This is a genomic window from Youngiibacter multivorans (assembly GCF_017873395.1).
Lineage (GTDB): Bacteria > Bacillota > Clostridia > Clostridiales > Clostridiaceae > Youngiibacter > Youngiibacter multivorans.
This window is the reverse complement of the sequence record NZ_JAGGKC010000024.1, coordinates 1-57,671: the sequence shown is the minus strand read 5'-3', so window position 1 is coordinate 57,671 and position 57,671 is coordinate 1. Positions and strand designations below refer to the sequence as shown.

The window sequence follows — 57,671 nt, the reverse complement described above, 5'->3', positions numbered from 1 at the left end:
AGCGCATTTATAAGTCCGGCCGTAACTACAATGGCAGTTCCATGCTGGTCATCATGGAATACTGGTATTTCAAGCTCTTCTATCAGCGCCCTTTCTATCTCAACGCATCTTGGAGCGCTAATGTCTTCAAGGTTGATTCCACCAAAGGCTGGAGCTATAGCCTTGACTATCCTTACTATTTCCTTCGGTTCCCTGGCATCCAGGCAAATGGGTACGGCATCGATTCCTGCGAATTTCTTGAACAAAATCGCCTTGCCTTCCATAACCGGAAGTCCTGCCATTGGTCCGATATCTCCCAGCCCCAATACAGCAGACCCATCGGTCACTATAGCCACACTGTTCCCCTTCCAAGTGTACTTGTAGACGCTGTCAGGATCCTTTTCGATTTCTAAGCAGGGCTGTGCCACCCCTGGAGTATACGCCATGCTAAGGTCATCGTTTGTTTCGAGCGGAGCTTTAAGCGAAACCTCAAGCTTCCCTTTCCATTCGACATGCTTCTCAAGCGCTCTTTCATATATTGTAGACATTATTTCCTCCCTTGATATCTTATGTTCTTCAACTGTTTAGCTTGTTGCGTATTCACCGTTGCTTCATGAAACCTTGGACATCTTCAACTTACTTAAGATATTTGCAGGTTGCTATACTATTGATGAAATAAATTTATAGCAGTTCATCTAGCAATATTGCTGTTGTGATATATTGTTGCTTATAGCAGCGAATCCCCATCCGAGCGAATGGGGAACTGCCATTTTAATGTATTTGCGGAAATTGTCATTCTCTATTTTGTTAGCCATGCAAACATGAATTACCTATGGTGTATGGAAATCCCCGACACCAACTTAAGAATTTCATTATGAATATCTTCAAAAATCATTATTGAGGTCATTCTGAGTGCATTCCAATACTATTATCACCTTGCCAGAACTTCGTCAACGAAGTATTCTGAAAGTCCCAGGTAGTTCTCAGCCTTGAGGCTTTCCTCGACTTCCTCTTTTGTAAAGTGTTCCATGATCTCCTTGTTGCCAATGATCATATCCTTAAGCGGTGTACCATTCTCAAGCGCTTCAAGTGCAAGTTCATGCATAAGGTCATGGGCTGTTTGCCTTCCAATACTGCTGCTGAGCTTCATCATTATCTTTTCACTGAACACCAGTCCCTGCAGTATATTGATATTCTTGTTTATGTTCTTTTCCTTAATGACAAGATTGCTTACCAGGTTTATTGTTTTTTCCAATGCTGCACTTGCGAAGCAGAACACCCTTGGCACATAATCCCATTCCACTGACAATGAACGAGGATCACGCTCATGCTCATTTTCCAGTGTTTCGAACGCTTCTGCTACTGCAATCTTTACGAGTCTTCCCAGCGACACTATCTGCATCGATATGAATGGATTCTTTTTATGAGGCATTGTGCTGCTGCCTACAGCCCCATGTCCCGTGAATTCCTCGAACTCAGAAAACTCCTGCTTCTGCAGCGCATAGACCTCGTTACCTATCTTGCTCAACGTTGACGCCATGATGCCCAGGATCGATGCTATTTCTACAACATTATCCCTGGAAGTGTTCCAGGTAATGTCCGGTGAATTCAGGTTCAGTTCTTCGAAGAAGAACTTCCTGACTTGAATCGCATTCTCGCCCAGTGATGCCAGTGAGCCGACTGCCCCGGAAAACTGTCCTACAAACAGCCTATCCTTGCAGCTTTCAAGCCGCTGTATATGTCTTTTTGTTTCACTTGCCCATACAGCGAATTTGAATCCTACTGTTATTGGCAGAGCATGCTGCCCATTGGTCCTGCCCATTATTATTGTCTTCTTCTTTTCCTCAGCCTTCTTAAGCAGCTCTTCATATAGCTCTTTCAGCTGCTTAAGGATAAGCTCATAACCTTCCCTTATCTGCAGTATTTCCGCCGTGTCCATCATGTCCTGTGTTGTCGTACCCAGATGGACGTACTCCCCTGCTGCACCGCAAATCGGGGTAAAGGCCCTTAGTAGCGGCATAAACGGATGTCCTGTTATTATTGCCTGCTTCTTTATGATCTCCATGTCAATATTTTCTACTTTGGCTTTTTCCTTTATTATGGCAGCGACATCATCCGGTACAAGTCCTACCTTTGCTTCAGCAGCTGCAAGAGCTGCCTCCACATCGAGCCATTTCTGCAACAGATTCTTATCATCGAATATCTTATTCATTTCATCAGCGCTGTAGTTATATTTGTACAGCTCATTGTCAAACACACTAATTCCCATCAAGTTTCACCATATCTTTCACTTTTGTATTTTATAGAGGGAATGCCATAGGCAGTACCACCATAGCTAATATGAAGGTCATTACCATAAGCGGAATTCCAACCTTTACCCAATCCATGAACTTTATGTTTCCAGGTCCTACTATCATTGTATTTGCTGGTGTTGCCATCGGTGTCATGAATGAGCTGTTGCATCCAATTACAATGGCCATTATTACAGCCTTAGGATCCAGACCCAAACCTGATGCCAAAGATATTCCGAATGGTATCAGCATTCCTGCAGCTCCAGTGTTAGACATGAACTGGGTGAGGACTGCAGCCAAAAGAAATAGGACTCCGGTAAGTAATAAAGGACTTGGATTGCTGCCTACCATTGACATTACATTATCTGCGAGCAGTTTGCTTGCTCCGGACTTGCTCATCGCATCCCCTAATGTAAGCATTCCAACTATGAAGAATGTCATTCCCCAGTTGATGCTCTGGTTGAAAGCGAATTTTTCAGTGACTGTCTTGGTTGTGACAAGCACCGCCGCGCCAATTATACCTACTATATATGCCTGTATTCCAGTCTGCTTTTCAAATATGATCGACAGGATGAATACTGCAAATACTAAGCCTGTGAGAACCTGTTTCTTCTTCAGTGAAGGATCCAACTTGGCCTGTTCCTTTATCTTAGATACATCGACAATCTCTTCCTGGAATCGTGCTGGTATAAGGCTGCTGTTTCGAACAAGAAGGATGAAGATAGTTCCCATGATTGCTAGTGGAATACCGACGACTGCGAAATCGAAGAATCCTATTGTACCTAATCCCGCCTGCTCAAGTGCAGCTTTAGCAAGAAGGTTCGGAGGTGTCCCTATAAGGGTTATCGATCCACCGAAGCTTGCAGTAAGCGCCATGATGAAGAGAAGCTTGGTTCTGCTTATTCCTGTTGCCATGGATATCGAAATTATTATAGGAATAAGGGCTCCGGCAACTCCAACCCTTGGTAATGCGGTACACATTGCCATTGTTGCTGCCATGATGAGTAGGATCACCATGGTTTCTCCGCCTTTGGACTTGTCAACAATCTGCCTTACCTTGTTTCCAATAAGCTGCGCGACACCGACTTCCATCATCGCTCCGCTAATCAGGAATACGCAGCTTATCAGCACTATGCTTCCGCTTGCAAACTGGGCCAGCGCTTCAGCGGGTTTCAGGACCTTTGTAAGTGTCAGTACAGCGATTACACCTAATCCGATACAAGACATGGGCATCTTTTCAGTTACCAGAAGAACAACAACAATAGCCAATAATAATAACGTAATGATCTGTGGTGTCATGATTTTCCCCCTAAGACATTATTTGAAATCGATTTCCCATTTACATATTACCAACGCCTCTTTTTTCTGTATAATACTTAATACCTATTGAGTCATAGGCTAAGACTATTCAAACAAAGTAGGCGTATCCAGGTGTGCATCTGTTTGACTGTTTCTAAATCAGAGACCAGAGATACTTTACATGATTCATAACCTAATTCAGCATGACGGTTTAATTGATGGAAAGATAAAGCACAGGCAGGTAAGGAAGCTGTTATCCCATACATGCCTGTCTCTCAATATGTTTCAATCCTTTTAGTTAATCATGAAAATATAGTAATTTGGGACTATCAGCAATGTGACATTTTTAAAATCCGCATTTGAGAATCATACTTATTCTGCATAGTATAGATAAGTCCAGATTACATAGACCTTTGTATAGACGGGATTGATTTTTCCCTGGAGGCTCAAACTTCATGGCTAATATCGTCAGGAGAAAATGGCAAGAAATGAAATGATCATCATTACTGGTGTATTGTCATACATTTCAAAAACCCACCAGATAAGAGTGATTTTTATCTCTTATCTGGTGGGCGTATATGATTCTAGTTATATTTATGCTTTCTCATCGGGTATATCGACAAAGTCTACTCTCCAGAGTAAAGAAGCTTATGGAGCTTTGTGTACATTTCGTCACGGTACCTGATTTGTTCCATATCCTTGCCATCGGCATAATCGTAGAAACCCTTCTTGGATTTGACTCCCAGTTCTCCGGCCTCAAAGTGCTCCTTCAGAAGACCAAATTCCTTGTCCGCGTTCGATAGGTCAGCAAACAGGTATGAGGAAATATTCCTGAATATGTCCAGTCCGCCCAAATCGGCAACTTCAAATGGTCCGAACACCGCATAACGGAGTCCCAGTCCATACTTCATGACATCATCCACACCGTCCACTGTGGTGATTCCTTCCTGTACGATATTTAGGGCTTCTCTCATGATGGCGAATTGGATCCTGTTAAGCACAAATCCTGGTGCATCATGGACTTTAACTGGTTTCTTTTTGCATTTTACAGCAAGCTGATATATGACCTCAGCAGCTTCTGCGGTGGTCTTGTCCCCAGAGATTACTTCCACCAAAGGGATGATATGTGGTGGATTGATCCAGTGCATTCCTCCAAATCTTTCAGGTAGATGAACCGCTTCTGCAATCTTTGTGATACTCAGACCGGAAGTGTTGGAGCAAAGCACCGCATGGTCCGGTACTATTTTGGAGACTTCTCCCCAGAATGAATGCTTCACCTCGATCTTCTCAAGAATCGCTTCAATAAGGAAATCCACATCCTTGAAGCCCTGTATGTCAGAGCCATAGGAGATACGCTTAAGCAATGCATCAGCATTTTCAGGAGTGAGCATCCCTTCCTTGACTTCAGTTTCATGGTTCAAGGTAATCAGTTTTTTTGCTCTTTCCAGCTGGGCATCAGCAATGTCATACAGATAAACCTCGTACCCAAATTTGGCAAAGGTTTCTGCTAAGGATGAACCCATTGTCCCGGATCCTGCTACACCAATTTTTTTAATTTCCATCACAACACCTCCAAAACGTTTACATTATAATTATACATTCCTATGTATTATTATCAAAGTGTGATTTCTAAAATATTTTGAATTTATCGCTTCTCGAATCTGAATTTTCAACAGCTGTGTTATCTTTAATTTCAAGATTCGCTAATGAACTATTGAGATACTGACATTTATGGAATATTTATAGTTCCACAGATGCAAAATCGAAAAACCCTGCTCAATGTAAAAGCCCACCAAGTGAACAGATGATTATCATCTGCCTGCTTGGTGGGGTTATGCATGGATCTATAAGACTAACATTCTTTTTGCAGATCCCACAGACTGATTATCTTCCGGGATAGCTTCAAGCGGTTTTTCATAGGTATTTGTTCCTATACCTTCTTAATAGGCTGGCGCCTGCCATTTCCAACACGGTACCAGAGGGTCCCATGGCTCTTTTCCAAATACAAACTGATCCCAAAAAACTGCAATGGTGTCCAAATTTTCCTGAAATTATAGAAAGGCATAATAACACTTCCCTATCATGTAATTTATTGCAATCATTGTCGATTTTCGCGCTTTTGCACTCACGTTTTCAATATTGCTTACTTCTTTACTAATATTAATTATATACAACACCATACTTTAAATTTATAATTGTCATAATATATTTATCAACATGTAAATTATGACATATTTACGGTTTTACCTATTATAAACTGCTGTACTCATATGGATTTTATCTCTTGATAAAAGTCACGTGATTCTTCGAAACAAAGCATACTTAAAGGTTTAATTCTTTGCCTGCATAAGTTTCTCTTTTTTTCAGACTATCCCACAATTCCGGTGGAATTGCTTGTACCCGTTTCCTTAAGACTTCAGCCATTGCGTTCTTATACTGAGCACTTCAGCCAGAATATTTCTTGCTGCGTTGACATCACAGTCATGATGCGCATGCCAGACAGGATATGTCCACTCCCTCACATAGAGTGGCTTCTTCCCTTCACTGTGGCCGCACTCAGTGCATATCTGACTTGCCGGAAACCATCTACTTATCCTGATGACTTCTTTCCCATACCATGGCCTTTACTGCAGTTTAGATACAAGGTTCGTCAATGATACATCAGAAATGCTTTTTGCCAGTTAGTGGCTCTATTAGCATGTCATTCATGTTAAGGACCTCGATACAGATGCTATTGTGGGTTTTTACTATCTTTAAACTGAATGCATTTAAATATTATTTCACCTCATCCTTTTAATAAAGCTGTATACCATTTGTCTTTACTAATTTACCTTTATATTTATTTCATATTTATAGCTAATTTTATGATAAATCTATACCATGTATAATTTATCTAAATATAACCAAAATGATAGAGACCACCTCAGAATGGAACATAATCCAATCTTAAGTGGTCAATTATGATATTTGCACTGTAATCTGTTAAATGCTTATAGTAAGTCATACGAGTTATATGGTACATCAAACTGATTATATTCTGGAAGTTTTTGTCCGTTATATTGTCAATATGTACAGAAGTCACTTTCAGAAGAAATCACGTTACCTGATGGATCGAGCAACTCTACAATAAAAATAAGTTTCTCTGCTTTCTTAGGTGGAAGTTGGATACCTATTGGCAAGCCAGTTTCTACAGTCCCGGAAGACGCTGAAACAGTGACTGGGATTGTGTACCAGGCCTTCAGGAAATAACGTACCACATAGCCTTCATTAGCTGGAACATTTGCCCAAGAATAATTACATTTAGCAATAAGCGTTTCCTTAATAACTTCAGCGGTAACAATAGGAGCGGATGGATCTTTCTTAGCTGCATTTACAACATTTACATTACCAAAAGCAAGAATTATAACCATCATAAAAACGAGAGTAACTAGAAATCTTTTCCTGTTCATTACAAACGTCCCCTTTTATGGCTTAATCTGTCCTGATTGAAAGTCAAATGATCTTAACCATCATAACCCTTCTAACAAGTCCATTAAGATACATAAGTTGCCAAGATTGTTTATGATTAAATCATACCACTATTATAGAACCATATCAAACAGCGAGCTAAGAACATTCGGACCCAGTAGCCCAATATTTATGTCAAAGCTTATTGTTTTCTTTAATCTCTGTCTTTTAATAATGAACTGGAAAAACTTACTATACAGGAAATGAGCATCTGAGTTGATGTAGGCCCTTAAAACTTAAGTTATTGTCATCCCTTCACTAACGTTGGTGAAGGGATGAATAAAATAATAGACCACCAATCTGTAAAAATATGACCATACTAATATTTGCAATAATGTGAAAAGCCTCCCTCTTAGTTCCACATCCTTAATTGTCTCAATCAATTCTCATTTGTACCAAATTCGTCACAAAAGCCAGTCTCATGATTCATTATAGGGATAATCATGAAATTTCATTGAAGTCCTTTGACATTCGGCTTATAGGATCCAATGAAGCCTAAATTTTATCTTCGTAATCTTCAATCATTTCGTTTTATCATATAGCTAAACTACGTCAAACAAATGGATTCACTACTCAAAATTGTCAGTAATGGATAAGTCGGAAATGTCCTTACAGTCTAATCTTGATTTCATGTCAATGGCATTCAGCTTATCGATAAAGAAGTAAAAGATCAGTAGAGGAAAAACAAGCAGTAACGGTATGGTCCTAAACATTATTGCGTATCCAAATCTTTCAATCATAACCCCTGAAATAAGCGGTCCGATCATGTATCCCAAATCAGTACCATAATAGCTGGTTGCACTTGCTGAACCTCGCCTTTCGCGAGTTACGCTTTTCATGCATAATGACTGGATTATCGGCTGACACGCTCCGTATCCAAATGCGCTGATGACTGCTGCCACAATGAATCTCTCGATACTGTTTGAATAGCTTATCATGACCATTGAGATCCCATAGAAGATAATTGCCATTGGCAATACCTTTACTACGCCAAATCTGTCTGAAAACTTTCCAATAATTGGTCTGGATATTAGAAGAACAATTGCATTGACTGTATAGAACAGTCCGATATTGGTCACATTCACTTCCATTGCATACAGTACAAGGTATGAATTGATATTTACATAAACTGCCGCTAAAAAGAACATTATTATGGCAGGTATCAACGCTTCTTTTGCATAGATATTTTTGTATGACACTTTGAATGGCACGTTGCTCTTTTTACTGTTATCTAGAGCCAACACTGCAAATGCGGCAATCAACATGATAGACATCCCAATTTGAAATGTTTGTCTATATCCAAATTGTCTGGATAGCGCTAACCCTAACCCGGGTCCGATCGCTTGAGCGACTGCAGCGGCAATTGAAAATACGGCTATACCTGAAGTAAGCAGAGAATCTGGCACAGCTTCAGAAACAAGGGTGAGACAGGCAATTACCGTAAAACCAAGCCCGAATCCATGTATGAGCCTGAATATTATAATCATTTGCACGCTCGAAGACATGCTATATCCATAGTATGCTATGGCAATAAACAGGTTTGCCATCAGCAAAACATATTTCTTATTGAAAGAGTCAATCGCAGGTCCGGAAAATGGTTTAATGAGTAGTGCTGATATTGAAAATGAGCTTGTAACTACTCCCACAATTAATGGCGCAGCACCTAAAGAGTCAGCGAATTTGGGTATTAATGTATTTGTCATGGTTTGTCCGAACATTGATATGAAGTTGATCAAGCAAATTTTGATGAATGCAGATGTTATGAATCCAGATTTCTTAGCCATATTTTTCCTTTCGCGGCAAAACTTGTTACTCTCCATATGTTTAAACTTTCTCTATAAGATTATATCCACTATCCATACTATTCAAGCCCCTCTCCGCCTTTAAAGCCTTGATGCTGGATACGTCAAAGATATTAACTGAGAGCAAGCGGACTGATTTGGCAGAACGCAATCATTAATAAGACATTAGTTCTCTGGAACAATCCCCCACAATAAATGCCATTACATGATGCTGAAGAAGCAGGATGCCCGTGTTGATCCGCCATTGGCTTCAACACAGGCGTCCTTCAATCTTCAGTTTACAATCATAACGGCCTATCTCTATGAGGCATTTGGCAAGTCCGATTGCTCAAATGCTACAGGAGATATGAGCATAGGATGAAGGCTCCGGTTGTCATAGTTACCTCTAGTACTAAGGCAATTAGGCCATAGGTCCATACCCATTTGGTTTCACCCTTCATGCAATCAAGACCCAGATATATAGGAGATGAACCTCCCGCTCCCATTGTCAGGTATGCGCAGCTGGCTGACATAACAACAGCTGGGATAACCGCATTAGGATTAATTCCTGCACTTGTAGCATACTGCAAAATGAATGGAGCTGTAAGTGTACCGATTATAACGGCTGTAGCTGTATTTGAAAATGTGTTGGTTAGAAGTATTGTTGCCAGAACCAGGGTAATCATGAACACCGGGAATGACATATTACCAAAGACACCGGAAAGTACATTACCTAACCATGACTGAATTCCGACTTCCTTGTCTGATATCATCATACCAACTATGGTGAACATGCAAACTGCGAATACTATACCCCAATTGACAGCTTTTCCTATGATCTGATCGATATTTATTATAGTCTTTCCATCAATGCGGATAAGTGATAGTCCAACCAGAATTATCATGAACCAGAAGCCCTGTCCGACTCCAGCAAACAAAGGATAGTTAGGACTGGTTTTTGGTACCCAGATCATTGCTATAGAATAGAGGAACCCTACAAAAAATGAAAGCATCACTATTACCTGAGCTTTGTTCATTTTGGTTCCGCCTTCTTGGGTGATGGCCGCTACATCAGCCTGCCTGAGTTTTGTAAAGTCAACTCTGAATAGCGGACCTACGCTGAGACCAAAAGCTACCGAGAACAGCAAGCCTGCGATCAAGGCTGAACCCATATATGCAACCTGGTTTATCTGAATACCGGATGCCTTGATTCCGATCGTAAACATGTTGAATATCATCAGTGACAGACCTTTGAATGGTAGTATTGCGCCTCCTATGGATGAAGTACAGATTGCACCAGTCATCATAGTCTTCTTCCACTGTGATTTTTCCTCATAGCCTGTTGCTTTTGCTATGGAGTTTATCATCGCTACTGAGAACATGAAAGCTCCAAGCGAACTTACTATTGCAGCAAGAAATGTAATTGAAAGCATGAATACAACACTGAAAAGGACTGGCTTGCCATTCAAACTCTTCCTGGAAATCATCCATCTTGCAAGAACCGCATCAGCACCGGTTTCTGAAATGGCATATACAAATACGAAAACCAATATCAGCTGGAAGACAACATCGCTTCCTAAAGTCGTAGATAGTATGGCATTCCCCGTCTTGTACCCAGAAGCGACTACTGCAAACATACCTAAAAATGACGTAAAGACGAGACCGAAACGATTGGAGATAAGCCATATGGCACCAATCAATATGCTAAGACCCTGAACTCCCATTCGGGTAACCGTTGACCAGGTAGGGCATATTCTGCCGAAAATGAACATAAAGAATAAACTGATCATCAGATGGATAACCGATGAATTTGACATTCCCTGTGGTTTTACCTTATCCATTATACTTGACTTTTCCAATGTCTTTACCTTTTCCATTATTATTCCCCCCCTAATTTTCCATGCTTTCGAGACACATTTTTTCAAAACCCTTCATGGTGTATTGATACCCAGCTTTTCCCACAACAAATGGATTATGTACCCCATCGGTTATGTTTCGGATGATCTCCAGACGATTAATCCCGTTGTTTACAAACGGATGAGATGAAATCTCTACATCACAGCCCATTTCATCGCATATCCTAGTGAATCTTCTGATTGAATTCAGATAATCATTAATCAGTCCGGGATCACGGGGTATTCCAGTTCCACCCCAAATGCCTACCATGTGTTTTACCCCTTCATCAGTTACCGGGAATATGTAAGAAAGGCAGCCTGGTGTGTGACCTGGTGTCATTACACAGGTAACCTGTGTGTCACCCAGCTTGAACACATCCATATCATCAAGGTAGTCATTGATTTCAAAGCTCAAAACACCTACCGGACTTCTGTAGTCCTGAAGAGCATATTCATAATCGATTTTTGAAATATAGAGCTTGCATCCATACTTTTCACGGAAATAATCTGCTTTACCGTAATGGTCACCATGCCCGTGTGTAATCAGAATTACCTTCAGATCCTTGATATCCAGATCTAAATCTGAAAACCCCTTCTCGATCATTTCCACATATTGATTCTGTGGTTCCATACAGTCAATCATTATAATACCTTCGGATGTTTCCAGAACAAAACAGCCGACATTAGGATTGCCGATGAAAGAAAGTTGGTCAAAAAATTTTGTTGATGGGAAAGGTTCTAGTTCTTTTTTAAACAATGGTTTAATTGGGTTAGGAATTCGCCAGTATTTTTCCAATTCTTATCCTCCTTATTCTCAAGATGTGATATTGGAGCTATGAACTTATTCATCTGCTTACATATTTATTATCACAGCTTTGCCCGCCTCTTAGAATAAACAGCAGTTTAACGGAACGTTTAAACCTTTTCATTTAAACCATTTCATTTAATCTCAGGTCAGGCATAATCTTCAGTAAAGACTCTCTTAGGAGAAAAGATGAGGTCATCGGATGCAGTAAGCATCGATGACCCTATTGGAAATTTTCCTATTGTACTGAATAACTGGAAATGTATTTCTCATGTATTCACCACATATATTGGCTCGTTAACTAGCAAAGAAACGCCAATATGGATCCAATTGCTTTTGTGGTTAACTAATTTAATGGTGTAGGTAGAGTGCCAAAGCTCATCTGTTGTTCTTATTTATTTTCAGAACAAGGCTCTTACAGGTTTTAGTCAATGTTCATTAACTCTATTCAATCTTCATAATCCATGAGATTCTTTACCTGCTCTGAGGATGTTCCTTGGTGATCTTCAATGCACTATAGTCTTTCATAACATCACGTAAATATAATACAAGTTCCTGATAGACCGCATCGTCAGCAAGCTCTTTCTTGATGAATGCCGTATATTCCAGATAGAGAGGATCTTCATTGCTACAGCATTTTAAGTTCTTATGTGTATCCAAATACTGACGGTACGCTGAATCTGTAGTGAAGTACACTTTTTCTGGACTCTTGCTTAAAACCTCAAGACAATAATGCGCATCAAAACAAAATTCGAATTCAGGCTTCAGTCCATATTTCTGGAATTTATTTTTAAGATAGGGAATGTAGATATGCTTATCGCTTTCAGCGATTACCGTTATACCTCTCAAGTCCTTCCAGCACAATGTTTCTTTTGAAGTCAATGAGTTTTCACCATTCAAAATCGGCCACATGTATGACCGGAAAATAAGCTGCTCATTAAAATGGTCATTGCATGGCAATATCTCTTTGAATTCAAAAAGCAAATCAACCTTGTTGGACATCAACAGTTTGCCTCTTTGCTTTATATTGCTAAAATCTACAACATCAATGACAATTCCAGATTCTTTCTGAAATTGATCCAAATGAATTTTTAATGTATTGCCAAGTCTGGATGACTTAACAGCACAGCAAAGCCGTTCAGTGTGTTTTCCCCTGTGCCCGTTCACACAGGTCTTTATCTGATCCAGGCTATCTAAGATATTTGAAGCATGATCAAATACCTGCAGACCAATTTCAGAAAGCGATACACCTGATGTCGTCCTTTGAAAGAGCAAAACATTTATGTCCTGTTCCAGATGGCGGATACCCTGGCTTAGCCCCTGTGGAGATATATGAAGTTTCTCTGCTGCTGCAGAAAAACTCCCGCACTTTCCAGCCTCAACGAAATAGCGTAATTCTTCAATGGTCAATGCTAACATCTCCTTCTGGCATTCAGAGGTCCCGTGATTTAATTTGTAAACCGCTAAAGTCATTTTAGATTAAGTATCTCTAACATGTGATCAATTTTCTTAAGTGGAGGAAGTTTTTTGTAGTGGAACTGATATTTGATTTGTTATCCTACATTAATTGTATAACTGCCTTAAATTTTGGTTCAGATTTCACAGATAATGAATCCTTTATCCAGCTTTAATCGAAAATTATCTTTGATACATCCATCTGTCAGCTTATCTGAGAAAGCAATACTCACACTCCTTAATAAACTTTATGTACAATAACGTTGGTTTTAGCGAATATCCTTATCCTATCATAAATAGTATACTAAGGGATATAATTAAAAGTGCAAATATTTAAGATTGACTGCAAGCTAAGGCAAAGATAGACTGAAGACAAATTCCTAGTACAAAATGCCACTGATTGTTCAACATGTAATCACCAGTTTTTACATCTATAATGAAGTGGAGTAATATTAAAATAAAAATGAAAGAGGGATTCATATGACTTATAGTTCAAAGCTCTCATCATCCTTTAATGACACCAAAATGCGAAGTGATAAAACAACACCTTGTTCTGGGATGTGCTCTCTTTGTACTGCTGATTGTGTAGGAACCTGTGAAATCGGTCTGTCTGCTGTGCTTGGAAAATCTGTTGTTTATCCGACAAATACAGGAGATAACCAAGTGGCGAGTGAAAAAGACTATCCTATAGATTATTCTCATTTTAATATTAATGGACGTGCCTTTGGTGCGATGGGATGCCCGGCGGATAGCGAGGAGGCTACGATTTTCGGGGTGGTTCTATCAACAACCATTGGACATAGAAACCCAGTAAAATTGAATATGCCAATTATTTTACCTGCTCTCATTAAGTTAAACTGGAAAGATTATTTTGCTGGTGCAGCGATGGCGGGTATTTGTTGTGTGATTGGTGAAGGCTCTCCTAGTAAAGACCCAAATCTTCAGTTAGATTTTAACGGGAAAATAGTAAAATTCGAAAAGTTGAAGGAAATTCGCGAGACATTTAATCAATATTACAGAGGATACGGTCAAATAATTCTCCAATGTAATCTTGAAGACTTTAATATGGGTCTAGCAGAATTTGCCATAACCCAATGCGGCTTTACAGCTATAGAGTTCAAATTCGGTCAAGCGGCTAAGGGAACTCAACCTGCGATAAGGATTGGTAGTTTGCAAGAGGCTTTGGCTATAAAAAAGAAAGGTGTCATAGTACATCCAGACCCTGAAGATCCTATAATCATAAAGCTTTATGAAAAAAACGCCTGTCCTGAATTTTGGAGTTATAAACGGTTACCGATGTGGACCGAAGAGTCTTTAAGAGAGCGAATTGAATCTTTGAGAACGATGGGTATGAAAAATGTCTATTTCAAAATGGCTGGATTTGATAGACGTGATATTGAAGAAGTTATTCGTATCGGTGCTGCATTAGATGTAGATCTTGTTACATTTGATGGTGCAGGTGGTGGATCGGGCTATAGTCCAAGTAAAATGATGAATGAATGGGGTTTACCTGCAGTATGTATTGAAAGTATTTTACCGGAAATTTGCATGAGACTGGAAAGTGCTGGCATGGTTATTCCAGATATTGCGATTACAGGAGGTATTGCTAGTGAAGATCAGGTCTATAAAGCATTGGCGATTGGGGCGCCATATGTTAAATTAGTTGGACTTTGTCGTCCTGCAATGGCTGCGGCTATGGTGGGAGAGAAGATAGGAAAACTCTTGGAAAATGGTACTATTCCTAAGCATTTAGAACGATTTGGTGAATCAAGTGAAGCTTTGTTCAGGCATTTACCAGAATTGCGCAGTCTTTACGGACCAGATGCAGATAAAATCTCCTTTGGTGCCATCGGTACCTACTCATATCTTCAAAAAATTGCTTTTGGCCTGAGACATTTTGCTGCACTTAACCGTAAATTTGATGCTAAATACATTAATCAAGAAGATGTTATTCCAATGACACGCGAAGCAAAAGAAATCTTAAATGGAACCTGGTTGTAATGAAGTTATATTGAAAATGTGACTCTCACTGGTAGTTTAGGTGAGGGTCATTTTTCAATATCGATTAAGATAAGTCTTATATTTGACTGCTTATGAATGCAGTGAAGACTATTGGTTCACATTGTAAAGCCTGCAACATTTGCAATGGCATGGAGTGTGCAAAACATTAGAAAACCCAATTTCACTGCAAAAGACAGACCTGCATGGAAACAAAATAGCTCCATCCAGGTCTCTTTTCATATTTCTATTAAATTTATCCTATGTCAGCAATTTCAGTTACTATCCTTGCTGCCAGTGTCCTAGGCAATACTACAGGCTTTTTTGTCAGTTTAAATACCATATCCTTCATTTCCTGGGTGTATCCTATGCAGTCTAGGACCACGAGGTCGCTGTCGGTTTCAATCAGCTTTTCCGCGACGAGCCTGACATCTTCAAACTTTCCGTATGGCGAAGCTGCGAAAACAGTGACATTATCGACAAGCTTTTCCCATCTCACCCTGGCCTGCTCAACCTGAAGTTCTGATGGTATGAGCACACTTATGCTTTTCTTCCTGGTCAGCAATGGCACTATGTTGCCAAGCACCATATTGGGGAATACAAGAGGTACCTTTGAGTCAAATTCCACAGGGAAATTACCTGTGCAGAAGAATATAATCAATGAAACACCTTGTTCCTCCAGCTTGTAGATGCATTCCTGAAGCCTTGGGAGTATGTGCTTCTCCGCGAAGGTGACAGAACCTCCATCGTTCATCCTTGAAACAAGGACGTAGTCGCCTTCTTCAGGTGCGAATTTAGCTATCTCCTCGCAGCTGAGGCCATCAAGAGCTCCGGTCTCGATAAGCTCGACCTTGTCTCTGAATATAGGTAAAAGGTCCGGGGTCACATCAACTCTAGGAGATTGTCCAACCGTTATGGCACCAACCTTCATGCTGCCACCTACGCCTTTCCAAGCGTCTGAAGGTGTGTCATGGGGCCGTAAAGTTTCTCTATCAGCTGATACTCATCCTTGTCATAGAATGAACAGTCGCCCTTGCCGAAGTACTTCGCTACCTCGAGCATGAACCTTGCAGCTTCCTCGCAATCTGTGCAGTGGCTTGCGCCTGTGGCGCTTCCCGCTACCATGGTTTCTGTCGTTATAGCTACCCCTACTACAGGTGCATCAGTCGCTGTAGCAGGCTGGAGTATGCTGTTCAGATGGTATACATTGTTTCCGTATGGAGTGATGTCCTGCATGGACAGCGGGAACACATATGGCAGCCTGCCTGTCGTTGTCTGCATTATTCCAAGAATGTCCTCAGACACCTTTAGTATATAACCGCTCTTGACAGTCGGTGATATCGCGAATCCCCTTGTGTTGATTACCCTGTTTCCTTTTGTGGTATCCACTGAAAGAACCGCATCAAGTTCAGGAGTGACCTCTTCACGATTGACCTGTGACATCTCAACAGGAGACCCCATGAATGGTACCGGCTTATGTGGAGCTGTCGGAGCATCAGGGCAGATGTGGGTCGATACAAACACATCACCTTCAAGGTAATCTCCCTTGGCCTGCATTGACAGAAGCTTTGCTGCCACAGCTATGGCTACAAGTGCCCCATCACCGTCCGAGACGAAACCTATCTGCTCAGGCCTTGCTCCAAGTCCGCCTAATCTGCCCAGAAGTCCTATAGTGGGAGCTGTTCCTCCTGATGATTTTCCATTCTTACCTGGTATCCTTACCTTGAACATGTCTGTGCCGCCTTTTGGGCCCACTATCCTATATGTCTCGACATCAGCATCAGGCTTTATTGAGTGAAGATATTTCTTCGCTTCCTCACCGCTGGCGGATGGACTGTCCAGTATTTCAAAAACTTCAAGTATCTGTTTCATCAGCATTGCAAATTCTCCTTATCAATTATATCTATTTGTTTACCAGATCCTGTACATACGGGAGCATAGGTATTCCTATTGCATCCTCCACAGCTTTGTAACCTGAGGCTTCAAACATTCCTCCTCCAAGTATCAGACTGGTCCTTGGTGCGGTCACCACAGCTACACTTATTCCTTCAGTAATATTGGCTGTAGTTATCGGTTCTCCTTTCTCAAGCTCAAAGGTCATCATGTAATCAGGAAATGTAAAGAGCCTTTCCCCTTCGCAGTCTATTGCCATGTATTCGTTCCAGAACTTGATCGAGTATTCTTTGCCGTCATTGACAATGAATCCACCAACATCCAGTCCGTTCCTGGTCTCGAGCATGTAGCTGTTTATTTCACCCTGGCAGAGGATCTTACCTCCAAGTGCATCAGCCACATTCTTGATTTTCTCCATGGCCGTTTTACCGGCCATATGTGCCTTTCCAACTTCCAGGGAGTGAGTGTAGCACCCTACTGCTGCCTTTTCCTTCACATATTTTACAGGTACAGGATTCCTGGCAACCACAACCAGCCCACCAGCCCTTATAGCCGTTGCAAGCACAAGACTTGCAGTATCCGGAACACTTCCCTTGGCTGTCATCTCTATCATATGGTCAGCAGCAGGATCTCCTCCCATCGCTACCTGAATAGTCTTATAGCCTTTAGTCTCATTGAGTCCCATGGAACCCATGGTTCCGAGAGGATGAGCCCTTCCGTTACAGGCAGCATCAAGTACGGGTATGCCGTTTATGGCCGAAGCTATGAACGGTCCGAAAGAGGATGAACCTCCCATTTCGCTTGGTATGAGCGCAGCAGGCTTCTGACCCAACTCCTCGGTCAGAATCTCAATTATTTTGTTATAATAACTGTTTTCTATATATGCTCCCTTAGATGCCGGAGATCCTACACCTGATATGGTAACGACCATGTCACTATCTTCAAGTTTATCAACTTGAATCATCCTTGGCTCACCATATTCAAATGATGCAAGGCCAGCCTTCAGTCCCATTTCCTTGGAACCACCACCTCCTGCTCCGAGTATGACGCCACCAGTCGCCAGTTCTTCTATGGTTTTTCTATCTAAAGTCATTGTTACCCCCTGTTACATCGAAATCGTATGGTCGTCAAGCTGTATCCTATCGAGGAATGCCTGCTCGTCATCCCCGATTACCGGAATAGCCTTGAGAAGCTTTCTTGTATATTGCTGCTTCGGATTGTTGAACAGTTCTTCTGTCGTTCCTTCTTCCACAAGATTCCCTCTCTGCATAATTATCACGTAATCCGCGAAGTTCTTGACAAGAGCAAGGTCATGGGTTATGAAGACGTAGGTGAGGTTAAATTCCTTCTGTATCTTCTTAAGCAGGTCTATTACCTTACTCTGCACTGAAACATCAAGTGCTGAGGTAGGTTCATCAAGTACTATCAGCTTTGAGTTGAGCGCAATAGCACGTGCAATGCCAACCCTCTGCTTCTGTCCTCCGCTTAGCATATGAGGGTATCTGTCCATATAGTTAAGCGGCAGATCAACTACCTGTATGAGCTCTTTGACCCTCTCAAGCCTCTCCTTCGCATCCCCGATCTTATGTACAATAAGCGGTTCCTCTATGATCTCTTTGATTGTCTTCCTTGGATTAAGCGAGGAAGTTGGGTCCTGATGCACAATCTGTACCTTTCTTCTGTATGCTTTCAGATTATCCTTATCCTTCATCGCAGAAATATCTTCCCCGTCAACAAGAATCTTTCCTTCTGTCACATCCTCGAACTTCATAATCATCTTGGCCATTGTTGACTTTCCTGAACCGGATTCACCTATGACAGCAAACGTGACTCCCCGCTTCACTTTGAAACTTACGTCATCCACTGCCTTCACTATCTTCTTGTTCTTTCCTAACCCGCCATGTGACAGCTGGAAGTACTTTTTCACATTATTGAACTCTATAATATAATCATTCATGTCATTACCTCCATTTGCCATCAGACTATCCTCGGAAGGGCATTCATGAGACTCTTAGTGTACTCTTCACGTGGATTAAGGAAAACTTCATCGCTTTCGCCCTCCTCCACAACCTCGCCCAGCTTCATTACATACGTCCTTTCCCCAAGCTGTTTAGCAACACCCAGGTTATGGGTAATGAAGATCATGGAAATCTTCTCCTCAAGGACCAGTCTCTTAAGTTCTTCATTTATGCTTGATTGCACAGTGACATCAAGCGATGTTCCAGGCTCATCAGCTAGAAGAAGCCTAGGCGTCTTAATTAGTGCCATTGCGATTATCACACGCTGCTTCATTCCTCCTGAAAGCTCAAATGGATACATTCCGAGAATTCCTTCAGGATTTGGAAGGCTCATCTTCGCCAGAAGCTCAATGGACCTCGCTCTTGCTTCCTTTTTCATGACTTTTTTGCTTCGCGGAAGCTTCGAACGTGTACTCTTCTGTCCCTGGTATATGTAGATATTCTCCATCTGTTCGCCTATGGTGAATACGGGATTAAGCGCTGTCATGGGATCCTGGAAAATCATGGATATCTCACTGCCTCGCAGTTTCCGTATTTCCTCCTCGGATACCTTGAGCAGGTCTTTCCCCTTGTACAGTATCTCCCCTCCTGTATATATGGCAGGAGGTGTAGCTATCAGTCTCATTATCGACCTCATGGTCACTGACTTTCCGCTTCCAGACTCTCCAACGACAGTAATGATCTCTCCCTCATTAATGTGCATGCTGACATTCTTTATAGTTGGTATATCACCGTCATCGGTCTTGAAGCTTATGCTGAGGTTATTTATTTCTAAAAGTCTTTCCTTATTCATCTCCAATAACCCCCTATTGCGCCCGCACGTCGAATGCATCCCTGATACCGTCTCCAAGGAAGCTGAATCCAAGTATCGTAAGAAGTATGGCAAGTCCCGGGAATACGGATGACCACCATACTGTTGGCAGATATACCCTGGCTTCGGAGATCATTGTTCCCCATTCGGGTGTCGGGGGCTGAGCGCCGAGTCCGAGAAAGCCAAGACTCGCTCCAGTCAGTATGACAAAGCCAACATCAGTGGATATCTTTACGATAATCGTAGGCAAACAGTTTGGTAGTATCTCACTGAACATTATCCTGAACTTGCTCGCGCCTATCCCTTCAGAAGAGACGATGAACTGCTCGTTCTTTATCTTCAGCGTCTCCGCCTGGGTAAGCCTTGTGAACCATGGCCACCATCCGAAGGATATGGCTATCATGGAATTAATGAGGCTTGGCTCAAGGATTGCTGATACTGTCAATGCCAGTATAAGACTTGGAATTGCGAGAAATACATCAGTGATTCTCATTATTACGCTATTTACCGCCCCGCCATAGTATCCTGCCACGAGGCCAAGAGGTACTCCGATAATTACAGCTATGGTAAGCACAACCCCAGCCATCATCAGGGAGTATCTTGCACCGTATATGGTCCTACTCAGGACGTCCCTTCCTATCTCATCCGTACCAAACAGGTTTATGTTGCTTGGCGGCTTATTCATCATCTTGAAGTTTACTGCGATTGTGTTTGAATCGGGGAAAGGAACTATCTGTTCAGCGAATACAGCAAGCAAAAGTACCACTACTACTATAACAAGTCCTACCATGGTCATTCTGTTCCTGAAGAACCTTTTTATCATCTTCTTCCTGCTGGAGTACTTCCTGTTATCTGACTTCATTTTTTGGTTTTCCACTCTTTCCGCACCCCCTATGCCTTTCCGAGCCTGATCTGCGGATCAAGTATCCCGTATGCTATATCTACGAGAAGATTGGATACAGCAAATATGACACCGATGACCATTGTTACTCCAATAATTGCGTTATAGTCCTTATACATAAGTCCCGCTATACTATATGATGCCATTCCGGGCCAGCCGAATACAGTCTCTACAAGGAATGCGCTTCCGATAAGTGAGCTGAACTGCATTCCTATGGTAGTAAGTACAGATATGAATGCATTCTTTAGCATGTATCTGTTGTATATGAGGTTGCTCGGAAGCCCGTAGGAATTGGCTGCAACAATGTATTCTTTGTTAAGCTGCTCAAGCATGTTCGTCCTGGTCAGCCTCATTATCTGGGCTGCTGATGCGATTGCAAGAGCCATTGCCGGAAGGAGTATATGCTGGAAGCTATTTGCAAATGCAGCGAAGTTTAAAGTAAGAAGGCTGTCCAAAAGGCGCATTCCAGTTATCCCGGTCGGTACCACCTTGCCTCTGCCAATAACCGGGAACCAGCCAAGTACGTATGAGAAGAAGAATTGGAGAAGAATAGCCAGGAAGAACCTCGGAAGGGCTATGCCTGATAGCGAAGTCACCCTTATTATCTGATCAGAAAGCTTATTGTTCCTGACTGCTGCGATTACTCCCATAGGTACACCGATAGCAACTGCGAAAATCATGCCGACAAGGCTGAGCTCAAAGGTTGCAGCAAAAGTATCCCTGATATCCAGGAATACATTCCTTTTGGTCCTGAGTGAAAGCCCCCAGTCTCCAGTGAAGAGTCCCTTCACATAGTTGAAATACTGTATGTATACAGGCTTGTCCAGACCCATCTCGATCCTCAGGGCTTCTATCTGCGCCGGCGTAGCGTCCGTACCTGCTGCGAGCCTTATTGAATCGCCCGGCATAAGACGCGTTAGTATGAATATGAGTATCGACAGTCCTAACAGTGCAGGAATGATTCCCAGTATCCTTTTGACAAGATATTTTTTCATCGTATCACTTCCATCATTCATTATGTATTCATGTTAGGTCAAAAGTCTAACCATTGGATAAAAGCAAAGGGAATGCCCTTAGATGGGTAGCCCTTTGCTTTCATCTTCATGCTGATTCTGTTATGTCAGACTAATAAATTCACTATTTCTGTATAGTCAAACCATAGAATGCAAGGTCATATCCCATAAGTCCGGTATAGTTGTAGTCCTTCACATAATCCCTGTATGCCAGGTAATGTGTAGGATTCGCAAGGTATACTGCTGGGAACTTTGCTGTAACAAGTTCCTGCGACTTCTTGTAGAGTGACATCTGCTCTTCCTCTGTTGCTGCCTTCCTGGCATCGGTAAGTATTTGATCTACTTCTGCATCCAGGAACCAGCTCATGGACCTATATGAGCCCTTTGCTGATGAATGGTATATACCATAGGTATGACTGTCTACATGAGGATACTTGAGGCTGTCTGATATTACAGTAAGGTTTGGTGTAGTATCAGGCTTTGAAGCTGCCTCTGTGACCTGAGCCCAGCTTACTGGCATCTGCTCCACAGTTATCCCTATTTCAGAGAGGTTAGCTGCAACAAGCTGTGCGAACTGCCTCTGCTGTGCATTTTCTCCAAGGTACATGAATGTAACTTTGACTTCCTTGCCTGCATACTTCGAAGCTGCAAGTGCTGCCTTTGCCTTTTCAAGGTCCCTTGTAACAGGCTTTACATTCTCACTTGCTCCCGGAACTACGACCGGTACTGCACCAGCTGCGGCAACGCTGTTTCCAAGGATATCTTCAAGTGCGGTTGTATAGTCTATCGCATACGCGATTGCCTGCCTGACATTGATGTCGTCAGTCGGAGCCTTCTGCATGTTCATCGGGAAGTACTGAAGCTTGGCACTTGGATCCTCAGCTACAACTACTCCGCTGGTTGACTTAAGTTCCTGGTATGCGGATACTGCCAGCCACTGATGGATCATATCTGCTTCGCCTGAAACAAGAAGTGTCTTTACTGTAGCTTCCTCTGTTATCGTAAGCATCTGTGCCTTCTTTATCTGGTTGTCCTTCCATCCTCTCCAGTAGCCTTCGAATGCCACGAAGTCAATGTATGACTGCCTGTCCCACTTCGCAAGCTTGTACGGTCCTGAACCAGCTGCATTTTCAGCTATATAAGCCAAACCGTAGTCCCCGTTGTCTCCGAAATCTCCTGCTGCCTTGTTTGCCTTCAGAAGCTCTGAATCAACTATGAACAGCTGTGTAAGTGTCGATACGAATGGTGCGTAAGGATTCTTCAATGTGAATACCACTGTATACTCATCGGTTGCTTTCGCTGAATCCAGAACACCGCTCCAGAGCCATGCAAAGCCTTTGTTTATAGCAATCATTCTCTCCATGCTGTAAACTACGTCAGCTGCCTTGAGCTTGTTTCCGCTCTGGAATGTTATGTCTTTCCTGATCTTCATCGTGTATACTTTCGCTGAATCATCAACTGTGTATGATTCTGCCACGAAAGGGACCGGCGCCATTGAGTCATTCTCCATATCAGGATAGAATAGAGGGTCGTAAAGGTTGATGGCTGTAAGTACTTCTGTCTCATCCTTTATCTGGGCAGGATCGATAGTACCTACAAGTTGCTGTGCTACATATAGGAATCCGTCATCTGCAGCTGGAGTTGTCGGTGCATTAGGTGTTGTCGGTGTAGCAGCTCCCGTTCCACATGCCGTTATGATAGTAGAAACCGTGAGGATAGCCAACATTTTTTTGAGATTGCTGATCTTCATTTATTTTACCTCCCTATTTTGTGTCAATCCATGATGATTAAAAAAATGGCATAAGTTCAACATCAAATATCTTTGAATGATGACCCCTATGCCATACATAATCGTCCTGAACCTTATATAATTTGCATTATATCATATAAAGCGTCTGGTTGTATACACACATTATTCATCTATTGTTATCAATTTGGTTATAATTTGATTGTTTAATTGTCATATTATCATACATTTTTTATTTATTCTTCCCATTGTGCTTTATCGAAGCTGCAATCCCGGAATTAATATGCAGTGTTCAGCAAAGATGCTTTATACTAGAGAAAGCTCATGCTTTTCTACGTTGCACTTTTAAGTGTTTTTATCATCTCAGTCAGCATTTCCACATTATCGTGCAGCTTTAGTATGGTGCTTCCCACGAACACTCCATCCGCTCCTGAATCCTTGGACATCCTGATGTCCTCAGCATCCCTTATTCCTACTCCGACATATATCTTCCTGTCGATTCCGATAGACTTCAGGTGGTTTATGCAGTCCTTCAATGTAGGGTAGTTGGGATCGATGTTGTTTGTCATCGGCTTTGCCTGAAGGTATACGAATCCATTTGAATTTCTGGCAGCTGTCACCTCATTTTCCGGCATATGGAACTGTACATAGCAGGATATCTTCAGTCCATTTTCAATTAACCTCTGCTGGAGTCCCATGTTGTCTCCGACATAGATCATGTCTGTTAGGTCATTTTCAAGGCAGAACTTGACAAAGTCTTCCTCCCCTATCTCTTCTACAGTGTTGTCATAAGCAAGGACAAGAAGAGGCGTGCCCGGATTCTCATTTTTGATTCTGACTATCCCTTCCATGTACTTTGAATAATCGCTGCAGTTTTCCAGGGCTGACTTCATTCTGCCAGCAATGAACTCACCTTCAAGGTAAGGGTTTCGCGAAGGGAAATCAACTTCAATGACATCACAGCCTGCTTCGGTATATATGCGAGCCATTTCAACGCTCTTTTCGATGGTCGGATATCCATTGGACAAATAACATATAAGCTTCATCACATACCTGCCTTATTGCCGTAATATGCCTCAACGAACAGCTCTCTCATCTGTTCCCTTGTAGGGATGATCGGATTGGTCTTTGTGCAGCCGTCTGCTATGGCGCTATCTATGAGGTATTCGATCTTTTCCTTGAACTTGTCCTCATCCTTGATTATCGAATCAAGTGATTCAGGTATGTCCATACTTCTGTTAAGGTTCCTTACAACAGTTGCAAGGTCCCCTTCAAGTCCCATGGATCTTACAAGCCTGTCATACTTTTCCTTAGCCCAGTCTTCATCACTGTTGAAGTCGATGACGTATGGCAGAAGGATAGCGTTAAGGAGTCCATGTGACTTGCTGAACACACTTCCCAGAGTGTGTGCCATTGAATGCACTATGCCAAGGGATACGTTTGTGAACGCCATGCCTGCTGCCATTGATGCATTGAGCATCACTTCCCTGTTTTCTATGTTGTTAAGGTCCTGCATCACCTTTGGCAGGTATATTGCTATATCCTTTACGGCAGCTTCAGCCAGGATGTCACTTACATAATTCGCTCTTCTTGATACCCATGCCTCTAAAGCATGTGTCATCGCATCCATACCGGTCTCTGCTGTTATACCCTTGGGCATGCTTAAGGTGACATCTGGATCGAGTATGGCGATATCCGGCATCATCTCCATGTTTCCTATTCCGAACTTGGTATGGGTGCCATCCTCAGTTATGACTATTGACCTGCTTACCTCGCTGGCTGTACCGCTGGTTGAAGGTATGCATATGAGCCTTGCCTTCTTCCTGAGCTTTGGAAACTCATTTGGAGGAAGTATGTCCTCCAGTGCCTTTAATTCATCGTTCTCATAGTATATCCACATGGCCTTAGCTGCGTCCATTGCCGATCCGCCGCCTAAGCCAACTATTATGTCAGGCTGGAAGCTCTTCATCAGTTCCGCACCCTTCATAACTGTGCTGAATAGTGGATCCGGTTCAACACCAGAGAACACTTCACTTTCTATGCCGGCGATCTTAAGGTAATCTATTACCTTCTGAAGCATGCCACTCTTCTTCATACTGGATCCGCCTGTGACTATGACTGCTTTGCTGCCCTTGATTGTTGTAAGATGTTCAAGGCATCCCTGCCCGAACATCAATTCCTGGCCAGCAAGCTTCATCGGTCTCATCATATCATTCACTCTCCTGATTCTTTGCGTCGATTACCTCTTTAGTAAGGTCGAAGGAAATCGGATTCTCGAGCTTTCCTCCAACTTTAAGGCTTGACCCGATTATGGCAGCATCAGCTACCTTAAGCTGCTCCTTTATGTTTGCCGGCTTCACACCGCTTCCGATAACAACCGGTATCGATGATATTGCTTTGACCCTCTTTATGATCTCCATCGGTGTTTCCTTGCCTATATGTGTTCCAGTAACTATTATTGCATCTGCTCCGCAGCTTATAGCTGCACTTGCAGAGTCCTCAATGGATACTGTAGGAAGCACCATATGGGTGTGCTTGACCTGTATGTCTGCAAATATCATGACATCCTCTGCATTAATGCTCTTCCTGAAATTCATGGCTTCCCTTGCACATGGGGTTATTATTCCGCCATAGAACTCGACAGTATCCACAAATACTGGAATCCTTACAAAATCTGCCCCTATTGCCTTAGCAATCGAAAGCGAGGTCTTGTAGTCATTCATTGCAGCATCTATACCTATTGGAAGGCTTACCTTATCCCTTACCCTTGTGCTTATTGCAGCAAGCGCTATGGCCTGAGCTGTATCAAGCTCTATCCCGAACGGATCGTCACCCATGTTCTCTACGATTATCGCATCCACTCCTGCTTTTTCAAGGGTGACCGCATCATTTATCGCCTGAGTAAATATCTCTTCCATGTTGTCTTTGAACTTCATTGTGCCAGGAAGCGGAAGGCAATGTACCATACCTATTACTGGTTTCTTCGAAAAATCAAGCTTAGCCAATTCCATTTCCTCCCTTGTGGTAAATCTCTATTCCATCCAGTACTATCTTGCAAAGGTCCTGTTCTGACTTGGTCCTCGCTTCTCCTTCAAGTACTTCCTTCAGGTTCTTGAGCACAGTGGTCATGGTCACGCTGCAGACCTTGATATCCATTAGGCTTCCAAGTACGAGCATGCAGCTTGTTTCCATGTCCACACCTGATATGTTATATCTTGAAATCTCATCGAAGGTCTTAAGGATATCGGTATCCATTTTCTTTGAAAGCCTTGATTCTCTCATCTGGCTGTAGAAGCCATCCATGGTACAGGTTATCCCGTTGATGTATTCCCTGCCGTTCATAGTAACCGATCTGTTCATGCAGTTAACAAGGTCAATGTTTGCAACCGCAGGGAAGCTTTTCGGAACATAGGTGTCGCTTGTGGATTCCATCCTCATGGATCCGTTAGGTATAAGAAGCTTTCCAAGCATGCCATCCTTGAGTCCCATTACGGTCCCCATCCTTATGGCAACCTCCATGCCGCAGTCATAGAGCTCTTCCATGGCTATGGCTGCTGATGGCGCTCCTATGCCTGTAGAGGATATTGTAACGGGTATTCCATGGTATGTTCCCGTATATGTGTTGAACTCCCTGTTGAAGGCTATATGTTTAGGATCATCCAGGAGTTTCTGAAGCATCTCGACTCTCCACGGATCCCCTGAGAAGATCACATATTTTGAGATTGTTTCCTTGTCTGCCTTTAGATATAGTGTTGACATAAATTCTCCTTTCAATGAAAAGTCATAGGTTTCTTTTGTATTCTTCAAGTCTCTGGTTGAATCTTTTAAGATCCGGAGCATTGGTCGTGCATCCAACAGCCTCGATTATGAAGGATGCCATGACACTGCCCATCTGGCATGAAGCCTCGGTGTCATACCCGTTCAGATAGCCATACAGGAAGCCTGCAATGTAGGAATCTCCTGCCCCGGTGGCATCCACAAAGCTCTTTGTAGGGCATACTTTTATTTTCTTGTGGATTATGCCTTGTTCCGTCTTCTCGAAGCATTCGCTTCCATTCTCTCCAAGGGTGGTCACAATAAGCTCAGCCTTACCCATATCGAACAGGTCTGTTATTTCATCTATTCCCATAAGCTCGTTGATTTCTTCCCTCTCATGCTCGTTAGAGAAGATGATCTTGCTGCTGAGGAGTATCTCTTTTAGGAAGCTAACAGGGAATGCATCATAATCAAGCTTTGTGCCGAAGACTATGGGTATTCCGTGCTTCTGGCATTTTGAGTAAAACTCACTGTTGTCGTTATATGACCCGACAGTTATGAGAGCAAGCCTTGTATCCTCAAAGTACTCATCTGGAAGCTCTGAAGCATACTTTGCATCCATGGCTCCTGGATAGAATATGGTAACATGGTTGTTGTCCCTGTCGGATACTATGTAGCAGTTTGATGATGATTCATTCTCAATTGTCTTCAGGCCATTTAGCGGTACATTGGCATCCTTCAGGTACTGCAGAAATCCCAAAGTGTCGTTATCTTCCCCTACCCTCAGCAGAGGGAGAGGATTCATTCCGAGCTTTGCCATGATGTATGATACGTTGATGGGACATCCGCCATAATATGGCCTTGTATTGTCAGAGTTGAGTATGATTGACGTATGTCCGACCTTAAGCGGAGAATCCACTTTCACTATCCTGTCGATGCTCATGTACCCGCTAGTCACAACATCATACATATCAAAGCTCTCCTTTTCCAAGAAGGACAAACAGCTCTTCTGAGGTGACTACCTTCCCGAAGTACTTTCTGATATCGGTCAGATGGACCTGGTTTACAACCTCGTCGTTTGTTGCTACGCAGTCAGACACGACATAGGCATTGTAGTCATTGTAGTAGGCATCAGTCACCGTAGCCCTTATGCAGCAGTTTGTCTTGGTACCAACCACTATGACATTCTCTATCTTGTTTTCCCTGAGTACCAGGTCAAGGTCTGTTCCGAAGAACCCGCTGTATCTCCTCTTCCTTATGACATAATCCTTCTTCTCATCCACTTCAAGCATGCTGTCTATCTCATCTCCGCCTGAGCCTTCAATACAATTAGGTCTCATGTTGATGAGGTTCTTGTCAAACTTATCCTTCCTGTAGCTGTGCCTGAAGAATATTACAAGGACATCATGCTTCCTGCATTCCTCAAGTACTTCCTTTATCCTGGGTAGGACTTCCCTGTTCTGCGGATAGAATACAAGTCCATCAGGATCTGTAAAATCCTTTACCATGTCAACTATAAGCAAAGCGGTATTACGCATTTCTAAACCCCCTTAGCCTGGTCTTCTTGGATTCCATTGATGAAACGAAGAAGAGCACCAGAACAATCATTATATAAGGTATCATGTCAAACAGACCTGATATAGGTCCTGCATATAGTCCAAGGTTAATTGCCAGGGACCTTGCCAGTCCGAATAGTATGGCGTATATGGATGACTTTACTGGATGTGCCTTTCCGCAATATATGGCTGCTATGGCTATGAAGCCTCTTCCTGCTACCATGTTGTCTGTGTATAGGGCCATCCTCTCCGCTGAGAGGTTGATCCCTGCAAGGGCACAGAGGACTGCACCAATTAGTATTGCTGAATACTTCAGCATGTCGCTCTTGAGACCGACTGACTTTGCAGCCTCTTCATTCTCACCTACTACCCTCAGGTGTATCCCAAACCTGGTCTTGTAAAGAACTATGTATACAACTGCTATAAGCAGGAAAGCCACATATGTTATGATCGTGTGGTTGCTGAGGATATTCGACAGTATGGGTATCTCGTTTACCACAGGTATTGCAATCTTCATGTCATTCACGTTTATGATCTGGCTCAGGTTGATGTTTGAGAGCTTCATAAACTTTAATGTGAAGGTTCCTATTGCTGCTACAAGGATATTGAGTCCGAAGCCGGTTATTATGAAGTTGCTCTTTAGAGTTATGCTGAAGAGCGAGAATATGAGCCCGACTAAGAGCGTGCAGGTAATCGCGATAAGGATCCCCAGATAGAAATTACCAAACAACAGTATTGAAAGAGAACTGGAGAATGCTCCCATGACTATCATGCCTTCAAGCCCTATGTTCAAGACATTTGCCTTGTAGGCGAACAGCCCTCCAAGTACGGCCAGAATTATCGGCGTGCTGTGGTATACAGTATCGTATAGTATGTTCCCTATAAGGTTCATGCCTTCTCACCCTCCTTTACAACAGCCTGTCCTGCTTCTGCCTTCTTGCTTTTTACCTTTATCTTGCCAGCAATCTTCAGCCTTTCGAATATGAACTTGGCTGAAAGGAACAGTATAAGTATTCCCTGTATTATCGCGACTATGTCCTTTGGAACATTTGTGTATATTCCAATGTATTCGCTTCCTGTCTTGAGTGCTGCATAGAATATGGATGCTATGAGCACTCCGACCGGATTATGGCTTCCGAGGAGAGCTATGAGCATACCGTCCCAGCCAAGTCCTGGGTTTCCTGAAAAGTCCAGGGTAAACCTGTACTTTTCACTCATAAGGTATCCTGCTCCTGCAAGCCCGCTTAAGGCACCGCTTATCAGCATTATCTTTACTATGTTGGTACTTACCTTCATTCCCATTGCTTCTGCAAACTCAGGATTCTTTCCTATGGCAGTTATCTCATATCCAAGCTTCGTCTTCTTGAAAACTACGTAGAGTATTATGAACACTGCTATCGAGATGAAAAAGAACATGGTGAGGTTCGAGCCGAACATCTTATTGAACATGGCGGTGTCACTTATCGCATAGGTAGCCACATATCCTGAAGCAGGATCCCTGAATACTCCCTGGGACAGGTACTTGACCAAAACAACAACCGCATAGTTCAGCATGAGTGTTACGACCATCTCATCAACCTTGAAGTATGCCTTAAGGATGGCTGGTACCAGGGCATAGATCATGCCTGTCACCATACCTACGACAAGGCATATGGTTACATGGACTGCTGGTGAAAGTCCGGTAAGCGAGAAGCCTGCGACTCCTGCAAAGAATCCACCAAGCACTGCACCGCCTTCTACTCCCATGTTGAAGATATTGGCCTTGAAGGTTATGGCAATTGCCAGTCCTGTAAGTATAAGAGGTGATGCCAGATGAAGTGTCTTAAGTATTCCCTCCGGGTCAAGCAGTGATTTCTCAATCATTATCCTGTAGGTCGTTATTGGGTCTTCACCTATTGCCAGTATGAGTACTGCTCCGAGAAGGAAGGCTGAAAGTACCGGTATTAGGATTCCAAGCAATGACCTCATTATCTTTTCAGTTTTCATTCTTGTCCTCCAATACATCCGCAACATTTCGCGTTATACCTGCCATTAGCAGTCCGAGCTCTGTTGCTGTTGTCTTATTCGCATCGACCACTCCTATGATATGGCCTTTGTACATTACTGCTATTCTGTCACTTAGGTTCATGATCTCCGAAAGCTCACTTGATATGAGCAGTATTCCCTTGTTCCTCTGCCTGAGCTCGAGTATCTTGCTGTGTATGAACTCAATGGAGCCTATGTCTACACCCCTTGTCGGCTGTGATGCTATAAGAAGGCTGGGGTTCGACTCGAACTCGCGGGCAATTATTATCTTCTGAGCATTGCCTCCTGATAGTGATGATACGTTTGCGAACCTTTCTGAGATCCTTATGTCGTATTTGTCTATGAGGCTCGTGGATATCTTCTCTATTTCCTTGAACTTCAGGAATCCTCTGTTTGAGTATTCCGTATTATCATGATGACCAGCTATGAAATTGTCATCAAGTGACATGTCTACGCATAAACCCTGGGCATACCTGTCCTCTGGTATTATGCCTATCCCTGACTTCCTTATTTCCTTTGGCCATAGGTTTGTTATCTCCTGTCCGTCCAGGAAAATCTGACCTTCTGTTGATTCCATAAGTCCTGTAATGACCTTTACAAGCTCGCTCTGGCCATTTCCCTCTACTCCGGCTATACCGAGTATCTCTCCTTCGTGGATCTTGAGGTTGATATTTTGAAGGCACTTCTTGCCCGGCTGGGATTCTGTGCCGATGTTTCTAAGTTCATAGATGACTCTGGATGCACCTGAGGCATTCCTGCTTAAGTTCACGTTCTCCACGACCTGTCTTCCGACCATCATGGTAGCTATCTCAAATGCATTGGTATCCTTTGTCTCCTTGGTCCCGATTATCTTGCCCTGCTTAATCACTATTACACTGTCACTTACTTCCATTACCTCCCGCAACTTGTGCGTTATGAGGATTATGGTCTTGCCCTGCTTCTTGAGCTCCCTGAAGCTCTCGAGAAGCTCATCAACCTCCTGTGGTGTAAGTACCGCAGTTGGCTCGTCAAATATGAGGATGTCTACATTCCTGTAGAGCATCTTGAGTATCTCTATCCTCTGCTTTGCTCCTATTGAGATGTTCTCGACCTTGTCTTCCGGATTGAGGTCGAACTTGTAGTAGTCTATTATCTTCCTTACTTCTTCCTTTTCCTTGGCATTGTCAACAAAGAGGCTTTTCAACCTTTTACCGCCGATTGATACATCCTTTGTAATTTCTGTACCCAACATGATGTTCTCATATACGGTAAGGCTAGGCACCAGCTTGAAATGCTGGTGCACCATTCCTATCCCATTTGCTATGGCATCTACCGGGGATTTTAGCTGTACTTCTTTATCATCGATAAGGATCTTACCGCTTGTTGGCTGCAGCAGACCGTAGAGCATGTTCATCAGGGTTGTCTTTCCTGCTCCGTTTTCTCCGACGATTGCAGTTATTTCGCCCTTCCTGATTCCAATGCTGATATTATCATTTGCCGTGAATTCTCCGAACTTCTTAACCAGGTTTACGGTTTCGATCTTGTACATACTATCCCCTTCTTCAGCTATTAATCGTTAGGCATCATGACATTCGTAAGCTTAGCCTTGTCGAATGCTTCTCCTGCCTGTGCATTTGTAACCTTTATGGTTCCTGCTGCTATCTTTGCTTCAACGTCCATGATCTCTTTCTTTATCTCTTCCCACTTTGCTTTTCCTGATGCCTGTACTGCTGCTCCTATAGTTGAAAGGTCAGTGATTCCAGTTGCCTTGGATTTAAGGTCATAGGATATTACCTTTCCTGCTACGTCTGCCATCTTACCTGTCTTATACTTCTCTGAGATTGTGTATACTGGTACTTCAGTATTCTTGAGAACGCTTGTCATAATGTAACCAGGCTGATTTGCATCCTTGTTTGCATCTACTTCAATGGCAAGCTTCTTGACTTCCTTGGCCTTGGATGTGACTCCGTCGCCTACTGCTCCTGCTACCGAGTATATTATGTTCACTCCATCTGAGTAGTAAGTATTAGCCTTGGTTGCTCCTGCAGCTGAATCGCTGAATCCTACATTGTAGTCGCTTATATAAGAGTATTTGACTCCAAGCTTAGCTGCTTCATAGTTAGCACCTTCTGCATATCCGTATCCGAATACTGTTATACCGTTGGACTTTGTTCCACCGAAGAATCCAAGCTTCCTTCCTGCATCTCCAGCTGTGAAGCTGTACTTGGTTGAATCAAACAGTGTTGCAGCATTCTCATTTACGAGTACACTTAATGCTCCTGCAAGGAATGATGACTGGTGTACATCGAAGAGTACTGATATGACATTCTTGTGCTTCACGGTTCCATCTGCCTTGACATTTGGATTGTCATTGAAGACAACGAATGTGGTGTCCGGATACTGCTCTGCTATTGGCTTTCCGCCTCCGACGCCATTGATGAGTGCATCAAAGTTGTACTCAAGTGAGAATATCAGCTTGTAGCCAGCCTTTGCAAGCTCTGCAAGGCTTCCAGGTACGTCAGTGCTCTCTACTACTCTGTATTCAAGTCCGAGGTCCTTCTTGACCTTCTCGAGTCCCTTGATTGCAGAAGCATTGTAGCCATTGTCATTCGGGCCTGCTGCTGATGTGATTAGCGCCACTCCCATTTCCTTGGTTTCTGGAGCCTTGGTTCCGCATGCAACGAACGATACCATCATGAGAAGCATTACAGAAACAGCGACGATCTTTCTTGTTAGTCCGGTTTTCTTCAATTTTCTTTCCCCCATCTTTATTATTTTGTCTGATTGATATAGAACTTGAACCTATCCGACCTGTAGTAGCTCTTGAATGTCTCGATTGGAATCTCTCTTCCGTTAACTATCCCCAGTGTTATTGCCCTGAAGAGAATCACTGGCTCTTTCTGGTCGAGCTCCAGAAGCTCTGCAACCTCATCTGTAACCAGAACAGCCTCCAGTGTCCTTGTAGCGGAGGTTATCTTTACATTGTATTTGCTTTCCAAGATGTTGTAGATTGATTCCTTAGAAAAATCATATTCCTCGATTCCCGGAAATATCTTTATCGGCAGGTATGCGATAGTGTAGTTAACCGGCATTCCATCCGCATAATACACTCTCTTTAGCATCAGCACCTTATCTCCAGCTACAAGATGAAGTCTCTTCTGCCTTCTCTTGTCTGCCTCGATGACTTCCTGGCTTATAAGCTTCCTTGTAGGTACCATCCCCATCTTCACGATATCTTCTGTGCAGCTCATAATTGAGATCAGGTCGTGCTTCGCTTCCTCTTCCCTGATGAAAGTACCCTTACCCTGGACCCTAAACAGATATCCTTCTCCAACTAGGTCATCAACCGCCCGCTTCGCGGTTATCCTGCTGACGTTGAACATCTTCATCAGTTCCCGCTCACTGGGAATCATCCCACTCTCACTGAAAGCCTCACTGTTTATCATCTCAATCAGCTTCTTCTTGACCACAAAATACTTGGGAGCCATTTCATATTCTCTTTCCATTTTTAACACCTCCTATCAATATGTCGTTATGTTGATATATCCACTTATGATAATAAAGAAGTCGTTTCCATAAGTCAAGTAAAATTACATATGAAACGACTTACATTCTTCTAAGCCTGCTTCTCGAAACCGATTATTTCAGAAATGATCTTTTTACCATGCTTTTACAAATATGGTGATTGTTCTTCTATAGATATGCTATGTTCGAGGTGATGTGACCTCTATCTGAATGAATTCTATTCGATTTTTTATTGAAACTCAGTAGACTGATAATTCAACAAAGCACACTTGCTAATTTTTGTTTCATGTAATACACACACTATACATCCACTTACACGAATTCTTAATATTTTACAAAATTATTTACAATTGCGGATGATTGAATAAATGTAGTACCAAATGCAAGTATTCACACCTTTCCAAATTTATATTTAGAATAGATAACACTCAATTTGGTTCTATGATCCACGAAAAAAACTCTATGTGACTCAATATACTCAAACCATATATTAGGTATGCTCATACCTGCACCATTTGGACATGAACACATTGTAGCTTTACTTATCATCCTGCTATAAATATTTTTAAAGTTCTCTAAGTCTCTTAATATTTCTTTATTAACACCGATTGATATATCCGAGTTAATCAATGCAGTCATTTCTGCTTTAAATACATCCGCTTCATAAATAATATCATCACCATATGGATTTATATAATCAACTTCATAGATTGCAGTATATATATTATAGACATTACATAATCTTAAAAATTGGTTTATGACCGTCTGATCATTATTTATTTCGATTTCTTTAGGATAGTGAAGGTCTTTAACCTTAGGATTTTGCAGTAAAAAATTTTCTATTAAATCCCAATAATGAATTTCGATTGGAATTTTGCCTTTTCTACTCCGAAAATATTGTTGAATCTTCGCATCTCTCTTTGCTGTAGTTACAAAATATAACTTAGATAGTGATGGAGAGATTTCTTCGGCCAATAAAACATCATTTTCAATAATTTCTATTGTTAATTTTTTTGTTCTATAATTCTTACACTGTACACCTATATTTCCGCCTATTAAATCTATACCATTTTGCTTTTGACCTTGTCTACCCCATTTTTGAAATTGGAGAGACAAAATATTAGAAAAATAATCACATACAATATCTTCAAATTCCTCAAATACTTCTGGTGGAATCAAACCAATCTGCGAAATTGTTGGCATACATTGTCACCTCTTTATCAAATCATTTTAAATATTTTCAAGAATCTAGTAGATAGTCCAGAATGTATTTCTATCACGATAGATTTGTATTTACCTTCCTGAAATTTCAAACAGCTAAAAATATTATCAAGTTAGATTAGTCATTAGCAGTATTGTTTTGACAAGTGTCTTACTTTAAATCTAATCATATCCCGATAGAAAGTATATGTGTAATAACATGCTATCGCGACTGCCGGAGCTGTCTTCTTACCAACCTGCTCCAGGAAGCAGTGGTATTTCAGGCCCTGAAATGCCTGGAGCTGCCCTTCCACGATATATCGATAGCGCTCATCTGTGATAATATGAAATTCATCGCAGAACGGCATGTTCCTTGCTATTGTCTCCTGAAACAGAGATCGATTCTCCTTAACGTTTATGAACTGCTTCGGATAGTTTTTCTGGAAAGAGGCCAGAGGCGATCACCGCTGCCTCCTGCTAAACAATACACTTCATCCTGTTTCCTCCACTGATCTATCTAAAAAGCTATGCTTTCTAATGTGCTATAAACTATACTTTCTTACTAATTCACAAGTCCTGATAATGCCTCTGAAAGTCCCTTCAGGGAACTCCTTGAAGCCTCCAGGCTTTCACCCTTTACTCCCAGATAGAACTTGATCTTAGGTTCTGTACCTGACGGTCTCACGCAACACCAGCTGTCCTTATCCAAATCGAAGTATAGTACATCCGATTTCGGTAATCCTGTTGGATACTTTTCTCCAGTAACCAGTTCGAGAGTCTCATTTTTCTTATAGTCTCTGATTACCAGTACGTTGAACTCGCCGATTTTTCTAGGTGGGTTTTTCCTAATATCAGCGAGTATGCTCTTGATCTTATCAGCGCCATCTGCACCCTTCAAAGTGATTGATTTCAGGTCTTCATTGTAGTACCCGTATTTCTCATATATGCGAAGCATCTGGTCCCAAAGGGTCAATCCGCGCTCTTTATAGTATGCAGCAGCCTCGCATAGAGCCATGACTGCAGCGATAGCGTCCTTATCCCTTGCATGAGTTCCCACAAGACAACCGTAGCTCTCTTCGAATCCGAAGAGGTATTCGTATGATTTGTCCTGCTCGAAGAATTTGATCTGCTCGCCGATATATTTGAAGCCTGTCAGGGTCTCGACTATATTAACTCCATATTCCTTCGCAACTTCTTTTGCCATATTGGAGGATACTATGGTTGTAACTAAGGCGCCATTAACCGGCAGCAGTCCTTTTCCCCTTTTTACCTCGAACTGATATTCCGCTATCAGCATCCCTGACATATTGCCGCTGAACGGCACGTATTCACCATTCCTAGTGTCTTTTGCATAGACACCGAGTCTGTCTGCATCAGGATCCGTTGCAAGTACGATGTCCGCATCAACTTCCTGAGCAAGCTTAAGGGCAAGTGTAAACGCCTTGGGGTCTTCCGGATTTGGGTAGGTCACTGTTGAAAAGCTGCCATCAGGAAGCTCCTGTTCCGGCACCACGTGAACCCTTGTGAATCCGAGGTTATTAAGTATCCTTCTGACAGGAAGATTCCCTGTTCCATGGATTGGAGTGTACACTATCGTAAGCTCTGGTGCTATCTTTCTTATGGATTCCGGACTAAGCACAAGCTTCTCTAACTCTTCCATATATCTGTTGTCGATTTTCTCACCAATAACATTGAATAATCCAGCTGCTTCAGCTCTATCTCGGTCCATGGTTTTTATTGATGCATAATCTGTAACTGAATTTACTTCATTAATGATTTCCTGATCCAGCGGTGCTGTGATCTGTGCACCATCTTCCCAGTAAACCTTGTAGCCGTTGTATTCCGCTGGGTTGTGGCTTGCAGTGATAACTACTCCAGCGACACATCCCAGTTCCCTAACAGCAAATGACAGCTCTGGAGTAGGTCTTAACGTTTCAAAACGATAAGTCCTTATGCGATTTGCATTAAGGCATAGTGCAGTAACCTCTGCAAACTCCGGGGACATGTGTCTCGAGTCGAATGCTATCGCAACACCTTTATTTTCTCCACCCCTCTTCAGGATATAATTTGCCAATCCCTGTGTTGCTCTCGCAACTGTGTAGATATTCATACGGTTTGTTCCAGCACCAATAACACCACGGAGACCTCCTGTACCAAAGGACAAGTCCTTATAGAACCTATCCCTGATCTCAGAGTCATCGTCCCTGATTGACATCAGTTCCTGCTTTGTAGCTTCGTCATAATGGGCACCTGTACACCATTCTTCATATCTTTCCATATAATCTATTGAAATCACCATTCCCAATTGCTGTATTCAACATCGTTAATTGCCAGTTCTTCACCGATCTGTACCTCAATGAAATGAAGGTCAGTAATGGCACGTACTGAATGCTTCTGTCCCTTGTGTATATATGCAACATCCCCCGGGTGTACGTTCCTCATATGGCCATCGATAAGGAGGTCTCCAGTACCTGCCACAAATGTCCATATCTCATCCCTTACGGTATGTTTCTGATAGCTCAGGCTCTGTCCTGACTTCATGCTGAGGCGCTTCGTGATTGACTTCTTGCTACCTTCATACTGGTTAAGGTCTATTATCTTAGCCTCACCCCAGGTGCGTTCCTCAAACATTGGTCTCTCTCCTATGTGGTCTACATAAGACTTAAGGTAGGAGCTCTTGTTCTTGTCTGATATGAGAATCCCGTCCGGACTTGCAGCAACTATAAGATCAGTTGCACCAAGAACAACGACTGGTATGGAAAGTTCATTAATAACATTGGTACCTGTCGTATTTTCACCTATGGTGGCATTTCCCATGTATTCGCTGTCCATTACTTCGGTTAGTGTATTCCAGGTTCCCAGGTCCTTCCATTCTCCGTCATAGGGAATCATGGCAACAGATTCAGCTTTCTCCACCACCTCATAGTCAAAGCTGATCTTCTTGAAGCTGCTGTAGTTTCCAAGAAGTTCCTTATATGTGGTGCAGTCACAATATTTTTTAACGATTTCCATCATATATCCTAGCTTGAATGCAAACACTCCACCGTTCCAGACCGCCCCGTCCTCAAGAAGGATCTTCGCCTTCTCCTCGGTTGGCTTCTCAGTGAACCTCGCCACCGGACGGGCATCGTGGACAAGTTCTCCATTCTTCGGAACAATATATCCGTATTTTGCTGAAGGGTAGGTAGGCGTTATACCCATCAACAAAATGTCAGCAACCCCATCTTGGACTGCCTTTTCCATCTTCACCAAGGTCTCAAAGTATCCGATCTCCACATATGGGTCAACAGGCAGTACGAGCACTACCTCATCAAGCGGAACCTTCTTTTCCATTGCGAGATATGCTGAGGACAATGCAATCGCCGGGAACGTGTCCCTTCTCTCTGGTTCGATTACTATGTCTACCTGACCACCCAGGTGGTTCTGTATTGAGTCCACCTGACTTGCACCAGTGGCAACTACAATGCCGCTATCCGGACAGACAGTAGTTATCTGTCTGTAAACTCTCTGCACCATAGACTCATATTCGCCTTCTTCATTCTTGAGCAGCCTCAGAAACTGCTTGGACCTGGTGTCATTTGAAAGTGGCCATAGCCTCTTTCCTGAACCACCTGACAATAATACTATGTTCATCTGTTTTCCTACCTTTCAGCACGCATTTCACTGCTCAGGAAATCCTGATAGGCGAGCGTTATTCCGACCTCAAGATCAGTCCTGTATTTCCATCCAAGGCTTTCCAGCTTGCTTACATCAAGTAGCTTCCTCGGGGTTCCATCAGGCTTCGTAGTATCCAGTGCTATACTCCCCTCGAATCCTACTACCTTCTTGACTATCTGGGCCAGCTCAAGGATTGAGACTTCCTTTCCTGTTCCCAGGTTTACTGTCTCATTCCCTGAGTAATTGTTCATCAGATATACGCAGGCGTCTGCCAGGTCATCCACATATAGGAACTCCCTTAGTGGTGTTCCCGTTCCCCAGATTACTACTTCTGTAAGACCAGCTTCCTTCGCTTCATGGAAGCGCCTTATCATTGCAGGAAGCACATGCGAGTTCTGCGGATGGTAATTGTCATTCAGACCGTACAGATTTGTTGGCATTACGCTGATATAGTCAGTGCCATGCTGCCTGTTAAGATACTCGCAGTACTTGAGACCGGAGATCTTTGCAAGCGCGTACGCCTCATTTGTCTGCTCGAGTGAACTTGTAAGGAGACTGTCCTCCTTTATTGGCTGCGGTGCCATCCTCGGATATATGCAGGAGCTTCCGAGGAACATGAGCTTCTTCACCTTGTTCTCGAAGGAGCTTTTTATCACATTCATCTCCATTATCATGTTGTCATACATGAAATCGGCTGGATATGTGCTGTTTGCCATTATGCCGCCTACCTTTGCTGCTGCAAGGTACACATAGTCAGGCTTCTCCAAGGCAAAGAACTCTTCCACTGCCGCCTGGCGTCTGAGATCAAGCTCTTTTGAAGACCGGGTCACTATGTTTGTATACCCTTCTGCCTGAAGCCTTCTGATAATGGCAGAGCCTACCATTCCTCTGTGTCCGGCCACATAAATCTTGTCAGTCTTGTTCATTACTTCAATCCACCCGCTTTGACAAATTCCTCTGAAGATTTCCCAACAATGCTCTTCATGTCCTCATCCACCATCATCTCAACAAGGCCCCTGAAGCTTACCTGACGCTTCCATCCGAGCTCATTTTCCGCCTTGGTGCTGTCGCCCCATAGAAGCTCTACTTCCGCAGGTCTGAAGAATTCCGGGTTGATATCAACAAGAAGTCTTCCAGTCTTCTTATCGAAGCCCTTCTCGTCCACTCCTGTACCCTTCCATTCAATCTCCACTCCCACTTCTGCAAATGAAAGCTCGACGAATTCTCGGACTGTATGTGTCTCATTTGTTGCAAGGACATAGTCACATGGCTTATCCTGCTGTAGCATCCTCCACATTCCTTCTACGTAATCTCCTGCAAATCCCCAGTCTCTCTTTGCATCCATGTTTCCAAGTGACAGCTTCTCCTGCTTGCCTGCCATTATGTTGGCAACTGCTATTGTTATCTTTCTTGTTACGAAGGTCTCTCCCCTTCTTGGTGATTCATGGTTGAAGAGTATCCCGTTGCATGCGAACATGTTGTATGATTCACGGTAATTAACTGTTATCCAGTATGAATAGAGCTTGGCTGCTCCATATGGGCTCTTCGGATAGAACGGTGTCTGTTCGCTCTGCGGAGCAGTTCCAGGTATTCCTCCGAACAGCTCTGATGTGGAAGCCTGGTAGTACTTGCAGCTGATTCCGCTCTGACGAACCGCCTCAAGAAGCCTTATAGTTCCTACACCTGTAGCTTCTGCAGTATATTCCGGCACCTCGAAGGATACTGCTACGTGTGACTGAGCAGCAAGGTTATATACCTCGTCTGGCTTCACCTTTGAAATGAGCATTGCCAGGTTGCTTGAATCAGTCAAATCCCCATGGTGGAGGAAAATACGGCCTTTATCGCTCTTATCATTCAGCAGGTGGTCGATTCTGTCTGTGCACGGTGTGCTATGCCTTCTTATGATTCCATGAACCTCATACCCTTTATCTAACAGCAGTTCTGACAGATAGGATCCGTCCTGCCCTGTTATTCCAGTTATAAGTGCAACTTTCTTCATTTCGCTCAATTCTTTCTTCCCCTTTTCATCTACAATATTTTACTGATGTCTGATACACAAAAAGAAATCAGCATCACATCGCAAGTTTTGCTGATTTACGCTTTTAATAACAATTTTAGAGCATTATAATATAGAAGTACATGGATGCAATTGACATCTTTCAGTAAGATATTGCCTATCTTTTATTAATAAGCAATCATAGCAATATTTTACCTACTATACTAAAAAGGATGAACTACATAATGGAACAGATTAATGAGACAAACAAATTAGAAACCTTCTTCGATGCTTATCATGAATCAGAATTGACTGCATATTACAGAATCATCAATACTCCAAGCGAATTCGCTAAGGAAAATCTTTTCTACATTCAGGAATCCGGCTCACTAAAGAGCCTTAAAAGTCATATCAAACAAAGGGAACAGCTTAATTCTTATCTGTTCATGGCAGTACTTTCAGGAAGCGGACAGTTCACATATAAGGGAGACACACATAAACTGAAACCAGGCAGCTGCCTGCTAATAGACTGCAACTACCACTATTCACACCAGAGTAGCGATACTGATCCTTGGGAACTGATGTGGGTACACTTCAACGGAAAGAATATTAAGCCTTATATCACCCAATATAGAAGCATCAATCCAAAAAGTGTTTTTCACACTGATATTGCAACCGATTATACAACAATAATAGGTTCCTGTTTGGATGCAGTGAAGATTAATGATATAAATTCAGAATTCATAATATCCAAGATGTTAACAGATATACTAACCCTTTGCATCACAAGAAGAAATAATAAAATCGGTCAAAAAGACATCGAAAAGATGGCCAAGATAAAGGAATATATTGATAATAATTTTGCGAAAAAAATCTCCCTGAACGAGATTGCTCAGGAATTTTTCGTGAGCAAATATTATCTCGCCAGAGAGTTTAAAAAATACTATGGAATGACAATCGGGGAATATATCAGTGCTAAAAGGGTGAATTCCTCGAAGGAGCTATTGAGGTTTACGAATAAATCAATTGAGGAGATTGCAACTCTTTGTGGTATTACTGACACTAATTATTTTGCGAAAGTATTTAGAAAATTTGAAGACTGCAGTCCGAGTGATTACAGGAAAAAATGGTAAACCCTCACTTTATTAACTCAATAATCGCATAATTGTCAAATATGCCAGGAAATATGTCTAACCTTTTTAAAACTAGATTATTCAATATTTACACTCTAAACTAGTCGAGTTCAATCTCACACAGATTCAAGGCTGAAGCAATCGTGACGTCCATATCGTAATATTTATACTCACCCAACCGACCGCCAAAGATTACATTCATTTCAGAATCTGCTAAATTTTTGTATAGAACATAAAGCGAGCTGTTCTTTTCATCATTTACTGGGTAGTATGGCTCATCACCCGGTAGCCATTCGGTGGAATATTCTCGACTGATTATTGTCTTTGGTATCTCATTGCACTCGTCATCCTTGCCGAACTCAAACCACTTGTGTTCGATAATACGAGTCCATGGAGTTATACTGTCTGTATAGTTTACTACTGCATTACCTTGATAGTTCCGCATATCAAGCAGTTCTGTCTCAAAATGTACAGTACGATACTCAAGTGTTCCAAGCCTATAACCAAAATAAGCGTCAACCGGTCCGGTGTATACAATTTTCTCTGCAATATTATTGAATTCTTCCATATCATCCAAGTAGTTCGTATTTAGACGGACCTCAATACCCTCTAGTAGATTCGCAACCAGCTTTGTATAACCACCTATTGGGATACCTTGATACAGCGCATTGAAATAATTATTGTCAAATGTTAGTCTCACAGGCAGACGATTAATTATGAATGCTGGCAATTCTTTACAGTTACGACCCCACTGCTTCTCTGTATATCCCTTAACCAGTTTTTCAAATATATCTCTTCCCACTAATGAAATTGCCTGCTCCTCAAGATTCTTAGGCTCTTTAATACCAGCCTCTTTCTTTTGCATTTCAATCTTTGCTGCTGCCTCTGCTGGAGTTATGACACCCCACATCTTATTGAAGGTGTACATATTGAAAGGAAGCGAATAAAGCTCACCGTGATAATTTGCCACCGGACTGTTTGTAAAGCGGTTGAACTCCGCAAACTGTCTAATATAGTCCCATACCCTCTTGTTGTTAGTATGAAAAATGTGTGCACCATATTTATGGACATGGATACCTTCAATATCTTCGGTATAAATATTTCCTGCAATATTCGGACGCTTGTCAATCACCAGAACAGACTTGCCTGCCTTTTTAGCTTCCCGAGCAAAAATCGCGCCATAGAGACCTGCTCCAACAACTAAATAATTGTACATGTTGAAATTTCTCCTCTCATTTAATCAGTTGGACAATATTATTCCACTCTCTTTTGACCAACTCAACTCTATAATCTGTTGATATAGCTGAACCATCAAGTATCTCAAATATTCTGGTTCCAATCAATTCTTTCGATTTCGCTCCACACAATTCAATAATACCATCAATTTTATACTGATAGTATAATCCGTCATACCAAGTATATAATTTCCTTTTGAATAGTAACGCTAATGCAACACAATGATACGCACTGCCTATTACAATATGTGCATTAGAATATAAATTAATCAATTCGTCCACTGAATTTGGAATGATTAGCTCACATTCGATTCCTAGATTTACTAGTTGATCAGCCAATAATTGATTGATTTTATATTCCTCGCCATCAACATCAGATCTAAATGGAACAACTTTAACGATTCCATTATATTTTACACAGAGTTGTGCAATGATTTTTTTTCTTTCAACCAGGTTTTGTGATTGATCCATATGGCTCTTAAGATTTACAATTATGTATTTACCTGAAAAATCACACTCTCTACACTTATTTTCACTACCAAAAAGAAATATATTGTCACCAATAAGTTCGGCTTTTAATCCTAGTTTTTCAATTTCATTCAGGGAAAACTTATCTCGAACAGAAAGCCAATCTCCAAACTTCAGAATATCTGCAACCTTTTTACTAAGATATTTTTTTTCTTCAAAAGGTCCAACAGTAAGTCCTGAAAAAATGACTTTTATTCCAGCCTTTTTTGCGGTGTTTATTAATAATAATATATTATCTAGCTCATCTTCCGACATAACAGAATAATCGCTAGTTAAGTATCCTCCACCCAAAAACACTAGTGCGGAATAACCCTCCTGCATTTTTTTCATAACACAAGCAAATTCAATATCTCTGAATTTTGAGTAAAGCACATTTATATATTTTCTTATTGCAAATCCGACTCTCGTAAAAAACGCATTATAAATAATAAATTTAACACATGTCGGCTTCTTTTCATTAAAAAAATAGTTTTTCCATTTAACTCTTTCAATGAAATCAATCTTTATATTGTTTTGATTAAGGTAGCGACTTATCGCACTATACATTAAATCATCACCTAAATTATCCATTCCGCACATGCCATATAATAATATTCTACTCATTCTTTTTTATCCTATTAAATTGATTTCGAACTAAGTCCATAATCAATTCATCTTTCATCAATATTAATACTAAAAAATAGACTAATGCACCACTAATTATCTGTACCAAAAGATTAATGGTTCCAATCGCAAAAAAACCATTGCTATTATAAACAACTAAAAACATCAGAACGGCGCTAATTAATCTTGGAATATTTTGACTTATCAATTTATCGAATTCAAGCTGTGATGAACTAATCTTAATATACACTGTAAGAATAGCTAACTCAGCAAAAACAGAAGCTACTGCTGCGCCAAAAGATTCGTACTTGGGAATAAGCAATAAATTTAGACAAAAGTTTATTACTGCTCCAATTATAATCACCTTGTTACTTTTTGCTCGTTGCCCTGATGGTGTCAAATATTGTTGTCCTAAACAATTACTCAAACCGATAATCAAAACAAGAGGCATGCAAAGATAGATAAGATAAACCACTTTTTCATAACCATCTCCAAAAAACCATGGTACCAAAGTTTTTCCGATTCCTATCATCCCAAAAATCATCGGTAAAGCAATGAAAAAAATTACATTAATTGACTGATTTAATCTTCTCTTCATTTCTATAAGTTGCCCTTGTTTGAATAAATATGACATTCTAGTATACATTACCGAATTAATAGAAATGATAATAGCTTTTGTAATATCTACTAACTTATGAGCTTGTTCATAATAACCATTTTCATATGTTCCATCCGTAAGAAATCCAAGCATAGTTTTATCCAGAATTGTATAAACAGATACTGCAACCGTTGGAATGAAGTAAACCATTGTTTCTTTAAAATGGTATTTTAGCTCAATATCCTTTATTGCTATCTTACATACATAACTTGGAAGTGCTAACCACATGGATAAGTTGCCAAAAAATGTCGACAAAGCTAATATTGCAATATAGATTACCAAATCATTAACACTCTTAATAAATATGAAAAGACTAACTATTCCAACTAGACGAACAAATATATTTCTAATTACTATCGTTTTAAAATCTTCATTTCCTGCGAAAAACCAAGAAATATCCAAAAATGATGCCATGATTGTAATAGTTGATACCGCGTAATATAGTGTATATTCTGAGCTAAGAATAATAATTAAGCTCCATATAAATAATGCAAAAAAGGTACAAATACCTTTTACAAGCACAATTCCCCAAAATACTTTTGAGCGAGTCCTTACCTCATCTCTGCATCGTGCAATTTCTCTTTGGCCGTAAGCCGCAGTACCAAGCGCAGAAAATAATATAAAATATGACGAAATTGACCCGATAAAACTTTGAAGTCCAATACCTTCAGCCCCCAAGACCCTCGCTGTATAAGGTGCAGTTATAAAGGGAGTAATCAAAGTGAATAGCTGATATAATGTATTATATATGAGATTTTTTTTAATGCTTTGTTTTTTTATCATTATTCATTCTCCAAGTATATACAAAGACTACGTATGTATCTTAAAATTTATATCCATACATAGTTAGTTACGAATTTAATAAATATTAGAGTATTCTGATTCTTATTAAATATAATTCAGATTTCATAAATCTCAGAATAATCCTTTTCTATGTCCCTTCATTTACAATTGATAAATATAAATCTCTATCCATTAGAAATTTACTATTTATCTTCTCAAGTAAACAACTAGCTAGATTACATTCTCTTACCCATTCTACCAAGCAATGCATCAACTGTAGCCTTTGTACATATACACAAACGTTCAAATTTCTTATCTTCAAATTTTGAAATAGTAATTATTCTATTCGTTAATACCCGCAGGGCACTTCTTAAATTCTTTTCCATACATATTGTATTTCGTGTATAATAGTACTCTTTATTTGTATTTTCAAAAGTCTCATAGAAGTTACATTTATCTTTTATTAATCCATCTCTAGATTGTGGATGAAGATAAATAGAATCCGAAACTGTTGCAATATATGTTCCATTTCTTTGATTTCTAGCAATATATTCACGTTCATCACATGCAATAAAGAAATCTGCTCTAGGAGCTCCTACACAAGTGACAACTTCTTTTGAAATGAGTGTACAGTTAAAAGGACTAATCGCTCCTTCAAGCAACTGTCCAGTTTTTTGAGCAACCTTAATTTCATTCATTGTATATGGAATAGTAAAGCTTAGATTTTCACCATCGTAGGTTACTAAAGAATTTATCATTACGCATCTATTTTTACTTATGTATAAATATTCACCTCGGTTTACGAGCTTTTCTATTGTCATACTGTTGGCAGGTTTACCGTCATCATCCATCAATACAATCCAGTCAAAGCCCATATCGTATGCGTATTTGACACCATAACTAAAACCTCCCGCTCCACCGGTATTAGAATTAAGTAGTATATAATCTATCGGTAAATTCTTAAAATATTGCTTTTCTCTTAATTTTTCCTCAGTTCCATCAGTACTCGCATTATCAATAATTATTATTGAATCAAATTTTCTGGTTTGATAATTCAGCATGTCAAGATTTGCCATCAATAGATCACTTCGATTATACGTCACGATAACTGCTGCAACACTCATATAAAAAACTCCTTTTCCTCTTTCTTTCTATTTATTAGTAGTTATTCAATTTATTATTTATTTAGTTCAAGATTCGTAAATATGATAATCATTTATTTGATCTATACTTTATTTCCCCACTAAAGTTCAAGTGTTGAGGTAAATACGCTGTCAATACAACTGCTGGATATAAAACACTTGATTGAACTATCGATATATAAATATATAAAAACACATAAAGCGAAACTTCTAACATACTCTTTTTGTTTTTAGTAGCCGGCATAATAGCTATATACAGAGTTAAAAAAAATGCGGGAAAACCTCGTATGCCCAATTGACTAAACAAAGCATTCCCCGTTCCAATATTAGCACCATATATCTCATACAATTTATTTTGCCACCCAATAAATCCAATTCCAAATGGGTGTTTTAACGCAGATTCGATTCCTAATTGCATAGCAACAAGACGCGCTCCACCTGAAGTAAGATTAGTGTTCAGTTCTGCAGTTTCTACAATTTTCCCAAAAAAATATTTTTCTAGTATACTATTGTATCCATTTGTACAATAGTCAAATACTAGAAATCCAAATACAGAAACCATAAATACTACAATAATGTAATCATTTCTCTTTTTCCTCTTCAACAAAAATGTACACATTATTGCGAATAATCCAATAAAGCCTGCTGCTGATTTTGTTGTCACAAGTGTTACCAATAGAATTACCAATGAAATGTTGTATTGAATATTCGATAAATATATTCTATCTCTTAAAAAAACCATAACGTATATGCACATTACTAAAATAACTTGATATATACCTGGCTCAGTAAAAACCCCGCTATTACGTTGGGGATTCCGCAAATTATAAACATATAACCATTTCCCAGCAACCGTACCCATACCTGATTTGTACGTTCTAAATATTGTTGAAATTACATTTCCAAATCCAAGTTGTACTAATGCATAACATAGTAGACTAATAATAGAAAATAGAACAACCACCTTAATAAATTTCACCATTACATTATTGTCAAGTTTATATAAAAGTTTGACTATCATAACAGAAAAAAACATTAACATCCAGCCAGTAAAATTAAATCCTTCGCTAACACTCGCTCCTGTAATTATGCCCGTAACTACATGATTTAGTAATAGCAAAACAAAAGCAAAAAAAAGTTTTACTGAAATTTCCACTCTATAGTAATAACATAAAATTAGAATCAAACTTGTAAAAACAAATGCAGTCAACATATTCACAAAATTAAATATATTAGTGCCATGTGCAATGAATAGTATATATACCAAGATCCAAACCGTTATCTCTCGCTGCGATAATTTTCGTCTATGCATTGCTATTCCCCTTTATGTAATAAATCTAGGCTTGATGACAAATTCATAAAAGAGGAATTATCACTGATTTTTCTTGCTGGAACACCCGCCACTGTAATGTTAAGACCGATATTCTTAGTTACAACGCTATTCGCACCAATAACCGTATTATCTCCTATAGAAATATTCCCAATAATCTTCGCACCAGCTCCAATATATACATTGTCACCAATAATTGCAGCAATATTTGTGCCATTTGTTGATCCTATTACAACGCCTGCCATAATACGACAGTTTTTCCCAATATGTGAGTTAGCATTAATAATTATCGTTCCATAATGAGGCAAAGACAAGCCTTCCTCTACAACATTCAGAGGAATTGTATATCCCAATTTTATACCGCAACTTGTATAGCGATAAAGGTAGTATTTCTCTGAAATTCTCTGCAAAATATTTTTACTATTTAAATTGCGGTAGTATTCTGCTTTTCGTAAAAATATTTTATATTGCCAAATCCGATTTGGCCAACTTCCAAATGGATTTGGTTTCACTCCGTCGTATCCGTCGGCAAGACGGTCTCTTTCAAGGTAAAAACTTAAATCATTCTTATTATTTATCATGATAATCCTATTACATATCTACTATGCATCCTCTTCAATCTTTCTAACAAACGTTGCAGGATTTCCTGCCCAGACTTCGCCAGGTGGTATGTTTTTAGTTACCACAGATCCGGCTCCTATGATACTATGTCTACCAATCGTTACCCCCTTTAAAATAATTGAACCTGCTCCTACAAAGACACCTTCTTCGATTATTATAGGCGATGTCTTAATTGGTGCCCCTTTGTAATTACCCTTAATACGCTCGTGATAATCCAATGCATGGAAATCTGTATCAAACAACTTACAGCCAGCGCCTAATAACACATGATTTCCCAATTGTATCTGATTTGAACAGGTAAATGCACAATTTGAAATGCCACAGTTATCGCCAATAATCAACTTGCCTGAATCAACCATCTGAATGTTAACCCTATCAACAAATCCAATTGGATTAGCCTTAGGCGCTGAATTAATGAATACATTGCTTCCAATTTCTACAGAAGATTCTTTGCTGTGTTGAATATAATATACTTTTCCCCTTACACGTAGCCCTTTATTATACTTAATACCATTTATTGTAAATGAAATCTTATTTATCGGTGTCCAAAATTTTACACTATACATATTGATTGCTTTTTTAAAATAGAACGCTAACTTCAATTCATTTCCTCTTTTCCAGTTATACGTAGATATATCTCCATGAGCGCTTTAAAATTGGTATCTGCATTGTGAGTGATCAACGCATGTTTTCTCGCATTCTGCCCCATTAGTGTAGCTTTATCAGGATTATTGAAAACATCTATGATATAATAAGCCAACATATACGTCTCATTCAGTGGATAAATATAACCTTCATAATTATGAATCATTAATTCTGCTACTCCACCAACATCTGAAGATATACAAGGTACTCCCAACACCATTCCTTCTCCTAAGGAATTCGGAGAATTTTCAATAATAGATGACGACACAAACACATTTGCTGAAAGCATTTCTTTTTTCATTTGCTCCGCTGTTTGATTCCCAATGAATTCTATATTTTGATATAAATCATGTTTTCGAATCAGATGTTGAAGATATAAAGCATAGGTACTGCCTTTGACAAAATTATCCTTCAGTAGATTAGCCCCAGCTACCCTCACTGACACATTAGGATGTAATTTTTTTACTACTTTCAACGCCTCCAAAAAAAGATGAAAACCCTTTATAGGATAGGATGCTTGACTCACAAAAATAGAATACGGTCTACACTTAGAATAATCCCAATTATCTGTATAAAAATTTTCACGGAGTGTCTCATTACAGAATAGGTACTCAGCTTTAGGACTAACAAGATAAGTACAGCCCCTATCCCAATTCGTCCGACCTATAACAAACCGTGCATTTTGAATTGCTTTATATTCATATATACCTCTACGAAGATAACTCTTGTATCCCGCATATGTGCTACTATTCTGAATGAATTCTTTTAATGTTTTTCCATGTTTTACGCTCCAGGGAATACCAAACAAATAGTGTTTTGCATAAAAACTAACCATACCCTGGATAGAAATTGCAACCTTATCAATCATATCTAGGTTTTGTGCGGCTACTGTCATAAAATAAGCATATTGAAATTCAGTTCCGTGAATGTGTATTACGTCTGGCAACTCATTTTTTAGTATTATTTCCAAAGCAGGAACATAATCATCCTCAAGTAAGTTTCCGTTTCTGAGTTTTTTATCATTAAAAATTAAACCATAATATTTTAAATTACCACTTTCACCATATTCATAATTATGTGTAATACTTGGATAGCACACAACCAACTCAAGATCGCTTCTATTTAAAAACCTTTCTGAAACCTGATTAAGCCATCCTGCAACATATGATTTATTATCTTCACCTTTAGCTCTATAAACTGCTGGTAATTTTACATTAACCATCCAAAGTACCTTCATGTTTCACTCCATTAAGTTTCAAGACTGCAAGAACTGTGTTATTTGATTTCCCCAATTTCTGTAGTCGAATATGTTTACTGCTGTCAACCGGGCATTTCTCTTCAATTCAGATAATTCCTTGTTTTTTTTGATTTCGATTGCTTTTCTTAATGCTTCTATGCAACTCTCGGTATTATCTTCGTTAAATTGAATTGAATCAAATCCATCCTTCAAATATCTGCTTGTGTAGTCACCAACCCTCGAACAAACCGGTACAATACCATAATTCATCATCTCTGGTACCTTACTTGGAAAATTTGATATTGTGACTGTATTTCTTGCCCGTGCAAGAAGGAGATAATCGGAAATCCAATATAAATTAAGTAGGTCTTGATATTCCATCCATCCGTGATAAACAAGAATGTCTTTTAATTTTTCAAGAACAATTTCGCTTCCATAAAAAATAGTTTTCAACTTTTTATAATTCATACTACTCGTCAAATGGAACCTAACAATTTTTTTTTCATCCTCAGATAGCCTACTAAAAGCAGTCAACATACATAGAAAAGAATCTTTGTCGCTCGCTGCTCCAGGATAAATGAAATGAACAACACCATCCTGAGTAATTGAACTGCCGTTTCCAATAATGTTTGTGTCAACTAAAGCAGGTACTACCAAGGTTTTACAATCGTGTTTCTGACAAAATTTTTCAAGATTTCGACTTATCGGAATTGCCTTTTCAAAGTTTCTAACTCTGTACAGAAACCCTTTTTTCCACATATGATATAGCGGGTTAAATGATTTATATTTGTATTGAAATGACTGAAACCATTCAACTTCACCATATGCTTTGTGGTTATTTTCGATTTTATAAAAATTAACAACCGCTTTCGCTGTCGAAAGTTCAGTTGAATACAAATAAATGTAGTCATTCCTGTTCGCATTAAATTTATTTAGTGCTTCTTGATAACTTTTATCATAAGTGAAATAAACTTTTAAATAATTCTTCCATCCGATTCTAGAAGCATTCAAATTCCAATATTCAATATCAAAATCATCTTTATCTTCTACCTTATAAATTTCTCGTTGACTGTCATCATTTTTCATTCCAATTACAATTACATGCCAATTGGCATTGGATACAGATTTAGCAAAGTTTCGTATATAATTAGCATTGGCAGTTCCGTAAGGTACTGGGTCATTCGTTAATATAAAAAGTCGTTTTTTCATATTTCCATCAACAACCGATTATACAATTCTTCAATCGACTTCAAATGTGATTGCAGAGAATATCCTTTCTTCACAATACTGAAGCTTTCCTTACCAAACATCTCACAGGTCTTCTTATCATTCAATAGTCTTATAATTCCTTGAGCAAATCCATTAATATCTCCGGCATTGCAACATATCCCGTTCTCTCCATCATGTAAAATCTTCGAAATGCCACCGACATTAGTACTCACGATAGGAAGACCATAACCCATCGCATCTAAGACAGACATCGGCATTCCTTCGTTGTATGAGGGCAGAAAGAACACATCAGCATCCCTGAGGACTTTATCCTTTGCCGTATCTCTTAGCCATCCTGGGAAAATAATATTGTTTCCCAAGCCTTTTCCTTCAATCAGTTTCTTGATTGCAGCCTCATCTTCAGGGGAGCCAGCACCACAAAGCATAAATCTCACACGGGGAACAACTTTTACAACTTTTTCTACCACAGCTGGGATATCATAGCAGCCTTTACGCTTTCCCAATTCACCTAAAAAAAGAACAGTGCTATTGGATTTCCTAGTAAGTCGGTTTTTTAAAGCATCCTCATGCAGAATGCTGTAATTCTCAATAACGCATATCTTCTCTTCAGGCACTACCTGCGCTAGACATCTTTTCCATTCAGAAGACAGTGCAACCAAAATAGCACATTTTTCATATACTTTCTTTATTAATTTTTTTTTCTTTTCCCCCGCATTTGCATAAAACTTCTCAAAATCAGCTCCGTGAATATGATTGATAATAGGATGTTTCGCCCAAGAAGCCATATAAATGAATGGTAGTTTCCTGTAGAATGAAGCACCGAATGAAGAATGAATTTGCACCAATTCCGGTTTATCAATTAAAAGCACCTTTGCAAAATGTAAGTAACCTTTGATACCTTTTAAAAGCTTAGTTACTTTTCCACCATCTTTATAGGATTCTACATATATAATATTGTAATCACTTTCTATGTGGGATCCTCGATATCCGTTAACCACTGCTGCAATACCGCCCTTTACCATAGGGTCTTGTACTACCATACATATACTATGTCTATTTTTTCCTATATTCTTTCTCATGTCGTTATCTGTCCTTATACCAATTACTTGGTTATTATTTGATTGTAGAATTCATTCATTATTTTAGTTCGGTTAGATGCGGCAAATTTATTTATTGCTCTGTTATATGCTGCCCTTCCCATAGTTTCTCTTAACTCAGGATTATTTGCCATATTTATGATGGCCTCTTTAAGATTCTTTTTCATGACAGAATAATTTGCTGGTTTAATTTTAATTGCAGAATCTATTGTAGTATTTACTTTCGGTCCCGCTGTATCAATACAAATAACTGGCAACCCGCACCCCATTGCTTCAATCACAACAAATCCTCCGGAATCTCTCATACTGCAGTTTAGTAAAACATCAAATTCTTGATAAAATTGACGCATTTTCTTATATTCAACTTGTTCAGTGAATTTAATCGCCTCATGAACAGTTTCACTCTTCTTCTTGAGCGTACGCAGATGTTCCGAATTTCCATCACCTAAAATTACCAATTCAGCATTAATACCTGTATTTAACGCACTTACAAATGCGTCTATACCTATTTCAAAGCCCTTTAGTTTCAACATGCGCCCAACCATTAGAAATCTACATTTCTTATTCTGTTTAAACTGAGGTTCTGGATATAGAAACTGATCGCTTAATCCAATGGCTTGAAAAATTTTGATTTTGTTATGGTATTTCTTAGGAATTAGCCGAGAAGTCTCCTCCGTGGCTGTCAATATCATTGAAGCAAACTTAACAGTCCTCTTAAAATTAGGTGTTGAAGTAAATATTATTTGAGAAAATTTACGAACCTTTTCGAAAATAGCCGTTTTAAAACCAATAGGATAACCAATAACCTTTGGTATTTGATCTCCGCCTGCTACAGGCCCATACAAAAACGGAAGACCCAATTTATGCATATAGGTTGGCAAAACACATGTAACATAAGTAATATGATGCACTAAATCAAATTTTTGCTTTAGAACAAGCTTTTTGGCAACATTAGCAGCACATATTTGCCACATAATATAGTATATTCTTTCACCCCTGTACCCCCTATGCCAGAAACTTAATGGCTTAGGTACAGCAATATATACGAATTCCGTATTCTTTAAAGAATCTGGATTATTCCGTTTATAATCCTCAATGTTACATTTATACACAGAGCTAACAAGAGCAGTAACCTGGTGAAAATTATCTATTTCGCAAATCCAATTCCAACCAACAGCCCGCTCTGAACCATCATATGGATCACAAGCGTAAGCAGAAGCTAATATATTCACCTATTCACTTCCCTTCTTAAAATATTCCATAAAAAAACCAAACGAATATCTACTAAAATGCAAAATTTAACTATTTTACTCTTCAGTTTGATTATTAAAAATGATATATAATGTCGAGTTGCTGGTTTGTTTATTCTCTAACTTTCCGAAAATAGATAGCGTTTCACAAATAAAATTGCCAAAAAGCTAATTTCTTAATAGCAAAGTTTTTGATTCATTTATGTTGTATAAATAAAATATTTTACCTTCCTCTAAACATTGCTTCCCACATAAATTTAGTATTGGTGTGCAAATATCGATTAAACAATCTTTTGGGATCCTGTAAAAGTCTATACACCCATTCTAAATTCATTTTCTGCATCCATTCAGGAGCTCTTTCAATATTTCCTGCATAATAATCGAAGCCAGCACCCACTCCTACCATGAATCCTTTAATCAATCCTTGATGTGCAGCCATCCACTTTTCTTGCTTAGGTGCTCCAAGACCGACCCAGACGAAGTTGGCTTCAGCTTCATTAATACGCATTATAATATCTTCATCTTCTACATTGGTAAGTGTGCGAAAAGGGGGACTATACATGCCAGCAATTTTAATACAGGGATATTTCTCTACCAACTTATTAGACAGATTCTCAAGAGTTTCCTCGGTAGAACCATAGAAATAATGTCGATACCCTTTATTAGGTGAAATTTTGAAAACTTCGTCCATGTAGCTTGGACCAGTAATTCTTTCCATTTGTTTGTGGCCACGTCTTCTACCGATAGTAGAAAGCGGTCCTCCATCGGGAATTGCCATAATCCCGCCATTTTGAACCGCGCAATAATCCTTGTCCTCAAAGGCTACAACTGTAGTATGTACGTTCGCAACGCACATATAGTCTCCAGATAAATTATTAACATTCTTATTTGTAAATTCTAATAGCCAATCCATATTAATTGCAGCAATATTGACCCCCATGATCCTACATGTTGGTATAAGAGATTTTTCGACTAATCGCGCATATTTGATCTTTTTGCTTATTTCATTCATAAATCTTCACCTATATCTTAACTTTTAACCAACCACTACTATAGAAATTAGTTTCACACCCTGGAGTATGAACCAATTATCAAATTACTTAAGTTCTAGTTTCACTACATTCTAAAGACCTGATGTCACTCCTACATATCATTTGACTCATCCCGAAAAGTTCAGTACCTCAGTTACTGCATCTCTCTTACCTAGCCTTATACTAAAGTAATAATTCTTTGGTGTGGTTATTGAGCCCAATTTACTCGTACTACTTACTATTAAAACAAATTTAACATTACTATACATATACGACTTTTTGATAGCCTTCAACTTATACAACCTGTATTATTCGTTCTTAACTCGCACCCTTCTTCAACAACACAGCTGGCACCGTCTTCGCTAAAATCTCCATATCCATCCAGAGCGACCACCTATCCACATATTCTGCATCCATTTCCATCCACTGTTCAAAATCAACGTCATTCCTACCACTTATCTGCCAGATGCATGTTATACCTGGCTTTACTGATAAGCGCTTACGATGCTTTGGATCATACATATTGACTTCACTCAGAAGAGGAGGTCTTGGACCCACCAGACTCATTTCACCCACTAAAACATTCCAAAGCTGTGGCAATTCATCCAGGCTTGTTTTTCTTAAAAACCTTCCTACATTAGTTACCCTTGGATCATTTGTAATCTTGAATACCGGACCGCTCATCTCATTAAGGTGAGCGAGCTTGGCTTTTAGTTCTTCAGCATTGACTACCATTGACCTGAACTTGAGCATTTTAAATTTTCGTCCATTTATACCGATTCTATCTTGAGCAAAGAATACTGGACCTTTTGATGATACCTTAACTGCTATTGCTATTGCTACTAATATTGGACTGAGAACTATAATTCCAGCACCGGATAATACTATGTCAATCACTCTTTTAAATAGTTCCTGCATTGGAAGTCTTGGTCGGGCGTCATATGCGACCATCGTTAGTCCGCCAAAATTTACAGGTCTGCTACGAGTAACCTTAGCAGCTATTTCATCGAGTAATATAGATACTGTCTTTCCCATGATTCCAAGCTGTTCAAGACAATCCTTGACCTTCTCATCAGATACAGATGCAGTTACGACAGTTAAGTCAATTACTTTGCTTCTCAATACAGATTCAAGCTTTGAATAATCACCTAAGTATGGTAGTTCAAGGCAATTTCTTTCAGGAGCCAGATATCCGATTATTTTGTATCCAAGCTGAGGATTAGAATTCACTTTTTCTACATAAGCATGAGCTGCCTTACCATTTCCAAGAATCAGCACATACCTTGTGTTTCTACCCATAGTACGCCATGACTGAAGCACTATTCTTACAAACAGATGAACAGATACTGTCAAGCCAAGAGCCATGGCTTCGAAATAGAATAAAAACCTGTTATGCATAATTGAAGGCTTGTACAGAGTAACAATAGCTAGTGTAACTGCAAAGGTTGCTGCATGAGCTAAAAGAAGCTGTCTCATTTCAAATAGAGCAGTCATGAATCGCCGGGATTGATAAACGCGGTAAGCTGTGGAACTAATGGTCCAGCAGAACATATAGATAAGGAAGATAAGAAAATACTGTTCCCAGACACTTCCAGCCATCTGATGGTTATATCTGTAGATTTCAACACAGAAGTAAAAACCTAAACTGAGGATCATAAAATCAACCAGCTTCGATATATCCTCTAAAATCGCCCCGAATTCTCTTAACACTTTCTCTCCCCCTTAATCTGAATCTTTCTGCATTTATTTCAATACTTAAAATCTCTCAAACATAATAGGTAATGAGTGGTCTTTTGGGTATACATGTTTATGTCTATATATTCTGTGTCTTTTGTTTTTTTTCTTTGACACCTAATGTACGTACAACTCTTCAAGTAACCTGTACTATCTACATCTTCTATAGAAGCCTAAGTTGCTGTGTGAAGCTATATTCTAAAACCTCATTTGTAAACATCACAGTCCAATAGGAGGACGCTGAAAAAGTACCGAACATTAACTAAGATCTGAGTTAAGAGCTCAGGTCTTTTTCTTTGGAATTCCAAGTAATATCTATTGTATATT

49 protein-coding genes and 1 pseudogene (1 of these 50 running past the window's edge) are annotated in these 57,671 nt (G+C 40.3%); 3 read left to right on the top strand and 47 right to left on the bottom strand.

Going from position 1 to position 57,671, the window contains the following annotated elements; all coding sequences use genetic code 11:
• From J2Z34_RS13075 to J2Z34_RS13045, 7 genes and pseudogenes are all read right to left on the bottom strand, one after another.
• On the bottom strand, window positions 1-527 hold the beginning of the coding sequence (locus J2Z34_RS13075) for an NAD(P)-dependent malic enzyme (RefSeq protein WP_209460317.1). 652 nt of this gene lie to the left of the window's left edge; only the first 527 of its 1,179 coding nucleotides appear in the window; it begins with the start codon at window positions 525-527; the stop codon falls past the left edge of the window.
• Between the two features lie 383 nt (window positions 528-910).
• A complete protein-coding gene (gene purB, locus J2Z34_RS13070) occupies window positions 911-2,248 on the bottom strand; it encodes an adenylosuccinate lyase (protein ID WP_209460316.1) in 1,338 nt (445 codons plus the stop codon).
• Window positions 2,249-2,279: 31 nt separating this feature from the next.
• Entirely contained in the window at window positions 2,280-3,569 is a 1,290-nt protein-coding gene (locus tag J2Z34_RS13065) for an SLC13 family permease (RefSeq protein WP_209460315.1), read from the bottom strand.
• 626 nt (window positions 3,570-4,195) lie between these two features.
• On the bottom strand, window positions 4,196-5,131 hold the full coding sequence (locus J2Z34_RS13060) for a 3-hydroxyacyl-CoA dehydrogenase family protein (protein ID WP_245250745.1): 936 nt from the start codon (window positions 5,129-5,131) through the stop codon (window positions 4,196-4,198).
• 846 nt (window positions 5,132-5,977) lie between these two features.
• Window positions 5,978-6,175 (bottom strand): annotated as a pseudogene (locus J2Z34_RS17975) (zinc ribbon domain-containing protein); the annotation flags it as partial.
• A 456-nt stretch (window positions 6,176-6,631) separates the two neighbouring features.
• A complete protein-coding gene (locus J2Z34_RS13050) occupies window positions 6,632-7,018 on the bottom strand; it encodes a hypothetical protein (RefSeq protein WP_209460313.1) in 387 nt (128 codons plus the stop codon).
• Between the two features lie 627 nt (window positions 7,019-7,645).
• Entirely contained in the window at window positions 7,646-8,896 is a 1,251-nt protein-coding gene (locus J2Z34_RS13045; RefSeq protein ID WP_209460312.1) for an MFS transporter, read from the bottom strand.
• Window positions 8,897-9,083: 187 nt separating this feature from the next.
• Here J2Z34_RS13045 and J2Z34_RS13040 point away from each other — a divergent pair, with 187 nt between their 5' ends.
• The gene (locus tag J2Z34_RS13040; RefSeq protein ID WP_209460311.1) at window positions 9,084-9,239 is read left to right on the top strand and encodes a hypothetical protein; all 156 of its coding nucleotides are present in this window, start codon (window positions 9,084-9,086) and stop codon (window positions 9,237-9,239) included.
• Here the strand turns inward: J2Z34_RS13040 and J2Z34_RS13035 are convergent.
• From J2Z34_RS13035 to J2Z34_RS13025, 3 genes are all read right to left on the bottom strand, one after another.
• Window positions 9,214-10,734 (bottom strand): SLC13 family permease, encoded by a 1,521-nt coding sequence (locus tag J2Z34_RS13035; RefSeq protein ID WP_209460310.1) that lies wholly within the window; start codon window positions 10,732-10,734, stop codon window positions 9,214-9,216. The two genes, J2Z34_RS13040 and J2Z34_RS13035, sit on opposite strands and share 26 nt — an antisense overlap.
• Before the next feature lie 13 nt (window positions 10,735-10,747).
• Window positions 10,748-11,548 (bottom strand): MBL fold metallo-hydrolase, encoded by an 801-nt coding sequence (locus J2Z34_RS13030; protein ID WP_209460309.1) that lies wholly within the window; start codon window positions 11,546-11,548, stop codon window positions 10,748-10,750.
• Window positions 11,549-12,031: 483 nt separating this feature from the next.
• The gene (locus J2Z34_RS13025; RefSeq protein WP_209460308.1) at window positions 12,032-12,967 is read right to left on the bottom strand and encodes a LysR family transcriptional regulator; all 936 of its coding nucleotides are present in this window, start codon (window positions 12,965-12,967) and stop codon (window positions 12,032-12,034) included.
• A gap of 525 nt (window positions 12,968-13,492) precedes the next feature.
• Here J2Z34_RS13025 and J2Z34_RS13020 point away from each other — a divergent pair.
• Window positions 13,493-15,013: a glutamate synthase-related protein gene (locus J2Z34_RS13020; RefSeq protein WP_209460307.1), complete on the top strand. Its 1,521-nt coding sequence runs from the start codon at window positions 13,493-13,495 to the stop codon at window positions 15,011-15,013.
• A 253-nt stretch (window positions 15,014-15,266) separates the two neighbouring features.
• Here J2Z34_RS13020 and J2Z34_RS13015 read toward each other — a convergent pair whose 3' ends face one another.
• The 24 genes from J2Z34_RS13015 to gmd form a co-directional block, all read right to left on the bottom strand.
• A complete protein-coding gene (locus J2Z34_RS13015) occupies window positions 15,267-15,941 on the bottom strand; it encodes an AroM family protein (protein WP_209460306.1) in 675 nt (224 codons plus the stop codon).
• Window positions 15,942-15,949: 8 nt separating this feature from the next.
• Window positions 15,950-16,888, bottom strand: a complete 939-nt coding sequence (locus tag J2Z34_RS13010) for a DUF1177 domain-containing protein (protein WP_209460305.1) — start codon at window positions 16,886-16,888, stop codon at window positions 15,950-15,952.
• A 25-nt stretch (window positions 16,889-16,913) separates the two neighbouring features.
• Window positions 16,914-17,996 carry an S-methyl thiohydantoin desulfurase domain-containing protein gene (locus J2Z34_RS13005; protein ID WP_209460304.1) on the bottom strand — a complete coding sequence of 361 codons (1,083 nt, stop codon included), beginning with the start codon at window positions 17,994-17,996 and terminating at the stop codon, window positions 16,914-16,916.
• 12 nt (window positions 17,997-18,008) lie between these two features.
• Window positions 18,009-18,860, bottom strand: coding sequence for an ATP-binding cassette domain-containing protein (locus J2Z34_RS13000; protein WP_209460303.1), 852 nt, complete (start codon window positions 18,858-18,860; stop codon window positions 18,009-18,011).
• A 20-nt stretch (window positions 18,861-18,880) separates the two neighbouring features.
• A complete protein-coding gene (locus tag J2Z34_RS12995; RefSeq protein WP_209460302.1) occupies window positions 18,881-19,714 on the bottom strand; it encodes an ABC transporter ATP-binding protein in 834 nt (277 codons plus the stop codon).
• Between the two features lie 13 nt (window positions 19,715-19,727).
• On the bottom strand, window positions 19,728-20,609 hold the full coding sequence (locus J2Z34_RS12990; protein WP_209460301.1) for an ABC transporter permease: 882 nt from the start codon (window positions 20,607-20,609) through the stop codon (window positions 19,728-19,730).
• Window positions 20,610-20,623: 14 nt separating this feature from the next.
• The gene (locus J2Z34_RS12985) at window positions 20,624-21,628 is read right to left on the bottom strand and encodes an ABC transporter permease (protein ID WP_209460300.1); all 1,005 of its coding nucleotides are present in this window, start codon (window positions 21,626-21,628) and stop codon (window positions 20,624-20,626) included.
• A gap of 142 nt (window positions 21,629-21,770) precedes the next feature.
• Window positions 21,771-23,396 (bottom strand): ABC transporter substrate-binding protein, encoded by a 1,626-nt coding sequence (locus J2Z34_RS12980; RefSeq protein WP_209460299.1) that lies wholly within the window; start codon window positions 23,394-23,396, stop codon window positions 21,771-21,773.
• Window positions 23,397-23,725: 329 nt separating this feature from the next.
• On the bottom strand, window positions 23,726-24,439 hold the full coding sequence (locus tag J2Z34_RS12975; RefSeq protein WP_209460298.1) for a tryptophan synthase subunit alpha: 714 nt from the start codon (window positions 24,437-24,439) through the stop codon (window positions 23,726-23,728).
• Entirely contained in the window at window positions 24,439-25,602 is a 1,164-nt protein-coding gene (locus J2Z34_RS12970) for an iron-containing alcohol dehydrogenase (RefSeq protein WP_209460297.1), read from the bottom strand. The genes J2Z34_RS12975 and J2Z34_RS12970 overlap by 1 nt, the downstream gene beginning before the upstream one ends.
• Before the next feature lies 1 nt (window position 25,603).
• On the bottom strand, window positions 25,604-26,398 hold the full coding sequence (locus J2Z34_RS12965) for a BtpA/SgcQ family protein (protein WP_209460296.1): 795 nt from the start codon (window positions 26,396-26,398) through the stop codon (window positions 25,604-25,606).
• Window positions 26,391-27,152: a nucleoside phosphorylase gene (locus J2Z34_RS12960; protein ID WP_209460295.1), complete on the bottom strand. Its 762-nt coding sequence runs from the start codon at window positions 27,150-27,152 to the stop codon at window positions 26,391-26,393. Before J2Z34_RS12960 ends, J2Z34_RS12965 begins: the two co-directional genes overlap by 8 nt.
• Window positions 27,153-27,174: 22 nt before the next feature.
• The gene (locus J2Z34_RS12955; protein WP_209460294.1) at window positions 27,175-28,119 is read right to left on the bottom strand and encodes a carbohydrate kinase family protein; all 945 of its coding nucleotides are present in this window, start codon (window positions 28,117-28,119) and stop codon (window positions 27,175-27,177) included.
• A 1-nt stretch (window position 28,120) separates the two neighbouring features.
• Window positions 28,121-28,687, bottom strand: coding sequence for a cysteine hydrolase family protein (locus J2Z34_RS12950; protein WP_209460293.1), 567 nt, complete (start codon window positions 28,685-28,687; stop codon window positions 28,121-28,123).
• On the bottom strand, window positions 28,680-29,597 hold the full coding sequence (locus J2Z34_RS12945; protein ID WP_209460292.1) for an ABC transporter permease: 918 nt from the start codon (window positions 29,595-29,597) through the stop codon (window positions 28,680-28,682). Before J2Z34_RS12945 ends, J2Z34_RS12950 begins: the two co-directional genes overlap by 8 nt.
• Window positions 29,594-30,691: an ABC transporter permease gene (locus tag J2Z34_RS12940; protein ID WP_209460291.1), complete on the bottom strand. Its 1,098-nt coding sequence runs from the start codon at window positions 30,689-30,691 to the stop codon at window positions 29,594-29,596. Before J2Z34_RS12940 ends, J2Z34_RS12945 begins: the two co-directional genes overlap by 4 nt.
• Entirely contained in the window at window positions 30,681-32,258 is a 1,578-nt protein-coding gene (locus J2Z34_RS12935) for an ABC transporter ATP-binding protein (RefSeq protein WP_209460290.1), read from the bottom strand. The genes J2Z34_RS12940 and J2Z34_RS12935 overlap by 11 nt, the downstream gene beginning before the upstream one ends.
• A gap of 20 nt (window positions 32,259-32,278) precedes the next feature.
• Window positions 32,279-33,406 (bottom strand): BMP family lipoprotein, encoded by a 1,128-nt coding sequence (locus J2Z34_RS12930; protein WP_245250752.1) that lies wholly within the window; start codon window positions 33,404-33,406, stop codon window positions 32,279-32,281.
• A gap of 74 nt (window positions 33,407-33,480) precedes the next feature.
• Window positions 33,481-34,215, bottom strand: coding sequence for a GntR family transcriptional regulator (locus J2Z34_RS12925; protein ID WP_245250743.1), 735 nt, complete (start codon window positions 34,213-34,215; stop codon window positions 33,481-33,483).
• A gap of 409 nt (window positions 34,216-34,624) precedes the next feature.
• Window positions 34,625-35,437, bottom strand: coding sequence for a hypothetical protein (locus J2Z34_RS12920; protein WP_209460288.1), 813 nt, complete (start codon window positions 35,435-35,437; stop codon window positions 34,625-34,627).
• Between the two features lie 559 nt (window positions 35,438-35,996).
• On the bottom strand, window positions 35,997-37,712 hold the full coding sequence (locus J2Z34_RS12910) for a phospho-sugar mutase (RefSeq protein WP_245250741.1): 1,716 nt from the start codon (window positions 37,710-37,712) through the stop codon (window positions 35,997-35,999).
• A 14-nt stretch (window positions 37,713-37,726) separates the two neighbouring features.
• A complete protein-coding gene (locus J2Z34_RS12905; protein WP_209460286.1) occupies window positions 37,727-39,067 on the bottom strand; it encodes a sugar phosphate nucleotidyltransferase in 1,341 nt (446 codons plus the stop codon).
• 8 nt (window positions 39,068-39,075) lie between these two features.
• Window positions 39,076-40,017, bottom strand: coding sequence for a GDP-L-fucose synthase (fcl, locus tag J2Z34_RS12900; protein WP_209460285.1), 942 nt, complete (start codon window positions 40,015-40,017; stop codon window positions 39,076-39,078).
• Window positions 40,017-41,090, bottom strand: a complete 1,074-nt coding sequence (gmd, locus tag J2Z34_RS12895) for a GDP-mannose 4,6-dehydratase (protein ID WP_209460284.1) — start codon at window positions 41,088-41,090, stop codon at window positions 40,017-40,019. Before gmd ends, fcl begins: the two co-directional genes overlap by 1 nt.
• 242 nt (window positions 41,091-41,332) lie before the next feature.
• Here gmd and J2Z34_RS12890 point away from each other — a divergent pair, with 242 nt between their 5' ends.
• Window positions 41,333-42,220, top strand: coding sequence for an AraC family transcriptional regulator (locus J2Z34_RS12890; RefSeq protein WP_209460283.1), 888 nt, complete (start codon window positions 41,333-41,335; stop codon window positions 42,218-42,220).
• A 100-nt stretch (window positions 42,221-42,320) separates the two neighbouring features.
• On the opposite strand, the gene glf is transcribed toward J2Z34_RS12890, so the two are convergent.
• The 13 genes from glf to J2Z34_RS12825 form a co-directional block, all read right to left on the bottom strand.
• Window positions 42,321-43,436, bottom strand: a complete 1,116-nt coding sequence (gene glf, locus J2Z34_RS12885) for a UDP-galactopyranose mutase (RefSeq protein ID WP_209460282.1) — start codon at window positions 43,434-43,436, stop codon at window positions 42,321-42,323.
• A gap of 16 nt (window positions 43,437-43,452) precedes the next feature.
• Window positions 43,453-44,586, bottom strand: coding sequence for a polysaccharide pyruvyl transferase family protein (locus J2Z34_RS12880; protein ID WP_209460281.1), 1,134 nt, complete (start codon window positions 44,584-44,586; stop codon window positions 43,453-43,455).
• On the bottom strand, window positions 44,579-46,027 hold the full coding sequence (locus J2Z34_RS12875) for a flippase (RefSeq protein ID WP_209460280.1): 1,449 nt from the start codon (window positions 46,025-46,027) through the stop codon (window positions 44,579-44,581). Before J2Z34_RS12875 ends, J2Z34_RS12880 begins: the two co-directional genes overlap by 8 nt.
• 236 nt (window positions 46,028-46,263) lie before the next feature.
• The gene (locus J2Z34_RS12870) at window positions 46,264-47,151 is read right to left on the bottom strand and encodes a glycosyltransferase (protein WP_209460279.1); all 888 of its coding nucleotides are present in this window, start codon (window positions 47,149-47,151) and stop codon (window positions 46,264-46,266) included.
• 88 nt (window positions 47,152-47,239) lie between these two features.
• Window positions 47,240-48,481 carry an O-antigen ligase family protein gene (locus J2Z34_RS12865; protein WP_209460278.1) on the bottom strand — a complete coding sequence of 414 codons (1,242 nt, stop codon included), beginning with the start codon at window positions 48,479-48,481 and terminating at the stop codon, window positions 47,240-47,242.
• Window positions 48,482-48,483: 2 nt separating this feature from the next.
• A complete protein-coding gene (locus J2Z34_RS12860; protein ID WP_209460277.1) occupies window positions 48,484-49,080 on the bottom strand; it encodes a serine acetyltransferase in 597 nt (198 codons plus the stop codon).
• Between the two features lie 21 nt (window positions 49,081-49,101).
• Window positions 49,102-49,722, bottom strand: coding sequence for an acyltransferase (locus J2Z34_RS12855; protein ID WP_209460276.1), 621 nt, complete (start codon window positions 49,720-49,722; stop codon window positions 49,102-49,104).
• A complete protein-coding gene (locus tag J2Z34_RS12850) occupies window positions 49,719-51,002 on the bottom strand; it encodes a glycosyltransferase family 4 protein (RefSeq protein ID WP_209460275.1) in 1,284 nt (427 codons plus the stop codon). The genes J2Z34_RS12855 and J2Z34_RS12850 overlap by 4 nt, the downstream gene beginning before the upstream one ends.
• A gap of 18 nt (window positions 51,003-51,020) precedes the next feature.
• Window positions 51,021-52,211 (bottom strand): glycosyltransferase family protein, encoded by a 1,191-nt coding sequence (locus J2Z34_RS12845; protein ID WP_209460274.1) that lies wholly within the window; start codon window positions 52,209-52,211, stop codon window positions 51,021-51,023.
• A complete protein-coding gene (locus J2Z34_RS12840; RefSeq protein WP_209460273.1) occupies window positions 52,208-53,311 on the bottom strand; it encodes a glycosyltransferase family 4 protein in 1,104 nt (367 codons plus the stop codon). The genes J2Z34_RS12845 and J2Z34_RS12840 overlap by 4 nt, the downstream gene beginning before the upstream one ends.
• Window positions 53,312-53,334: 23 nt before the next feature.
• Entirely contained in the window at window positions 53,335-54,561 is a 1,227-nt protein-coding gene (locus J2Z34_RS17895; RefSeq protein WP_209460272.1) for a glycosyltransferase family 4 protein, read from the bottom strand.
• A gap of 241 nt (window positions 54,562-54,802) precedes the next feature.
• A complete protein-coding gene (locus J2Z34_RS12830) occupies window positions 54,803-55,591 on the bottom strand; it encodes a WecB/TagA/CpsF family glycosyltransferase (protein ID WP_245250731.1) in 789 nt (262 codons plus the stop codon).
• Between the two features lie 337 nt (window positions 55,592-55,928).
• Complete coding sequence (locus J2Z34_RS12825) at window positions 55,929-57,320, bottom strand: sugar transferase (RefSeq protein WP_209460271.1); 1,392 nt, start codon at window positions 57,318-57,320, stop codon at window positions 55,929-55,931.
• Window positions 57,321-57,671 lie beyond the last annotated feature (351 nt).

Excerpts from the sequence above, each read along its gene's own strand:
- purB (WP_209460316.1), bottom strand. The coding sequence starts at position 2,248 with ATGGGAATTAGTGTGTTTGACAATGAGCTGTACAAATATAACTACAGC.
- J2Z34_RS13065 (WP_209460315.1), bottom strand. The coding sequence starts at position 3,569 with ATGACACCACAGATCATTACGTTATTATTATTGGCTATTGTTGTTGTT.
- J2Z34_RS13060 (WP_245250745.1), bottom strand. The coding sequence starts at position 5,131 with ATGGAAATTAAAAAAATTGGTGTAGCAGGATCCGGGACAATGGGTTCA.
- J2Z34_RS13050 (WP_209460313.1), bottom strand. The coding sequence starts at position 7,018 with ATGAACAGGAAAAGATTTCTAGTTACTCTCGTTTTTATGATGGTTATA.
- J2Z34_RS13045 (WP_209460312.1), bottom strand. The coding sequence starts at position 8,896 with ATGGAGAGTAACAAGTTTTGCCGCGAAAGGAAAAATATGGCTAAGAAA.
- J2Z34_RS13040 (WP_209460311.1), top strand. The coding sequence starts at position 9,084 with ATGATGCTGAAGAAGCAGGATGCCCGTGTTGATCCGCCATTGGCTTCA.
- J2Z34_RS13035 (WP_209460310.1), bottom strand. The coding sequence starts at position 10,734 with ATGGAAAAGGTAAAGACATTGGAAAAGTCAAGTATAATGGATAAGGTA.
- J2Z34_RS13020 (WP_209460307.1), top strand. The coding sequence starts at position 13,493 with ATGACTTATAGTTCAAAGCTCTCATCATCCTTTAATGACACCAAAATG.
- J2Z34_RS13015 (WP_209460306.1), bottom strand. The coding sequence starts at position 15,941 with ATGAAGGTTGGTGCCATAACGGTTGGACAATCTCCTAGAGTTGATGTG.
- J2Z34_RS13010 (WP_209460305.1), bottom strand. The coding sequence starts at position 16,888 with ATGCTGATGAAACAGATACTTGAAGTTTTTGAAATACTGGACAGTCCA.
- J2Z34_RS13005 (WP_209460304.1), bottom strand. The coding sequence starts at position 17,996 with ATGACTTTAGATAGAAAAACCATAGAAGAACTGGCGACTGGTGGCGTC.
- J2Z34_RS13000 (WP_209460303.1), bottom strand. The coding sequence starts at position 18,860 with ATGAATGATTATATTATAGAGTTCAATAATGTGAAAAAGTACTTCCAG.
- J2Z34_RS12995 (WP_209460302.1), bottom strand. The coding sequence starts at position 19,714 with ATGAATAAGGAAAGACTTTTAGAAATAAATAACCTCAGCATAAGCTTC.
- J2Z34_RS12985 (WP_209460300.1), bottom strand. The coding sequence starts at position 21,628 with ATGAAAAAATATCTTGTCAAAAGGATACTGGGAATCATTCCTGCACTG.
- J2Z34_RS12980 (WP_209460299.1), bottom strand. The coding sequence starts at position 23,396 with ATGAAGATCAGCAATCTCAAAAAAATGTTGGCTATCCTCACGGTTTCT.
- J2Z34_RS12975 (WP_209460298.1), bottom strand. The coding sequence starts at position 24,439 with ATGAAGCTTATATGTTATTTGTCCAATGGATATCCGACCATCGAAAAG.
- J2Z34_RS12970 (WP_209460297.1), bottom strand. The coding sequence starts at position 25,602 with ATGATGAGACCGATGAAGCTTGCTGGCCAGGAATTGATGTTCGGGCAG.
- J2Z34_RS12960 (WP_209460295.1), bottom strand. The coding sequence starts at position 27,152 with ATGTCAACACTATATCTAAAGGCAGACAAGGAAACAATCTCAAAATAT.
- J2Z34_RS12955 (WP_209460294.1), bottom strand. The coding sequence starts at position 28,119 with ATGTATGATGTTGTGACTAGCGGGTACATGAGCATCGACAGGATAGTG.
- J2Z34_RS12950 (WP_209460293.1), bottom strand. The coding sequence starts at position 28,687 with ATGCGTAATACCGCTTTGCTTATAGTTGACATGGTAAAGGATTTTACA.
- J2Z34_RS12945 (WP_209460292.1), bottom strand. The coding sequence starts at position 29,597 with ATGAACCTTATAGGGAACATACTATACGATACTGTATACCACAGCACG.
- J2Z34_RS12940 (WP_209460291.1), bottom strand. The coding sequence starts at position 30,691 with ATGAAAACTGAAAAGATAATGAGGTCATTGCTTGGAATCCTAATACCG.
- J2Z34_RS12935 (WP_209460290.1), bottom strand. The coding sequence starts at position 32,258 with ATGTACAAGATCGAAACCGTAAACCTGGTTAAGAAGTTCGGAGAATTC.
- J2Z34_RS12930 (WP_245250752.1), bottom strand. The coding sequence starts at position 33,406 with ATGATGGTATCGTTCGTTGCATGCGGAACCAAGGCTCCAGAAACCAAG.
- J2Z34_RS12925 (WP_245250743.1), bottom strand. The coding sequence starts at position 34,215 with ATGGAAAGAGAATATGAAATGGCTCCCAAGTATTTTGTGGTCAAGAAG.
- J2Z34_RS12920 (WP_209460288.1), bottom strand. The coding sequence starts at position 35,437 with ATGCCAACAATTTCGCAGATTGGTTTGATTCCACCAGAAGTATTTGAG.
- J2Z34_RS12910 (WP_245250741.1), bottom strand. The coding sequence starts at position 37,712 with ATGGAAAGATATGAAGAATGGTGTACAGGTGCCCATTATGACGAAGCT.
- J2Z34_RS12905 (WP_209460286.1), bottom strand. The coding sequence starts at position 39,067 with ATGAACATAGTATTATTGTCAGGTGGTTCAGGAAAGAGGCTATGGCCA.
- fcl (WP_209460285.1), bottom strand. The coding sequence starts at position 40,017 with ATGAACAAGACTGACAAGATTTATGTGGCCGGACACAGAGGAATGGTA.
- gmd (WP_209460284.1), bottom strand. The coding sequence starts at position 41,090 with ATGAAGAAAGTTGCACTTATAACTGGAATAACAGGGCAGGACGGATCC.
- J2Z34_RS12890 (WP_209460283.1), top strand. The coding sequence starts at position 41,333 with ATGGAACAGATTAATGAGACAAACAAATTAGAAACCTTCTTCGATGCT.
- glf (WP_209460282.1), bottom strand. The coding sequence starts at position 43,436 with ATGTACAATTATTTAGTTGTTGGAGCAGGTCTCTATGGCGCGATTTTT.
- J2Z34_RS12880 (WP_209460281.1), bottom strand. The coding sequence starts at position 44,586 with ATGAGTAGAATATTATTATATGGCATGTGCGGAATGGATAATTTAGGT.
- J2Z34_RS12875 (WP_209460280.1), bottom strand. The coding sequence starts at position 46,027 with ATGATAAAAAAACAAAGCATTAAAAAAAATCTCATATATAATACATTA.
- J2Z34_RS12870 (WP_209460279.1), bottom strand. The coding sequence starts at position 47,151 with ATGAGTGTTGCAGCAGTTATCGTGACGTATAATCGAAGTGATCTATTG.
- J2Z34_RS12865 (WP_209460278.1), bottom strand. The coding sequence starts at position 48,481 with ATGCATAGACGAAAATTATCGCAGCGAGAGATAACGGTTTGGATCTTG.
- J2Z34_RS12860 (WP_209460277.1), bottom strand. The coding sequence starts at position 49,080 with ATGATAAATAATAAGAATGATTTAAGTTTTTACCTTGAAAGAGACCGT.
- J2Z34_RS12850 (WP_209460275.1), bottom strand. The coding sequence starts at position 51,002 with ATGAAGGTACTTTGGATGGTTAATGTAAAATTACCAGCAGTTTATAGA.
- J2Z34_RS12845 (WP_209460274.1), bottom strand. The coding sequence starts at position 52,211 with ATGAAAAAACGACTTTTTATATTAACGAATGACCCAGTACCTTACGGA.
- J2Z34_RS12840 (WP_209460273.1), bottom strand. The coding sequence starts at position 53,311 with ATGAGAAAGAATATAGGAAAAAATAGACATAGTATATGTATGGTAGTA.
- J2Z34_RS12830 (WP_245250731.1), bottom strand. The coding sequence starts at position 55,591 with ATGAATGAAATAAGCAAAAAGATCAAATATGCGCGATTAGTCGAAAAA.